Annotated in this window: 46 protein-coding genes, 1 tRNA gene and 2 pseudogenes; 23 read left to right on the top strand and 26 right to left on the bottom strand. The window is 58.1% G+C overall.

What is annotated here, in order from left to right:
- Window positions 1-153 precede the first annotated feature (153 nt).
- From IM295_RS01405 to IM295_RS01380, 6 genes are all read left to right on the top strand, one after another.
- Window positions 154-230: transfer RNA gene (locus IM295_RS01405), tRNA-Arg, on the top strand.
- Window positions 231-355: 125 nt separating this feature from the next.
- Window positions 356-922 (top strand): fructose-1-phosphate/6-phosphogluconate phosphatase, encoded by a 567-nt coding sequence (gene yqaB / locus IM295_RS01400; RefSeq protein ID WP_028014186.1) that lies wholly within the window; start codon window positions 356-358, stop codon window positions 920-922.
- Complete coding sequence (locus IM295_RS01395) at window positions 919-1,347, top strand: YqaA family protein (protein WP_008499541.1); 429 nt, start codon at window positions 919-921, stop codon at window positions 1,345-1,347. The genes yqaB and IM295_RS01395 overlap by 4 nt, the downstream gene beginning before the upstream one ends.
- 83 nt (window positions 1,348-1,430) lie before the next feature.
- Window positions 1,431-2,975, top strand: coding sequence for a glutamate--cysteine ligase (gene gshA / locus IM295_RS01390; protein WP_193066115.1), 1,545 nt, complete (start codon window positions 1,431-1,433; stop codon window positions 2,973-2,975).
- A gap of 153 nt (window positions 2,976-3,128) precedes the next feature.
- Entirely contained in the window at window positions 3,129-3,644 is a 516-nt protein-coding gene (luxS, locus tag IM295_RS01385) for an S-ribosylhomocysteine lyase (protein WP_008499539.1), read from the top strand.
- 53 nt (window positions 3,645-3,697) lie between these two features.
- Window positions 3,698-4,462: a helix-turn-helix domain-containing protein gene (locus tag IM295_RS01380; protein ID WP_045260898.1), complete on the top strand. Its 765-nt coding sequence runs from the start codon at window positions 3,698-3,700 to the stop codon at window positions 4,460-4,462.
- Here IM295_RS01380 and leuA read toward each other — a convergent pair.
- The 13 genes from leuA to IM295_RS01315 all read right to left on the bottom strand — a co-directional run bounded on the left by leuA (window position 4,449) and on the right by IM295_RS01315 (window position 19,167).
- Window positions 4,449-6,104: a 2-isopropylmalate synthase gene (gene leuA, locus IM295_RS01375; protein ID WP_193066114.1), complete on the bottom strand. Its 1,656-nt coding sequence runs from the start codon at window positions 6,102-6,104 to the stop codon at window positions 4,449-4,451. The two genes, IM295_RS01380 and leuA, sit on opposite strands and share 14 nt — an antisense overlap.
- 96 nt (window positions 6,105-6,200) lie before the next feature.
- The gene (gene emrB / locus IM295_RS01370) at window positions 6,201-7,748 is read right to left on the bottom strand and encodes a multidrug efflux MFS transporter permease subunit EmrB (RefSeq protein WP_028014182.1); all 1,548 of its coding nucleotides are present in this window, start codon (window positions 7,746-7,748) and stop codon (window positions 6,201-6,203) included.
- A gap of 16 nt (window positions 7,749-7,764) precedes the next feature.
- Window positions 7,765-8,937 (bottom strand): multidrug efflux MFS transporter periplasmic adaptor subunit EmrA, encoded by a 1,173-nt coding sequence (gene emrA, locus IM295_RS01365; RefSeq protein ID WP_021241959.1) that lies wholly within the window; start codon window positions 8,935-8,937, stop codon window positions 7,765-7,767.
- 128 nt (window positions 8,938-9,065) lie between these two features.
- A complete protein-coding gene (gene mprA, locus IM295_RS01360; RefSeq protein WP_041911975.1) occupies window positions 9,066-9,596 on the bottom strand; it encodes a transcriptional repressor MprA in 531 nt (176 codons plus the stop codon).
- A 315-nt stretch (window positions 9,597-9,911) separates the two neighbouring features.
- A complete protein-coding gene (locus tag IM295_RS01355) occupies window positions 9,912-11,096 on the bottom strand; it encodes an MFS transporter (RefSeq protein ID WP_028014180.1) in 1,185 nt (394 codons plus the stop codon).
- Between the two features lie 171 nt (window positions 11,097-11,267).
- Window positions 11,268-12,263: a glycine betaine/L-proline ABC transporter substrate-binding protein ProX gene (proX, locus tag IM295_RS01350; RefSeq protein ID WP_045260894.1), complete on the bottom strand. Its 996-nt coding sequence runs from the start codon at window positions 12,261-12,263 to the stop codon at window positions 11,268-11,270.
- Window positions 12,264-12,272: 9 nt separating this feature from the next.
- Window positions 12,273-13,337 (bottom strand): glycine betaine/L-proline ABC transporter permease ProW, encoded by a 1,065-nt coding sequence (proW, locus tag IM295_RS01345; RefSeq protein ID WP_047367515.1) that lies wholly within the window; start codon window positions 13,335-13,337, stop codon window positions 12,273-12,275.
- Entirely contained in the window at window positions 13,330-14,532 is a 1,203-nt protein-coding gene (gene proV, locus IM295_RS01340) for a glycine betaine/L-proline ABC transporter ATP-binding protein ProV (RefSeq protein WP_045260893.1), read from the bottom strand. Before proV ends, proW begins: the two co-directional genes overlap by 8 nt.
- Before the next feature lie 332 nt (window positions 14,533-14,864).
- Window positions 14,865-15,824, bottom strand: a complete 960-nt coding sequence (nrdF, locus tag IM295_RS01335; protein WP_045260892.1) for a class 1b ribonucleoside-diphosphate reductase subunit beta — start codon at window positions 15,822-15,824, stop codon at window positions 14,865-14,867.
- A gap of 9 nt (window positions 15,825-15,833) precedes the next feature.
- On the bottom strand, window positions 15,834-17,978 hold the full coding sequence (nrdE, locus tag IM295_RS01330) for a class 1b ribonucleoside-diphosphate reductase subunit alpha (protein ID WP_193066113.1): 2,145 nt from the start codon (window positions 17,976-17,978) through the stop codon (window positions 15,834-15,836).
- Window positions 17,951-18,361, bottom strand: a complete 411-nt coding sequence (gene nrdI, locus IM295_RS01325; RefSeq protein ID WP_041908531.1) for a class Ib ribonucleoside-diphosphate reductase assembly flavoprotein NrdI — start codon at window positions 18,359-18,361, stop codon at window positions 17,951-17,953. Before nrdI ends, nrdE begins: the two co-directional genes overlap by 28 nt.
- Window positions 18,358-18,597 (bottom strand): glutaredoxin-like protein NrdH, encoded by a 240-nt coding sequence (nrdH, locus tag IM295_RS01320; protein WP_032644910.1) that lies wholly within the window; start codon window positions 18,595-18,597, stop codon window positions 18,358-18,360. The genes nrdI and nrdH overlap by 4 nt, the downstream gene beginning before the upstream one ends.
- A gap of 243 nt (window positions 18,598-18,840) precedes the next feature.
- The gene (locus IM295_RS01315; protein WP_023308924.1) at window positions 18,841-19,167 is read right to left on the bottom strand and encodes a DUF883 domain-containing protein; all 327 of its coding nucleotides are present in this window, start codon (window positions 19,165-19,167) and stop codon (window positions 18,841-18,843) included.
- A gap of 160 nt (window positions 19,168-19,327) precedes the next feature.
- Here IM295_RS01315 and IM295_RS01310 point away from each other — a divergent pair, with 160 nt between their 5' ends.
- The gene (locus IM295_RS01310; protein WP_023308923.1) at window positions 19,328-19,672 is read left to right on the top strand and encodes a DUF2002 family protein; all 345 of its coding nucleotides are present in this window, start codon (window positions 19,328-19,330) and stop codon (window positions 19,670-19,672) included.
- A 32-nt stretch (window positions 19,673-19,704) separates the two neighbouring features.
- Here the strand turns inward: IM295_RS01310 and alaE are convergent, their stop codons facing one another.
- Window positions 19,705-20,154: an L-alanine exporter AlaE gene (gene alaE / locus IM295_RS01305; RefSeq protein ID WP_028014172.1), complete on the bottom strand. Its 450-nt coding sequence runs from the start codon at window positions 20,152-20,154 to the stop codon at window positions 19,705-19,707.
- Between the two features lie 493 nt (window positions 20,155-20,647).
- On the opposite strand from alaE, the gene stpA reads away from it, so the two are divergent.
- Complete coding sequence (stpA, locus tag IM295_RS01300; RefSeq protein ID WP_041908535.1) at window positions 20,648-21,052, top strand: DNA-binding protein StpA; 405 nt, start codon at window positions 20,648-20,650, stop codon at window positions 21,050-21,052.
- Window positions 21,053-21,090: 38 nt separating this feature from the next.
- On the opposite strand, the gene IM295_RS01295 is transcribed toward stpA, so the two are convergent.
- A complete protein-coding gene (locus IM295_RS01295) occupies window positions 21,091-21,270 on the bottom strand; it encodes a hypothetical protein (RefSeq protein WP_028014170.1) in 180 nt (59 codons plus the stop codon).
- 79 nt (window positions 21,271-21,349) lie between these two features.
- Window positions 21,350-21,850: a rhodanese family protein gene (locus IM295_RS01290; RefSeq protein ID WP_193066112.1), complete on the bottom strand. Its 501-nt coding sequence runs from the start codon at window positions 21,848-21,850 to the stop codon at window positions 21,350-21,352.
- Window positions 21,851-22,029: 179 nt separating this feature from the next.
- Here IM295_RS01290 and IM295_RS01285 point away from each other — a divergent pair, with 179 nt between their 5' ends.
- Entirely contained in the window at window positions 22,030-22,188 is a 159-nt protein-coding gene (locus IM295_RS01285) for a YqaE/Pmp3 family membrane protein (RefSeq protein ID WP_032644909.1), read from the top strand.
- Here IM295_RS01285 and IM295_RS01280 read toward each other — a convergent pair.
- Window positions 22,185-23,114, bottom strand: a complete 930-nt coding sequence (locus IM295_RS01280) for a LysR substrate-binding domain-containing protein (protein ID WP_028014168.1) — start codon at window positions 23,112-23,114, stop codon at window positions 22,185-22,187. The two genes, IM295_RS01285 and IM295_RS01280, sit on opposite strands and share 4 nt — an antisense overlap.
- Window positions 23,115-23,433: 319 nt before the next feature.
- Between IM295_RS01280 and IM295_RS01275 the strand changes: the two genes are divergently transcribed.
- The 6 genes from IM295_RS01275 to IM295_RS01250 all read left to right on the top strand — a co-directional run bounded on the left by IM295_RS01275 (window position 23,434) and on the right by IM295_RS01250 (window position 30,998).
- The gene (locus IM295_RS01275) at window positions 23,434-24,039 is read left to right on the top strand and encodes an ankyrin repeat domain-containing protein (RefSeq protein ID WP_041908539.1); all 606 of its coding nucleotides are present in this window, start codon (window positions 23,434-23,436) and stop codon (window positions 24,037-24,039) included.
- 106 nt (window positions 24,040-24,145) lie between these two features.
- On the top strand, window positions 24,146-25,687 hold the full coding sequence (gene fdrA, locus IM295_RS01270) for an acyl-CoA synthetase FdrA (RefSeq protein WP_059358054.1): 1,542 nt from the start codon (window positions 24,146-24,148) through the stop codon (window positions 25,685-25,687).
- Window positions 25,687-27,102, top strand: coding sequence for a DUF1116 domain-containing protein (locus IM295_RS01265; RefSeq protein ID WP_048959576.1), 1,416 nt, complete (start codon window positions 25,687-25,689; stop codon window positions 27,100-27,102). Before fdrA ends, IM295_RS01265 begins: the two co-directional genes overlap by 1 nt.
- Window positions 27,103-27,113: 11 nt before the next feature.
- Window positions 27,114-28,664 carry a xanthine permease gene (locus IM295_RS01260; RefSeq protein WP_193066111.1) on the top strand — a complete coding sequence of 517 codons (1,551 nt, stop codon included), beginning with the start codon at window positions 27,114-27,116 and terminating at the stop codon, window positions 28,662-28,664.
- Entirely contained in the window at window positions 28,661-29,617 is a 957-nt protein-coding gene (locus tag IM295_RS01255) for a carbamate kinase family protein (RefSeq protein ID WP_028014163.1), read from the top strand. Before IM295_RS01260 ends, IM295_RS01255 begins: the two co-directional genes overlap by 4 nt.
- Before the next feature lies 1 nt (window position 29,618).
- On the top strand, window positions 29,619-30,998 hold the full coding sequence (locus IM295_RS01250) for an amidohydrolase family protein (protein ID WP_193066110.1): 1,380 nt from the start codon (window positions 29,619-29,621) through the stop codon (window positions 30,996-30,998).
- A gap of 18 nt (window positions 30,999-31,016) precedes the next feature.
- On the opposite strand, the gene IM295_RS01245 is transcribed toward IM295_RS01250, so the two are convergent.
- Window positions 31,017-31,937 carry a LysR substrate-binding domain-containing protein gene (locus IM295_RS01245; RefSeq protein ID WP_193066109.1) on the bottom strand — a complete coding sequence of 307 codons (921 nt, stop codon included), beginning with the start codon at window positions 31,935-31,937 and terminating at the stop codon, window positions 31,017-31,019.
- 215 nt (window positions 31,938-32,152) lie between these two features.
- Between IM295_RS01245 and IM295_RS01240 the strand changes: the two genes are divergently transcribed.
- From IM295_RS01240 to IM295_RS01220, 5 genes are all read left to right on the top strand, one after another.
- Window positions 32,153-33,484 (top strand): MFS transporter, encoded by a 1,332-nt coding sequence (locus IM295_RS01240; RefSeq protein WP_048957981.1) that lies wholly within the window; start codon window positions 32,153-32,155, stop codon window positions 33,482-33,484.
- A gap of 36 nt (window positions 33,485-33,520) precedes the next feature.
- On the top strand, window positions 33,521-34,270 hold the full coding sequence (locus tag IM295_RS01235) for an SDR family NAD(P)-dependent oxidoreductase (protein ID WP_003862216.1): 750 nt from the start codon (window positions 33,521-33,523) through the stop codon (window positions 34,268-34,270).
- Window positions 34,271-34,282: 12 nt separating this feature from the next.
- Window positions 34,283-35,128: a transketolase gene (locus IM295_RS01230; protein WP_193066108.1), complete on the top strand. Its 846-nt coding sequence runs from the start codon at window positions 34,283-34,285 to the stop codon at window positions 35,126-35,128.
- Window positions 35,128-36,126, top strand: coding sequence for a transketolase family protein (locus tag IM295_RS01225; RefSeq protein ID WP_047364369.1), 999 nt, complete (start codon window positions 35,128-35,130; stop codon window positions 36,124-36,126). The genes IM295_RS01230 and IM295_RS01225 overlap by 1 nt, the downstream gene beginning before the upstream one ends.
- Window positions 36,127-36,200: 74 nt before the next feature.
- Window positions 36,201-36,935, top strand: a complete 735-nt coding sequence (locus IM295_RS01220; protein WP_193066107.1) for a bifunctional 2-polyprenyl-6-hydroxyphenol methylase/3-demethylubiquinol 3-O-methyltransferase UbiG — start codon at window positions 36,201-36,203, stop codon at window positions 36,933-36,935.
- On the opposite strand, the gene IM295_RS01215 is transcribed toward IM295_RS01220, so the two are convergent.
- Window positions 36,929-37,531 carry a short chain dehydrogenase gene (locus IM295_RS01215; RefSeq protein WP_047367523.1) on the bottom strand — a complete coding sequence of 201 codons (603 nt, stop codon included), beginning with the start codon at window positions 37,529-37,531 and terminating at the stop codon, window positions 36,929-36,931. The genes IM295_RS01220 and IM295_RS01215 overlap by 7 nt on opposite strands.
- 97 nt (window positions 37,532-37,628) lie before the next feature.
- Here IM295_RS01215 and IM295_RS01210 point away from each other — a divergent pair, with 97 nt between their 5' ends.
- Both IM295_RS01210 and IM295_RS01205 read left to right on the top strand, forming a co-directional pair.
- Window positions 37,629-38,516 carry a LysR family transcriptional regulator gene (locus tag IM295_RS01210; protein ID WP_063437854.1) on the top strand — a complete coding sequence of 296 codons (888 nt, stop codon included), beginning with the start codon at window positions 37,629-37,631 and terminating at the stop codon, window positions 38,514-38,516.
- A 20-nt stretch (window positions 38,517-38,536) separates the two neighbouring features.
- On the top strand, window positions 38,537-39,718 hold the full coding sequence (locus IM295_RS01205; protein ID WP_047367525.1) for a PLP-dependent aminotransferase family protein: 1,182 nt from the start codon (window positions 38,537-38,539) through the stop codon (window positions 39,716-39,718).
- A gap of 45 nt (window positions 39,719-39,763) precedes the next feature.
- Here the strand turns inward: IM295_RS01205 and IM295_RS01200 are convergent, their stop codons facing one another.
- A complete protein-coding gene (locus tag IM295_RS01200; RefSeq protein WP_193066106.1) occupies window positions 39,764-40,183 on the bottom strand; it encodes a nuclear transport factor 2 family protein in 420 nt (139 codons plus the stop codon).
- Between the two features lie 97 nt (window positions 40,184-40,280).
- Here IM295_RS01200 and IM295_RS01195 point away from each other — a divergent pair, with 97 nt between their 5' ends.
- Window positions 40,281-41,012: a helix-turn-helix domain-containing protein gene (locus IM295_RS01195; protein WP_193066105.1), complete on the top strand. Its 732-nt coding sequence runs from the start codon at window positions 40,281-40,283 to the stop codon at window positions 41,010-41,012.
- Between the two features lies 1 nt (window position 41,013).
- Here the strand turns inward: IM295_RS01195 and IM295_RS01190 are convergent.
- The 6 genes and pseudogenes from IM295_RS01190 to IM295_RS01165 form a co-directional block, all read right to left on the bottom strand.
- A pseudogene (locus IM295_RS01190) lies at window positions 41,014-41,235 on the bottom strand (HigA family addiction module antitoxin); the annotation flags it as partial.
- Window positions 41,226-41,378 (bottom strand): annotated as a pseudogene (locus tag IM295_RS01185) (type II toxin-antitoxin system RelE/ParE family toxin); the annotation flags it as partial. The pseudogenes IM295_RS01190 and IM295_RS01185, both read right to left, overlap by 10 nt.
- 315 nt (window positions 41,379-41,693) lie before the next feature.
- The gene (locus IM295_RS01180) at window positions 41,694-42,863 is read right to left on the bottom strand and encodes an HlyD family efflux transporter periplasmic adaptor subunit (protein WP_193066141.1); all 1,170 of its coding nucleotides are present in this window, start codon (window positions 42,861-42,863) and stop codon (window positions 41,694-41,696) included.
- Window positions 42,864-42,873: 10 nt separating this feature from the next.
- Complete coding sequence (locus IM295_RS01175) at window positions 42,874-45,069, bottom strand: type I secretion system permease/ATPase (RefSeq protein WP_193066103.1); 2,196 nt, start codon at window positions 45,067-45,069, stop codon at window positions 42,874-42,876.
- Window positions 45,066-46,469 (bottom strand): TolC family outer membrane protein, encoded by a 1,404-nt coding sequence (locus tag IM295_RS01170; protein WP_041908566.1) that lies wholly within the window; start codon window positions 46,467-46,469, stop codon window positions 45,066-45,068. Before IM295_RS01170 ends, IM295_RS01175 begins: the two co-directional genes overlap by 4 nt.
- Window positions 46,470-46,549: 80 nt before the next feature.
- A complete protein-coding gene (locus IM295_RS01165; RefSeq protein ID WP_193066102.1) occupies window positions 46,550-56,653 on the bottom strand; it encodes a BapA/Bap/LapF family large adhesin in 10,104 nt (3,367 codons plus the stop codon).
- Window positions 56,654-57,218: the final 565 nt, after the last annotated feature.

Below are 57,218 nucleotides of genomic sequence, written 5' to 3'. Positions count from 1 at the left end.
GAGATAACAGCGATGCTGTTTTTTCAAGGTCTGCGAGTTAATCGCAAGCACCAGGGAGGATAACGTTGCTTTAGCAACGGCCCGAAGGGCGAGGCGCAGCCGAGTAATCCTCCCGGATGCACCATTTACTGTTTCTAAAAGCATTTCCCCGATGCATCCGTAGCTCAGCTGGATAGAGTACTCGGCTACGAACCGAGCGGTCGGAGGTTCGAATCCTCCCGGATGCACCATCCCTTCTGTTATTCCCTTCGATGTTTAGTTCTTAATCACTCTCGTAGTTATCACTTCTCAATCAGCGACAAAAACCCCCTTTTACGATAAAGTAATGCTTTGTTAATCGTTTAGCGAGAGCACGATGTACGCACAGTATGACGGTTTGATCTTCGACATGGATGGCACCATCCTGGATACTGAACCCACGCATCGTCAAGCCTGGACCGAGGTCCTTGGCCGCTACGGCATGCGTTTCGACCTTCAGGCGATGATTGCCCTCAACGGATCCCCAACCTGGCGTATTGCGCAGGCCGTGATTGAACTGAATCAGGCCGATCTCGACCCACACCTTCTCGCGCGTGAAAAAACCGATGCGGTAAAAGCCATGCTTTTAGATACCGTACGCCCTCTGCCACTGATTGATGTGGTAAAAGAGTGGCACGGGCGTCGCCCGATGTCTGTCGGGACGGGCAGCGAGAGCGCGATAGCAGAAGCGTTGCTCAACCATCTTGGCCTGCGCCACTATTTTTCTGCCGTGGTGGCCGCCGATCATGTTAAAAATCACAAGCCCGCGCCGGACACCTTCCTGCTTTGCGCAGAATTAATGGGCGTACCGGCGGCAAAATGCGTCGTGTTTGAAGATGCCGACTTCGGTATTCAGGCCGCGCGTGATGCCGGAATGGCGGCGGTGGATGTGCGCTTACTGTGAGTGACGCGCTGTCACTTGCCTCATTATTCGCCAGCAGTTTTCTAAGCGCCACGCTGTTACCGGGAAATTCGGAAGTGGTACTGGTGGCGATGCTGTTGTCCGGCGTTAGTCAGCCCTGGCTGCTTGTATTAATAGCAACAATGGGTAATAGCCTTGGAGGGCTGACTAACGTTATTCTTGGGCGTTTCTTTCCGCTGCGCGAAAAATCGCGCTGGCAGGAAAAGGCAGTCGGCTGGCTAAAACGCTATGGCGCTGCCACGCTGTTATTAAGCTGGATGCCTGTAATAGGCGATTTACTGTGTCTGCTGGCGGGATGGATGCGCATCTCCTGGGGACCGGTGCTCTTTTTTTTGTGCCTTGGCAAGGCGTTGCGCTATGTTCTCGTGGCGTGGGCAACACTACAGGGTATGACGTGGTGGCACTAATTGGTGGAATGAATACGCGACCTTCAATCGTCAACCATTACAATTATGCTGAGTAACATTACTTTGACAGGCGGGAGGTCAATTTGATCCCGGACGTATCTCAGGCGCTGGCCTGGCTGGAAAACCACCCTCAGGCTCTGAAGGGTATTCAGCGTGGTCTTGAGCGTGAAACGCTGCGCGTTAACGCGGACGGTAGCTTAGCGACGACGGGTCACCCGAAGGCGTTAGGCTCGGCGCTGACACATAAATGGATCACAACCGATTTCGCTGAAGCGCTACTGGAGTTCATTACGCCGGTGGACGGCGATATTGATCATATGCTGACGATCCTGCGCGACATCCATCGCTACACCTCGCGCAATCTCGGCGATGAGCGTATGTGGCCGCTCAGCATGCCGTGCTATATCGAGCAGGGCCAGGAGATTGAGCTGGCGCAGTACGGCACGTCAAACATTGGTCGGCTGAAAACGCTCTATCGCGAAGGTCTTAAAAATCGCTACGGCGCGCTGATGCAGACGATCTCTGGCGTGCACTACAATTTCTCTTTGCCGATGGCGTTCTGGCAGGCGAAGGGGGGAGAAACGGATAAAGAAGCGATCTCCGCCGGTTATTTCCGTCTGATCCGCAACTATTACCGTTTTGGCTGGGTGATTCCGTATCTGTTTGGCGCGTCGCCTGCCATTTGTTCATCGTTCCTGCAGGGGAAACCGACCACGCTGCCGTTCGAAAAAACCGAGTGCGGAATGTACTATCTCCCGTACGCGACTTCTCTGCGCATGAGCGATCTGGGCTATACCAATAAATCGCAAAGCAATCTCGGTATTACGTTTAACGAATTGCACGAATATGTGGCAGGATTGAAGCGGGCGATTAAAACTCCGTCGGAAGAGTACGCGAAAATCGGCCTCGAAAAAGACGGAAAGCGCCTGCAAATCAACAGCAACGTATTGCAGATTGAAAACGAACTGTATGCGCCAATTCGTCCGAAGCGCGTGACGCGCAGCGGTGAAACGCCGTCGGATGCGCTGCAGCGCGGCGGCATTGAATACATTGAAGTGCGCTCGCTGGACATCAACCCGTTCTCACCGATTGGCGTTGACGAGCAGCAGGTTCGCTTCCTGGATCTGTTTATGGTCTGGTGCGCGCTGGCGGATGCGCCGGAAATGAGTTCAGACGAACTGCTTTGTACGCGCACGAACTGGAACCGCGTGATTCTGGAAGGCCGTAAACCGGGTCTGACGCTGGGTATTGGCTGCGAAACGGCGCAGTTCCCGCTGGCTAAGGTTGGTAAGGATCTGTTCCGTGACCTGAAGCGTGTTGCCCGCACCCTGGACAGCATCGACGGCGGCGACGCGTATCAACAGATTTGCGACCAGCTGGTGGAATGCTTTGATAACCCGGAACTGACGTTCTCTGCGCGCATTTTGCGCACCATGATCGAGCAGGGGATTGGCGGCACAGGGCGTTCACTCTCAGCGGAGTACCGTGAGATGCTGATGCAGGAGCCGTTAGAGATCCTGAGCGAAGCGGATTTTGTCGCGGAGCGCGACGCGTCCCTGGTGCGTCAGAAAGAGGTTGAAGCGGCGGATACGGAGTCGTTTGAGGCGTTTCTGGCGAAGCAGGCTTAAGCAGAAAAGAAAAAGGCCACATCGCTGTGGCCAAAATATACATCTCTGAATTCAGGGATGATGATAACAAATGCGCGTCTTTCATATACTCAGACGTGCATTCTGTAGAAGAGTTCAGTTTATTTTAAAAAAAATCACTATCGGAGGTGACGTATGCCGTTATTAGATAGCTTTACTGTCGACCATACCCGTATGGAAGCACCTGCAGTCCGCGTGGCGAAGACCATGCACACCCCGCACGGCGACACGATCACCGTCTTCGATCTGCGCTTCTGCGTGCCGAATAAAGAAGTGATGCCGGAGAAAGGCATTCACACCCTGGAACACCTGTTCGCCGGTTTCATGCGTGACCACCTGAACGGCAACGGCGTTGAGATCATCGACATCTCTCCGATGGGCTGCCGTACCGGCTTCTACATGAGCCTGATTGGTCAGCCTGAAGAGAAACGCGTCGCCGATGCGTGGAAAGCGGCGATGGAAGACGTGCTGAAAGTGAAAGAGCAGAACCAGATCCCTGAGCTGAACGTTTACCAGTGCGGCACTTACCAGATGCACTCTCTGGAAGAAGCCCAGGAAATTGCCCGTCACATCATCGAGCGTGACGTTCGCGTGAACAGCAATGAAGAGCTGGCCCTGCCAAAAGAAAAACTGCAGGAACTGCACATCTAGTATTGTGCCTGTGGATGCCCGGTGGCGCTTCGCTGGCCGGGCCTACAATCCTCATGACGACAACCACCACCTTCTCCTTTACCCATCGCCCACTTGTGCCGTTTTCGCATGATTATGCTCATGGCGATAGCGAGCCGTGGCATGAGCACGACTGCGCGCAGCTGCTGCACAGCCTGACGGGCGTCGTGCGGGTCGATACCGCATCCGGCTGCTGGGTAGTGCCGCCCGGGCGCGGCGTCTGGCTACCGGCGGGGACACAGCACTCGCTTCGCATCACCGGCAACGTTGCAGCCCGCACGCTGTTTATCGATCCGCTGGCGCGAGCCGATCTCCCGGCGACCTGTCAGATCGTGCAGATCTCCCCGCTGCTGCGTGAGCTGATCCTCACCTCCCTGACGCTACCTGAGTCGTACTCGCCGGGAAGCCGTGACGAGCGCGTGTATGAGCTCATTCTGGATGAAATTCGCATCATGCCGGTGCTGCCGTTTCACCTGCCGGAACCGGAAAGTGAAGCGTTACGCCAGCTGTGTCGGCAGGTCCGTCAGTTACCAGGTGAAAGCTGGAGCGGTCAACAGAGCGCGAGCTTGCTCGGCATGAGCGAGCGTACGCTGAACCGCCATTTTCAGCAGCAGACCGGGTTAAGCTACGGCGAGTGGGTGAGAAGGGCGCGCCTGCTGGAAGCCTTAGTGCGGCTGGCGCAGGGCCAGCCGGTGCTGCGCGTGGCGCTGGATCTGGGATACGGCAGCCACAGCGCCTTTACGGCGATGTTCCGCCGGGCGATGGGTATCTCACCCAGCGATTACTTTAAGAACGACTGACCGCGTTAAACAGCGCCTGAAGCGACGCGCGCGCCACGTCGCTGTCAATGCCCACGCCCCAGCTGCTGGTGCCGTCCTGGAACAGGCAGCGGATATAGGCCACCGAGCGGCTGTCGCTGCGTTCGCCCAGCGTATGTTCGTGATAATCCTTAATCACAAACGGCGCGTTGACCCAGCGGCTCAGGCCCTGCGCGGCAGCGGAGAGCAGACCGTTGCCCTGACCCTCCAGCTGGCGCGTTCCCCCCTGCGTGACAACGCTTGCCGTCAGCCGCAGCTGGCCGTCCTGCTGGCCGTCGCTGCGGTAGGATTGCAGCGCCAGCTGCGGCGTCGTTACCAGCCCGTAGCGGGTGCGGAAAAGCTGCCACAGTGCGTTCTGCGTCATTTCTTTCCCGTGGCGATCCGTTTCCTGCTGCACGTGCTGGCTAAAATCCTGCTGCAGGGCGCGGGGCAGCTTCAGGCCGTGGTTTTGCTCAATAAGCCAGGCGCTGCCGCTTTTTCCTGACTGGCTGTTCACGCGGATCACCGCTTCGTAGGTGCAGCCGATGTCCTGCGGATCGACGGGCAGATAGGGCATCTCCCAGCGATCGCCATGCCTGCGGGCATCAAAGCCTTTCTTGATGGCGTCCTGGTGCGAGCCGGAGAAGGCGGTATAGGCCAGCCGTCCTGCCCACGGATGGCGCGGATGGACAGGCAACTGGTTGCAGGCCTCTACCGTTTCGACCACCCGATTCATATCGCTAAAGTCCAGATTGGGACTAATGCCCTGGCTGTAGAGGTTCATCGCCAGCGTTACCAGGCAAACGTTGCCCGTGCGTTCGCCGTTGCCAAAAAGGCAGCCCTCCACGCGGTCGGCCCCGGCCATCACCGCCAGCTCCGCGCTGGCGACGCCCGTTCCGCGGTCGTTATGCGGATGCACGCTGATGCACACGTCGCGGCGGCGGCTGAAGTGGCGGCAGAAATACTCGATCTGGTCGGCATAGACGTTCGGCGTACTGACCTCGACGGTAGCGGGTAAGTTGATCACCATTGGCCGTTCATCGCACGGCTGCCAGATCTCCGCTACGGCTTCACAAATCTCCAGCGCAAACTCCGGCTCGGTAAAGCAGAAGGTTTCCGGGGAGTACTCGTACTGCCAGCGGGTTTCAGGGTTCTCTTCACAAAGCTGGCGGATAAGCCGCGTGGCGCGGGTGGCCAGCTCGACGATCTGCGCTTTCTCCATGCCGAACACCAGGCGGCGGAACAGCGGGGCGGTGGCGTTATACAGGTGGACAGTGGCCTGCTTCGCGCCGCGCAGGGATTCAAAAGTACGATGGATGAGATCTTCCCGCGCCTGTGTTAACACCTGAATCGTGACGTCATCCGGAATGCGGTTCTCTTCGATAAGCTGGCGGACAAAGTTGAAGTCGGTCTGCGAGGCGGACGGGAAGGCGACCTCAATCTCTTTAAATCCGCAGCCCAGCAGCAAATCCCAGAACTGCAGCTTGCGCGCGCTGTCCATCGGCTCGGCAAGCGCCTGGTTGCCGTCGCGTAAGTCTGTCGAAAGCCAGCGCGGCGCGCGGGTGATGGTCTGCTCCGGCCAGCGGCGGTCGGGCAATGAAACGGTGGGATAAGGCTGGTATTTGTCGGCGGGTGTGTTCAGCATGATGCGCTCCTGTTGTCTTTTCACTATCGTGAAGTGATTTCAGGAGCGCTGCTTTATCGAAACTGACAATCGCTGTCGCGTTCTGGACAACGCGAATTAGTGCGCCCCTCCGCCGCCGCCACCGGCGCCAAACGGCGGTCTGGCAAACCACACCAGCCCCAGCAGGACGATGAAGATCCCCGCCGATATCCAGAAAATCTCGTTTGCCGAGATAATCAGCCCCTGGTTGGTGATCTGCTGGGCAATCCAGCCGGATGCCTGCTGCTCCGTCATCCCCATGCCCTGAAGCTGACTGTACATCTGCTGGGCATTCGGATTGTACGGGTTCACCGCTTCGGTCAGCTGGGCGTGGTGCATCGATTCACGGTTGGTCCACAGGGTGGTGGTGATCGACGTCCCGATGGAACCTGCTAGCGTACGGGTGAAGTTCGACAGGCTTGATGCCGCCGCCAGACGCTCAGGCGGCAGGCCAGAGAGCGTAATGGTGGTCAGCGGCATAAAGAAGCACGCCACCGCAAAGCCCTGAATGAACTGCGGCCACGCCGAGGCGCCAAAGTCCATTCCCGGCTCAAAGGTATACGCGCGCCAGTAGAAGCACACGGCGTACATAATGAAGCTGAACGTCACCAGCCGACGCATGTCGAGCTTGTGGGCGAAGCGGCCAATAATCGGCGACAGCAGAACCGGGATCACCCCAACGGGCGCCGAGGCCAGCCCTGCCCAGGTCGCGGTATAGCCATACACCTCCTGCAACAGCTGCGGCAGCAGAACAATCGCGCCGAAGTAGAGCATATAGGCGAGGCTGATACACAGGCAGCCGATGGTGAAGTTTCGCGATTTGAAGAGCGAGAGATCGACAATCGGGTTGTCGTCCGTCAGCTCCCAGACAATCAGGAAGCTTATCGACACCACCGCGACAATGGTCAGGATGATGATCTCCTGCGAGTTGAACCAGTCGAGCTCTTTACCGCGGTCGAGCATGATCTGCAGACTGCCGATACCCAGGATCAGCAGCGCCAGCCCGATGCTGTCGATACGGCGCTGTTCGGTACGCGTCTCTCGTCCCCGCAGCGACTGCAGCGTCATCAATACCACGACGGCGCCAATCGGTACGTTGATAAAGAAGATCCAGCCCCAGTGGTAGTTATCGCTGATGTACCCGCCCAGAATCGGTCCGCAGATAGGCGCGACGATAACGGTCATTGACCACAGCGCCAGCGCGACCGAACGTTTTGCTGGGGGGTAGTTGCTCAGCAGCAAACTCTGCGACAGCGGGATCAGCGGCCCGGCGACAATCCCCTGAATGACGCGGAAGAAAATCAGCATCGTCAGGCTGCTGGACATGCCGCACGCCCAGGAGGCAAGAACAAACGCTACCGTGGACCAGAGGAACAGCTTCACCTCACCGACGCGCTTCGCCAGCCAGCCGGTGATAGGGATGGAGATGGCGTTTGCCACCCCAAACGAAGTAATGACCCAGGTCCCCTGGCTCAGCGACGAGCCAAGGTTGCCGGCGATGGTTGGGATCGCCACGTTTGCGATGGTGGAGTCCAGCACCTGCATGAATGTCGCCAGCGACAGCGCAATGGTCATAATGACCAGCTGCGCGCCTTCCAGCGGTTTTTGCGGCTTTTGCTGTTGCATAACGCTCACCTTCGGATTAACCGGCGTTTGCCTTCACGATGTCATCGATCAGTTTGTTGACCGGATCGAGGCTAATTTCACGGGCGTTACTTTCATAAACCGGGCTGCTACGCACCTGGCTTGCCAGGATCTGACCGTCGCGGTTGGCGGTATCGACCGTCACAAGCGTGGAGAGGCCGATACGCAGCGGGTGATCCGCCAGCTGTTTGGCATCCAGCTCGATACGCACGGGCAGACGCTGAACCACTTTAATCCAGTTACCGGTGGCGTTTTGCGCAGGCAGCAGGGAGAAAGCGCTGCCGGTCCCCATATCCAGACCCACCACTTTCCCGGTGTACTTCACGTCATCGCCGTAGATGTCGCTGACGACCGTCGCGGTCTGGCCGATACGCATATGAGCGAGCTGCGTCTCTTTAAAGTTGGCGTCTACCCACAGGTTGTCTGCCGGCACGACCGCCATCAGCGGCGTGGTCGGGCTAATCTGCGCCCCTGGCTGGACGGAACGGCGGGAGACGTAGCCGGTCATCGGGCTGACGATTTTGGTACGCTGCAGGGCAAGCCATGCGTTGCGTACTTCAGTCGCCGCCTGTTGTACGGCGGGCTGGTTTTCGAGGCTGGTGCCGAGCACCATCGCCTGGTTGGCGTTGTACTGTTGAATCGCCACGTCCAGCTGTGCCTGGGCACTGGCAACCGCGTCGCGCGCGTGCTGCAGCTCTTCACGGCCAATCAGGTTAGCGGTGCCGAGCGGTACACGGCGGTTCAGGTCGCTCTGCGCCTGCGCGAGTGCGGTTTTCTGCACGTCGATATTGGCCTGCAGCTGTTTACTGTTGATCATCAGCTGGCGGGTCTGACGGACGCTGGAGGCCAGCGCGGTCTGGGCTTTCTCAAAGGCCTGCTGGGCGTCGGTTGGATCGAGGGTCACCAACACATCACCTTTTTGCACAAAGTCGGTATTGTCAGCCCAGACTTTCGTCACGCTGCCCGACACCTGCGCCATAATCTGTACCTGGTTCCCTGCCACGTATGCGTCGTCAGTCTCTTCTGCATGACGCAATACTAAAAACCAATAGATCCCATATGCCACGGCAATAATAATAAAGAGCAAGGTCAACAGAAGAAGGGCACTTTTACGTTTGCCTTTCTTATTGGCCGGTTGCTGCGGGGTAGTGCTCTCCGCATTTGCGCTCATTGTTGTTCTCCACGATCTTCTTATTTTCACATCGGCTGAGCCGACCTGTTGTCAGAAAGGCCAGCAGTGTGACGTGCTGGCCTGTCGGTTTTCTTATATAAATCTGGATTGTTGAGCGTGTCGTCGCGTTAGCGCAGCGCCTCAAGAACAGCGCCTTCTTCATCCATCTGGTCCAGACGGGTGAGCAGCTTGCGAGTGATATGCTCAAGCTGGTCGCGCTCGGAAGTACTGAGGGCAGACCAGAGTTTGTGCAGGCAATTGTGCTGAGGTGGCAGCACCTCACGCAGGAACTGGTGACCTTTATCGGTCAATTGCAGATGCAGGCAGCGGCGATCGTTATCGCTTTCACGGCGCTCAATCCAGCCGCGCTTTTCCAGCTCATCGGCAATACGGGTCGCATTGGTACGGGACGATCCCAGCGCGCAGCTCAGCTCAGAAGGCTGAATGCTATGGTTTTCCTGAGACTCCAGCGTAATCAACGCCATAAACAACGTCTCGTTAATCCCTTGAGCTTTCAGCATTTTATTACGATTTTCCAGTAGCTTACCCTGCATGTGCATGCACAGGCGGGTCAGCAGGATTTCCTGATACGGGAAGTCCTCATGACGACTGGCGCGGAATTTAAGCATTTGTTCAATGGGCGTAAACGAACTATCCATTTTGGGCATAACCTCATTAATTACAGCCGATATAGTAACGATGGTGACAAATAATGTAAATGAATTATTTGTGCGGTTATATCCGCCAAACGAATGCCACCATCAAAGAGCGCCGGGTAAGTCCGTGACCCGGTGAGCACAGAAAGCGTAGGGTATAAACCCGCTGAAGAGAGGATGTGGGGACGGGGGTCTGAACTATTCATGCCAATTGTAGATATGTCACCCACATTAAAATTTCTGGGATAAATGATTACGTTTACATTAACAGACTGCCGGGCCCCTTTACACCCTAAGAGGCCCAAAGCAATGTAAAACTTAATGAATTGCTTCCTGACGATGATAGCCGCGCCACCATACAACCAGGTTAAGCGCGGCGACGAGTGCCCCTATCCCGCACACACCTGACCAGCCGGCATGCTGCCACGCCGACGCTGATATTAACGAACCCGCCGCACCACCAATGAAGTAGCTGGTCATGTATCCGGCCGTGAGGCGGTTACGCGCCTCGGGCTTCACGCGGTAAATCACGGTCTGGTTGGTGATGTGAACACCCTGTACGGTGAGATCGAGCACCAGAATACCGACGATCAGCGCCAGCACCGAGACGTGCCCATACCAGATGGCCGCCCAGGAGAGCAGGAGCAAAATCAGTCCGGCTGTCGTGGTCATATGCGATTTACCTTTATCAGCCAGCCCGCCTGCCGGGCGAGCGCCCAATGCACCTGCTGCACCGGCCAGACCGAACAGACCAATCACCCCTTCGGAATAATTGAACGGCGGTGCTGCCAGCAGAAACGCCATCGACGTCCAGAGAATGCTGAAGTTGGCGAAGGTTAAACACCCCAGCAGAGCGCGGGTGCGCAGCAGTTTATCCTGCGTGAACAGGCTAAACACGGAGGCCAGAAGCTGCGGGTAATTCAGGTGGTTCTCCTGCTTCACCTTCGGCAGCCCGCGCCACAGCGCCAGCGCCATCACCACCATCAATACGCTCGCCACCCAGTAGACGGTGCGCCAGCCGCCGAGGCTTGCCAGCAGCCCCGCAACGGTTCGCGCCAGCAGAATGCCCAGCAGCAGGCCGCTCATAATAGTGCCGACCACCTTGCCGCGTTTTTCCGGCGAGGCGAGCGTTGCGGCGAGAGGCACCAGGATTTGCGCGACGACGGAGAAAAGCCCCGTTAGCGCGGTACCGACGATCATCATCGTCAGCGACTGGCTGCTGGCGGTGATCAGCATGCCGCCTGCCGCCAGAAGCGTCATAGAGACGATAAGCATCCGGCGCTCAAACATATCGCCCAATGGCACAAGGAACAGCAGCCCTGCCGCATAGCCTAGCTGCGCAGCGGTGACGATAAAGCCGGCGGAGCTGGCTGAAAGATCGAAGGCGCGCGCGATAGTATCAAGCAGAGGTTGTGCGTAATAGTTGCTGGCGACTGCCAGACCCGTTGCCACGGACATTAAAAGGATGAGTGCGGGGCTAAGCCCCTGAGATGTTTTTGTCATTAGTTTCAGGAATCGTGAGTTAAGTGATTATTTTTCCGGAAACATAATAACCAATGATTGAGAATGTTGGGGGATTGTTATGTGTGTGTTTGTGCGGTTAATCGCCTCACCCTAACCCTCTCCCCAGAGGGGTGTACGGTCCGGGGTGAGGGGTAAGGTTGTGTTGTGTTTTTACTTCTGCGCCGCAAGCGCCTCTTTCACCCAGCCATCAAACTGCTGCTGGTGGGCTTTGATCCAGCCATCCACGTGGCCCTTAACATCCGCCTCAGAGGATTTGCCCGCGTGCATCATCGCATTCTGGGCGTTGATGTCCGCCAGCGGCAGCTTCATCACCGAGAACAGCTTCGCCGCAGCCGGGTTTTTCTCCGCCCAGGCTTTGTTCGCCACGATGTGCATAGTGTTCACCGGGAAGCCATAGTTCATGCCGTTCGGCAGTTTGGTGTCGATATCTTTCTGCTCGCCCGGCAGGGAGGAGAAGGGCACCTGTAACCACACCACGTCTTTGCCCGGCTTCAGCACGTCGCTCACCCAGTAAGGCGTCCAGGTGTAGTAGATCACCGGCTTGCCTTCCTTAAAGCGGGCAATGGTGTCGGCCATCATCGCGGAGTAGTTGCCGTGGCTCACGTCGACGGTTTTCGCCAGATCGAACGCTTTGTTCTGGTGGTTAATCACCGCTTCGCAGCCCCAGCCCGGCGAGCAGCCCATCATATCGGCCTTGCCGTCACCGTTGGTGTCGAACAGTCTGGCGATCTTCGGATCTTTCAGCTGCTCAATATTGGTGATGTGGTACTTATCAGCGGTTTTCTTGTCGATCAGATAACCCTGCGCCGCGCCGGTCACGAAGGTACCTTCGCGATAGAATTTCTTATCGCCACCTGCGGCGGCATACATGTCGTCGTGCAGCGGCTGCCAGTTCACGGCGGTAAAGGTGGCATCACCGGAGGCAATCGAGGTGTAGCCCACGTTGTAATCCACTTCGCTCGGCGTGTTGACCGTATAGCCCAGCTTCTCCAGCGCACGGCTGACGATCAGGGTCTGGAAGCTCTCTTCCGAAATGGTGCTCTGCACCGGCTGCACGGTAATGCCTTTGCCCGGCAGGTCAGCGGCAAACGCGCTGGTGGAGACAAGGGTGGCAAACGCTGTGGCAAAAAGTACGTTATGTCGCATCGTTGTTCCTTATTTTGTAAATGGGCGGGTCAGTAACCCGACAGGGCCGGTGGTGTACCAGCGACGGTTGCCGCGACTGCGTGAATCACGACCGACAGCCTGGGTCAGGCGGTCAAGGATAATGGCGAGGATCACAATTCCGACGCCGCCGACGGTCGCCAGCCCCATATCAAGACGGCCAATACCGCGCAGCACCATCTGGCCGAGACCGCCAACGGCGATCATCGAGGCGATCACCACCATGGACAGCGCCAGCATCAGCGTCTGGTTAACGCCCGCCATAATGGTCGGCATCGCCAGCGGAAGCTGAACCTTAAACAGCATCTGACGCGGGCTGGCGCCGAACGAGCGCGAGGCCTCAATCAGATCCGCCGGCACCTGGTTAATGCCCAGGATCGTCAGGCGAATAATTGGCGGCAGGGCGAAGATAATGGTCACCACCACGCCCGGCACGTTACCGATGCCGAACAGCATCACGATAGGCACCAGATAGACGAACGCCGGGGTGGTCTGCATCGCATCCAGCAGGGGACGAATAATCTTCGCCGCCCGCGGGCTGCGCGCCAGCCAGATCCCCATCGGCAGGCCGATGACGATGCAGAAGAGCAGGGCGGTCAGCACCAGCGCCAGGGTAATCATCGCCTGAGACCACGCGCCAATCGCGCCGATGGCGATCAGGGAGATCAGCGTGGCGATGCCCATACCCGCGCTACCGAACTGCCACGCGATCAGCGAGAACAGGATTATCGCCACGGGCGCCGGCATGCCCAGCATCAGCTGCTGGAAGCCGTTCAGGATGTAATCCACCGGGATGCGGATCCCCTGGAACACCGGGCGGAAATGGGTAACGACCCAGTCGATCCCCTCTGTCACCCAGCTGTCCAGCGGGATCAGCGTCTTGTGGAACGGATCCATAATATTGAAATGCTCTGGCGCAGGCGCGGGTGCGCTGTTGAGCCAGTCCGCCGCGCCGCCGCCGTCGGCAGGTGCGGGCGTGGAACCCCACGCATCGGCAGATTGCGCCGCGCTGTCCGCAGCTTCAGTGGTACCCCATGGGTTTGATTGATCAGCCATTGTTTGCCCCCTCGCGATCTAAAGCCTGTAGCAGCATCCGTTTTGAGATGATGCCAACGTACTGTTGTTCTTCACCGACAACCGGCACGGCGCAAGGCGCCTGACCCACGTGAGAGAGCAACTCGCTAAGCGGCGTTTCGGCATCCACGGCAAGTGGAGCGTCAATCAACGCCGCATCGATTCCCTGGTTTTCGCTCAGGGCGGTTTTCAGAGAGTCGATGGAGACAACGCCGACAAATTTATTGCCGCGTTCAACCAGATAACCGTATTCACGGTCTTCATCCTGCAACAGCTTCAGCGCGGAGCGCGGGCCGAAGCCTGGCGTTTTTCGAATAATGCCGTTTGGCGTTCGGCGGGCAATATCTTTCGCGCTAAATACCTGGCTAATATCCACGCCGCGGAAGAAGGTGCGCACGTAATCATTCGCCGGATTATTCAGAATTTCATCCGGCGTGCCGACCTGCACCACTTCGCCATTTTGCATAATGGCAATGCGGTCGCCAATACGCATGGCTTCATCGAGATCGTGAGAAATAAAGACAATGGTGCGCTGGTGTTTGGCCTGTAATTTTACCAGCTCATCCTGCATCTCGGTGCGAATTAAAGGATCGAGGGCGGAGAAGGCTTCATCCATTAATAATATGTCTGGATTAATGGCTAACGCGCGGGCTAATCCAACGCGCTGACGCATCCCGCCCGAAAGCTCGTCCGGGTAGGCATGAGCGTAATTTTCCAGCCCAACCTGACGCAAAGCATCCAGGGCTTTTTCCTGACGTTCCTGAGCAGGCGTGCCGGCTAATTCCATACCGAAGGCGGTATTATCGAGCACCGTCATATGCGGCATCAGCGCGAATGACTGAAACACCATTGCGATCTTCTTTCTGCGCACCTCGCGGAGTTCTGCGTCTGAGATTCTGGCGATATCCACGCCGTCAATCAGCACCTGTCCGCGGGTGGGTTCAATCAGGCGATTGAGAAGGCGAACCATAGTGGATTTACCCGAACCGGATAACCCCATGATGACAAAAATCTCGCCTTCTTCAATGGCCAGACTGGCGTCTTTAACGCCAAGCGACAGCCCGGTTTTTTCCAGAATTTGCTCTTTCGAAAGGCCTTTCTCAATATATTTGAATGCGCGCTGCGGGTGCTCGCCAAATATTTTATAAAGATTTTTCACTTCTAATTTAATTGCCATGCAATAGAGAGTGTCCTGTTATTTGTTTATGTCGATATGATTACCATGGTAAATTGTTAACGGGCATAACCCTAACATACTGAGAATCTGAGACAACCCTGAGTTGGCCTGACGCCGGAATTTTGCTGCAAGCGAAACGGCTGAATTTCCCATGAATAAAGGGCTGAGGACGGTTTGAATTTTTCTCAATTTTTTGCTGCTGCGTCGGGAAATTCGCCTGAATCGGTGTGATTCAGGCGAATATGACGGGGAAATTACAGTGTAGTTCCTGGTGAAATAGTGGTGTGGAAATAATGAGATTTATATTTAATTAATGAACGTTAATTCATACATTAAAAATCCCAGTCCTCATCTTCTGTCTCCACCGCTTTACCCATCACGTACGACGATCCGGACCCGGAGAAGAAATCGTGGTTTTCGTCCGCATTGGGCGACAGCGCCGCGAGGATTGCCGGGTTTACCTCCGCCATCTCCGGCGGGAAAAGCGCGTCGTAGCCCAGGTTCATCAGCGCTTTGTTCGCGTTGTAGCAGAGAAACGCCTTCACGTCCTCTTCCCAGCCCGTTCCGGCGTACAGCTCTTCGGTATAGCTCAACTCGTTGTCATACAGATCCATCAGCAAATCGAGGGCGAAACCTTTGAGTTCCTCGCGTTTTTCCGGGCTGACTTTCTCCAGCCCTTTCTGATACTTATAGCCGATGTAATACCCGTGTACCGCTTCATCCCTGATGATGAGGCGAATCAAATCGGCGGTGTTGGTGAGCTTGCCCCGGCTCGACCAGTACATGGGCAGCCAGAAGCCGGAATAGAAGAGGAAGGATTCCAGGAACACGCTGGCGATCTTCTTCTTCAGCGGCTCGTCGGCGCGGTAATACTCCAGCACCAGCTCCGCCTTGCGCTGTAATGACGCGCTCTCTTCGCTCCAGGCGTAGGCCGCGTCCACGTCTTTGGTCTGGCACAGCGTCGAGAAAATCGAGCTGTAGGAGCGGGCGTGCACCGCCTCCATAAAGCTGATGTTCGACATCACCGCCTCTTCGTGCGGCGTCAGCGCATCGCTCATCAGCGCGGGGGCACCCACGGTATTCTGAATAGTGTCCAGCAGCGTCAGGCCGGTAAAGACGCGGATCGTCAGCTGCTGTTCGGCGTGGCTCAGCGTCTGCCAGGCTGGAATATCATTGGAGAGCGGCACCTTTTCCGGCAGCCAGAAGTTGCTGGTCAGGCGGTTCCACACCTCCAGGTCTTTATCGTCCTGAATCTTGTTCCAGTTAACGGCACTCACGCGTGACAGTTTCATCCTTTCTCCTTACAGCGCGCAGGACACGCAGCCTTCGATTTCGGTGCCTTCCAGCGCAAGCTGGCGCAGGCGAATGTAGTACAGCGTTTTGATGCCTTTCTTCCAGGCGTAAATCTGCGCTTTGTTGATATCCCGCGTGGTGGCGGTGTCCGGGAAGAAGAGCGTCAGCGACAGCCCCTGGTCCACGTGCTTCGTGGCCTCGGCGTAGGTATCAATGATTTTTTCCGGGCCGATCTCGTACGCGTCCTGGTACAGCGCCAGGTTCTCATTGGTCAGAAACGGGGCAGGGTAGTAGACGCGTCCGGTTTTGCCTTCCTTACGGATCTCAATCTTCGACACGATCGGGTGAATGCTCGATGTGGCGTGGTTGATGTAGGAAATCGAACCGGTTGGCGGTACCGCCTGCAGGTTCTGGTTATAAATGCCGTAGCGCATCACATCGTCGCGCAACTGCTGCCACATCTCGCGCGTCGGCAGGGTAATGCCGGCGCAGTCAAACAGCGCGCGCACTTTTTCGGTTTTCGGCTGCCAGTCGCCTTCCAGATACTGGCTGAAATACGCCCCGCTGGCGTAGCGCGACTGCTCAAAGCCTGCGAACCGCTGGTTGCGCTCGCGCGCCAGCATCATTGAGGTATGAAGCGCATGCCAGGTGACGGTGTAGAAATAGAGATTCGTGAAATCCAGCCCTTCCGGGCTGCCGTAGGCGATGCCTTCCCGTGCCAGATAGCCGTGCAGGTTCATCTGCCCCAGGCCGATGGCGTGCGATGCGGCGTTGCCCGCCTCGATGGACGGCACGCTGCGGATGTGGCTCATGTCCGATACCGCCGTCAGCCCGCGAACGGCGGTCTCCACCGTGCGGCCAAAATCCGGCGAATCCATGGTGTGGGCAATATTCAGCGACCCGAGGTTGCAGGAGATATCTTTGCCGATCTCCGCGTAGTCCAGGTTTTCGTCGTAAGCGGAGGCGCTGTTGACCTGCAAAATTTCCGAGCACAGGTTGCTCATGTTAATGCGCCCGGCAATCGGATTGGCGCGGTTTACCGTATCCTCGTACATGATGTACGGATAGCCGGATTCAAACTGAATTTCCGCAAGCGTCTGGAAGAAATCGCGGGCGTTGATGTATTTCTTGCGGATGCGATCGTCTGCAACCAGCTCGTCATAAAGCTCGCTTATCGCCACGTCGCCAAACGCTTTGCCGTAGATCCGCTCCACGTCATACGGCGAGAAGAGCGCCATGTCGGCATTCTCTTTGGCCAGCTTAAACGTGATATCCGGGATCGTCACGCCGAGCGACAGGGTTTTGATGCGGATTTTTTCGTCGGCGTTTTCGCGCTTGGTATCGAGAAAACGCAGGATGTCCAGGTGGTGCGCGTGCAGGTAAACCGCCCCCGCACCCTGGCGTGCGCCAAGCTGGTTGGCGTAGGAGAAGGCATCTTCCAGCATCTTCATCACCGGAATGACGCCGGAAGACTGGTTTTCGATGCGTTTGATCGGCGCGCCCGCTTCCCGCAGGTTCGAGAGCAGAAACGCCACGCCGCCGCCGCGTTTGGAAAGCTGCAGCGCCGAGTTCACCGCACGGCCAATCGACTCCATATTGTCTTCGATGCGCAGCAGGAAGCAGGAGACCAGTTCGCCGCGCTGGGCCTTGCCGCAGTTGAGGAAGGTAGGCGTAGCGGGCTGGAAGCGGCCGGAGAGGATCTCCTCCGTCAGCCGTTCAGCCAGCGCTTCATCGCCCTGGGCCAGCGTCAGGGCCACCATCACGGTGCGATCTTCAAAGCTTTCTAAATAGCGTTTGCCGTCGAAGGTTTTCAGGGTGTAGCTGGTGTAATACTTCCATGCGCCAAGAAACGTCTGGAAGCGAAAACCGCTGGCGTGCGCACGTTCAAACAGTCTTACCACGAAGGGACGATCGTAGCGGGCCAGGACGCGCTCCTCGTAGTAGCCCTCGTTAACCAGATAGTCGAGACGTTCATTCTGGCTTGAAAACGTCACGCTGTTGGGCCGCACGTGGGCGGCGAAAAAAGCCTCTACCGCCTCGCGATCTTTGCCAAACTGAATGCGCCCCTCCCGGTCATAGAGGTTAAGCATCGCGTTTAATGCGTGGTAGTCCGGCGTCGCCTGAATTACCCGTTCTGCGGTTGTCGTTGCCAAAATTCGTTCACTCCTTTACGCACGTTTTCTACGTCCTGCTGTGTCCCCATCAGTTCAAAACGATAGAGATACGGCACGCCGCATTTTTGAGAGATGACATCCCCGGCGCGGCCAAAGGCATCGCCAAAATTACGATTGCCCGCCGCGATCACGCCCCGAATCAGTACCCGGTTATGAGGATCGTTCAGAAAGCGGATCACCTGGCGGGGTACTGCTCCTGCCGTACCGCCGCCGCCATAGCTGGGCACCACCAGAATGTAAGGTTCGTCTACCTGAATGCGCTCCCGCTCATTGAGCGGAATACGCACCGCAGGCAGCCCGAGGCGCTCAATAAAGCGGAGCGTGTTTTCTGAGCTGCTGGAGAAGAAGACCAGCCCACTCATGCACGCGTGGCCTGAGCGCTCAGGCGGTTAATCATGTCCGGGCGAAAGCCAGACCAGCTGGTATCACCGGCAATGACCACCGGAAGCTGACGAAATCCCTGTTCGCGCAGGGTATCCGCGGCATCGGGCACCAGGTCGATATTTACCATTTCAAACGCCACGCCGCGGCTCTCCATCGCCCGTTTGGTGGCGTGGCACTGAACACAATCGTTACGAGTGTAAATAATAATGCTCATGATTCGTATTTCCATTTAGAATGAGAAAACGGCGCGAGTTAACGCGTCATAGAGTGTGTGTCTTTCTAAAGAGAATACTAGATGTAGTTGATTAAAGATTCAACCATACAAGATATGGGAAATTCAGATTAATATTGCCCTGGTGATGAGCACAGCGGGGCAGGGCGGGCTGTACGGGTTTTTCAGGCTTACAAGCATAAAAAAGCCCCGGCGCCTGAGGCTACCGGGGTTGAGAATGCGGGCTTACTTACGCAGGCTGAGCAGGGCTCCGACAAAAATGCCGACCGCCGCGACGGTTCCCAGCGTACACAGTGGTTTTTCACGTACGAAGGTCGTAGCACAGCTTGCCATGTCGCAGGCCGCCTGCGTAGCGCGTGAACGTCCGTTCATACGGGCGCGGGTTTCACGGAGCAGAGACTGAGCCTTACGTTTCGCAGCATCTGCTTCATCCTTCGCATCGGATCCCCAGGATTTCAGCACTTCCTCAAGCGTGTCCGCTAATTGGCTGACATCATTACGAATATCCTGCGCGTCATCGTTAATATCGTTTCGGTTCGGTCTGTTAAACATACGATCCTCCGTAATTTTGTGTTCCCGTTTAGTTTAGTTCAGAAATTTAATATCTGAAGCGCGTCACGCGTTATCCGCCAGTTTATGGACTATTCTGAAAGCCCTGCTAATGCTGATTACTGTAAGGTTGCCGGGCAGGAAAAGATAACGAGGAAAAGATATGTATTTACGACCTGACGAGGTGGCACGCGTTCTTGAAAAAGAGGGATTCACCATGGATGAGGTGACGCCAAAAGCGTATGGATATCGCCGCGGCGAGAATTATGTTTATGTTAATCGTGAAGCCAGGATGGGACGTACCGCTCTCATTATTCACCCGACGCTGAAAGACAGAAGTCTGTCATTTGCTGAGCCTGCCTCGGATATTAAAACCTGCGACCACTATCAGCAATTTCCGCTCTATTTAGGCGGTGAACGGCATGAGCATTATGGTATTCCGCACGGTTTCAGTTCGCGTATGGCGCTGGAACGGTTTCTGAAGGGACTGTTTGGCGACGTACAGTAAAGCTGCGACTGGCTTTCGCCAGTCGCTTCACATTACGCTTTTACCTGGCCGTACTGGCTGACCTTAAACAGGCGGCGGCAGTAGTCGAGGAAATAGCCGTATACCGCACCCATCAGCATTGATACCACGATATTCGAACTGACCGCTGCGGCGATCTGGTGCCAGTCCGCGCCCACTGTCAGGAGAATAGCCACGTAGACCGGCGACTGGAATGTGACGTACGCCAGCACGTCGGCAAGATTTTTCATCCAGCCCGCCGGGCTGATGCGGCGCGCGAAACGCATAACGGCATCGCGGTATAGTCCGTAAGGCCATGCGATAATAATATTGACCGGGATCGCCACCAGACGAGAAGAAAGTGACTGCTCGAAGGTCATTCCGGAGAGGAATATTTCAATCAGCATGTTCACAACGGAACAGTAGACAACCATCGCGAAAGTATCTGCCACCGCGTGGCGCAGGCGAGATTGCGGCGAGAACATGTCTGAACTCCTTGAGAAGAACGCAGTGGAATCGGTTTTCCTTCAGCGGCTAGTGCTTTAGGTTGGTTTGTTTGAGGTGTATAGCGTATATCTCTGTGTTTGAACTAACAACTAGTGATTAATTTTTATTTACTCGCCTTTTGTCCACAAAATTCTCTAAAATTGGTTGTTTTTTATCCGGTTCGTTATAATCTGTCTCATCAAATATTTTACTGATATAAATCAGTGGTTTAGGTATTTTGCTTTTGACGCAGAAATCCACTCCCCTGATAATAGCGCAGTATGCTGTGATTTGGATTAAAGTTGACCATTTATATTGATTCGGTGATTAGATCTACGTGTTTCCCGCCGATGCTATGCGCTATTATTAACGGCGATATTTAAATATATTTACATTTATGCCCGTTTGGACCTTTGGGTAGATATTTCAACTGAAATGAATTATTCTTGGGGCGATTTATCTATTTACCCCAAAAAAAAGGTTTTCAATAATATGTCTTTGACGTTACAGAATCTTAATAATATCCGAACCCTGCGCGCGATGGCGCGAGAATTAACCCTGGACGTTCTTGAGGAAATGCTGGAAAAGGTCAGGGTCGTTACTGAAGAAAAACGCAATGAGCTGGCGGAATTAGAGCAGCAGCGCGCTGAACAGCAGGAAAAAATTAATACCCTGCTGGAACTGATGAAAGCCGATGGTATTTCTCCGACTGACCTGCTGGGTTCAGAACTGGCGCAGGCGGGTAAACCGACTAAAAAGCGTAAACCGCGTGAAGCGAAATATCGCTTTATTGACCAGAACGGTGAAGAAAAAACGTGGACCGGCCAGGGCCGCACGCCTAAGCCTATTGCCAGCGCGCTGGCAGAGGGTAAATCACTGGATGATTTTCTGATCTAATACGTGGACCGGGCGGAACAAGCCGCCCGGTTATCTGTTCAGCAGACGCCGAAATCACCTTCTTCGGTATAAGGCGCCAAATCGGCCGCTTTCAGCGTATATTTCTCGCCTTGTTCATTGCTGGCCTGTACCGCCACCACGTTTTCACCGTTCACTTCGAGCACTTTCAGCTTTGGGCCGCCTTTTAGCGGTTGCACATAATCACCGACAGAAAACATATAACCTCCTCATCGTTTTAGCGATCTTCACCTTAGCCGACGTCTGATGCCGGGTACAGCGTAATTCATTGATTACTGCTTATGAGGTATGACGGTTCCACGGCATCACTTTCAGCAACCGTGCCATACCGCAAAAACCAGTCACACCGACGAAACCGCTCAGCAGGAAAAAGCCGCTGGAGACGCTATAACCCAGCACCACGCCGCAAAGGATCAGCAGCCCGGCGGCAATTTGTACCTGCCGCATCAGCGGGAGCGGCTGGGATTTATCTTCCACGGTCAGCAGCCCGGCCTGCTTCCAGCCCTGAATGCCCCCCTCAACCACGAAGGCCTGAGCCGGCAACGCTGCCTGCGCAAGTCGCGCAGCATTGTTTGATGTCCGTGTCCCGGACTGACAGTGGAAAATCACCGTTTCACCAGGGGCAGCGTTGAGCCCGCCGGTTAAAGAATCCAGCGGTATGGAGCGTGCTGCCGGAATATGCTCGCGGGCATACTCGTCGGGATCGCGAATATCAATCAGTTTTGCGCCTTCTTTAATAAGCGCGTTCGCCTGCTGTGGCGAAATAAGAGAAAGAGACATGGTGTTTCCTTACGGTCAATTTATGAGTAGTAGAACATTTAAGGAAGGGCTTAAGCCAGTGTAAAGAGGGTAAAGGCAGGTAAAAGCGCGAGAGACGAATGGCAGTAACCCGTAAACTGGCTATGCTTAGAGAAATGTCTCTTTTTAATTTTCAATTGGTTAGCTTGCACGGAGTGATTATGGGTTTTTGGCGCGTTGTTTTTACGATTATTCTCCCGCCGCTGGGCGTGCTGCTTGGCAAGGGACTGGGCTGGGCGTTTATTCTGAACATCCTTCTGACCATCCTGGGTTACTTCCCGGGCCTTATCCACGCGTTTTGGGTGCAGACGAAAAATTAAGCACGCCACAGTAAATCACTGTATATACCGGTTAATACGCCTTCCGGGCCAAACTGCTGTTTGATCCAGCGCGTCACCTGGCCGGTCGCCGCATGCTGCGTGGCGAGCAGCATGCGCGAGTCCTGACGCGGATTGTTAATGCGCCGCGTGATGAGCAGACCGTCTTCCATCGCTTCTCTTGCCATGTATTCCGGCAAAAAGCCAATCCCTTCCCCCAGAATCTGGCACTGGCACTTGGTGTTGAAATCCGGCACCAGAATCGCCTCCTGCCCGTGCAGCAGCCAGCCGACCTTCTTGTTGATGGTATGCGCGGTATCTTCCACCATGATGTTGGGGTACAGGCGCAACTGGCTCTCCGCTATCGGTTCGGGAACAAAGGCGAGGGGATGTTCCGGCGCGATGGCAAACACCCAGCGAATGGCGCCAATTTCGGTGTAATCAATCCCGCCGCCGTCCAGCAGCGTATCCGGCGCGCCAATCGCGATGTTGGCCTGATTGTTGATGATCGAATCCCAGACGCCGTTATACACCTCGGTCGTCACCGTGATCTGGCAGGTGGGAAACTGCTTTTTCAGCACCTGCAGCAAACGCGCGGTATGGCGTGGCGTATACAAGAGCTGATTAATGCAGATGCGTACTCGCGCCTCGATGCCCTGCGAAATGGTATCAATCCCGCGCTTGATGGCGTGGAAGTCGTTCAGCAGGTCGGTGGCCTTACGGTAAAAATAAAACCCGGACTCTGTCAGCTCGATGCTGCGCGTGTTGCGCACAAACAGCACCACGTCCAGCCCGGTCTCCATGCGCTTAATGGTATAGCTAATGGCGGAGGTCGTCACGCCCAGCTCGGCGGCGGCTTTGCTGAAACTGCCGAAGCGCGCCGCGGTGGTGAAGGCAAGCAGGTTCTCTTCGGTAAAGATGGAATTCATATCACAGCATCCTCAGTCATCAGTTTTGAACATATTTTAACAGCGCCGTTACATCATAGTTGAAGTGTGTCACAGTTCTGACTATTTACGCGGAGCCGCGTCCTGTAAGGCTTTTACAACCATAAGGATAATGCTGCCTGAGGCGCTAAAAAGCGGTAAACCATAAGAAAAAGGTTGCGCAGACGCACGTTTTAGTCTGACTGTTGAATTTAACTCAACAATGAATTGCGTGTCGATGAATCATTTTTAAGCGGATTCTTTTGTGACCAGGCTGTTGCTATTCTCAGGTCATCAGAAGTGAAACATTGGGAGACTGAATATGTCTGCAAACGCACTCGTTACGGAATTTCTGCTGGCGGCAGAAGAGGGCAACATCGACGCGCTAAAAGCCTGCCTGGATAACGGCGTGGATATTAACGCCACCAACCGCCAGAAAAGAACCGCCATTATTATTGCCAGCCTGAAAAAGCATTACGCCTGCGTGGAATTTTTAATTGCCGCCGGCGCGGATATTGATAAACAGGACCAGACCTGTTTTAACCCCTTCCTGATAAGCTGCCTGACTAATGATTTAACCCTGCTGCGCATCGTTCTTCCGGCGAATCCGGATCTCGACCGTCTGACGCGCTTCGGCGGCGTGGGCATTACCCCTGCCAGTGAAAAAGGCCACGTTGAAATCGTGCGCGAGCTGCTGGAAAAAACCGATATTAACGTCAACCACACTAACTTTGTCGGCTGGACGCCGCTGCTGGAAGCCATCGTGCTGAATGACGGCGGCGCAAAGCAGCAGGAAATTGTGAAGCTGCTGCTGGATCACGGCGCGAATCCGCACATGACCGATAAATACGGCAAAACCCCGCTCGAACTGGCGCGGGAAAAAGGCTTCGATGCAATAGCCGACCTGCTGCTGGCGGCGGGCGCATAACGCATTCGGCCAGCCACGTCCGGCTGGCCGTTAATTCAAAAAGTTTTTTACCGACGTGCATTCTGCGCGACGGCGGCCCCCTTTTATCCGTATTCAGGAGAAAACAATGCCAACCAAAATCGTCATAAAAAAGAACACCTATTTCGATTCGGTTTCCTTAATGTCGGTTTCCACCAAAGCCAATAAATTGCCGGGCGTCGAACAGGCGTTTGTGGCAATGGCGACGGAAATGAATAAAGGCGTTCTGAAAAATCTCGGGCTGCTCACGCCGGAATTAGCGGAAGCCAAAAATGGCGACCTGATGATCGTGATTAAAGGCGACGCGGCGAACGATGAAACGCTGGCGGAAATAGAAGCTTTATTTACCCATAAAGCGAGCAGCGGCACCCATGAAGCACGCTACGCGACGATTGCCAGCGCCAAAACTCATCGCCCGGACAGCAACCTGGCGGTCATTTCCGTCAACGGCACCTTTGCCGCCCGCGAAGCGCGTCAGGCGCTGGAAAACGATCTTAACGTCATGCTCTTTTCCGATAACGTGTCGCTGGAGGACGAACTGGCGCTGAAACAGCTTGCGCATGAGAAAGGGCTGCTGATGATGGGGCCAGACTGCGGGACCGCCATCATCAACGGTGCGGGGCTGTGCTTCGCCAACGCGGTGCGTCGCGGGCCGATTGGGATTGTTGGCGCCTCCGGCACCGGCAGCCAGGAGCTGAGCGTGCGCATTCACGAGTTCGGCGGCGGCGTGTCGCAGCTGATCGGCACCGGCGGACGCGATCTTAGCGAGAAAATCGGCGGTCTCATGATGCTCGACGCCATTGACATGCTTGAGGCGGATGAGGGCACCCGGGTGATTGCGCTCATCTCCAAGCCGCCTGCGCCAGCGGTGGCAGAAAAGGTGCTGGCCCGCGCCAGAGCCTGCCGCAAGCCGGTGGTTGTTTGCTTCCTCGGCCGCAGCGAACCGCCCGCCGATGAAGACGGCCTGCAGTTTGCGCGTGGCACCAAAGAAGCAGCGCTGAAGGCGGTGCTGCTTACCGGCATTAAAAAAGAGTCCCTGGATCTGCATCCGCTCAACTGGCCTTTGATTGAAGAGGTGCGCGCCCGCCTGACCCCACAGCAGAAGTACATTCGCGGCCTGTTCTGCGGCGGCACCCTGTGCGACGAGGCGATGTTTGCCGCGCTGGAGAAGTTCGACGATGTCTGGAGCAATATCCAGCCGGATCCGGCTAAGCGCCTGAAGGACATCAGCGTCAGCCAGGCCCACACCTTCCTGGACTTCGGTGACGACGACTTCACCAACGGCAAACCGCACCCAATGATCGACCCGACCAACCGCATCAGCCGCCTGCTGCAGGAGGCGCGCGATCCGCAGGTGGGCGTCATCGTGATGGACTTCGTGCTCGGCTTCGGCGCGCACGAGGATCCGGTGGGGGTGATGATCGAGGCGATCAAAGAGGCACAGGCGATCGCGAAAGCCGATAACCGTCCGCTGGAGATCCTCGGCTACGTGCTTGGCACCGACCAGGATCCGCAGTCGCTGGCGCAGCAGTGCCAGCTGCTGACCGACGCAGGCGTCATCTGGGCCAGCAGCAGCACCAACACCGGATTACTGGCACGTGAATTTGTCTGCAAAGGGGAGAAAGCATAATGACCACTTTATTCAACCAGCCGCTAAACGTCATTAACGTCGGCATTGCGATGTTCAGCGACGACCTCAAAAAGCAGCACGTTCCCGTAACCCAGCTCGACTGGACGCCGCCGGGGCAGGGCAATATGCAGGTTGTTGAAGCGCTCGACCAGCTGGCGGAAAAACCGCTCGCGGAGAAGATCGCCGCCGCGAACAAAATCGCCCTTGAGCGCATCATCCAGTCTCATCCGGTGCTGGTGGGCTATGACCAGGCAATTAACGTAGTGCCGGGCATGACCCGCACCACCATTCTGCACGCCGGTCCGCCCGTCGCATGGGAAAACATGTGCGGCGCGATGAAGGGCGCGGTTACCGGGGCGCTGGTATTTGAAGGGCTGGCGACGGATCTGGAGGATGCCGCAAGGCTGGCGGCTTCAGGTGAGATCACCTTCTCGCCGTGCCACGAGCACGACTGCGTGGGCTCCATGGCGGGCGTCACCTCCGCGTCAATGTTTATGCACATCGTTGAGAACAAAACCTACGGCAACCGGGCGTTCACCAACCTCAGCGAGCAGATGGCGAAGATCCTGCGCATGGGGGCTAACGACCAGAGCGTGATCGACCGCCTGAACTGGATGCGCGACGTGCTCGGCCCGATGCTGCGCGACGCGATGAATATCATCGGCGAAATCGACCTGCGCCTGATGCTGGCCCAGGCGCTGCACATGGGCGACGAGTGCCACAACCGCAACAACGCCGGCACCACGCTGCTGATCCAGGCGCTGACGCCGGGGCTGATTCAGGCGGGCTATCCGGTGGAGCAGCAGCGTGAGGTGTTCGAGTTTGTCGCCAGCAGCGACTACTTCTCCGGCCCGACGTGGATGGCGATGTGTAAAGCCGCGCTGGATGCCGCTCACGGCATTGAATATAGCACCGTGGTTACCACCATGGCGCGCAACGGCTACGAGTTCGGCCTGCGCGTTTCCGGCCTGCCGGGGCAGTGGTTCACCGGCCCGGCGCAGCAGGTGATTGGCCCGATGTTCGCGGGCTACAAGCCGGAAGACTCCGGACTGGATATTGGCGACAGCGCCATCACCGAAACCTACGGCATCGGCGGCTTTGCGATGGCGACGGCACCGGCCATCGTTGCGCTGGTGGGTGGCACGGTGGAGGAAGCCATCGACTTCTCGCGCCAGATGCGCGAAATCACCCTCGGCGAGAACCCGAACGTCACCATTCCGCTGCTGTCGTTTATGGGCATTCCAACCGCCATCGACATCACCAGAGTGGCGGGCAGCGGCATTCTGCCGGTGATCAACACCGCCATTGCCCACAAAGACGCGGGCATCGGCATGATTGGGGCGGGCATCGTTCACCCGCCGTTTAGCTGTTTTGAAAAGGCGCTGTTGACCTTCCGCGATCGCTACGTTTTATAAGGTATGCATCCATGAAAAACATGAAACTGGAGTGGAAAAGAGGTGACTGGGCGGCCTATTTCGGGTTGATGACCAACAACCTGACTAATTTGCTGACCATGATGGGGTTGCTCATTTTTGTCGTCGGCATCCCGAAGGAGATTGTTTATGGACGCATCGCGCCGGCCTTCGGGCTGGCGGTGCTGGTAGCGAGCTTATGCTACACATGGTTTGGCCTGCAAATGGCGCGCGCCACCGGACGTACGGACGTCACCGCGCTGCCGTCCGGCCCGAGCGCACCCTCGATTTTTACCGTGACCTTCCTGGTCCTGATGCCCGTCTACCAGCAAACCGGCGATGCGGATTTCGCGATTCAGATTGGCCTGGTGTGGTGCTTCGTGGAGGCGATGATCCTCGCGGGCGGCTCGTTCCTGGGTGAGACCATTCGCAGGATGATCCCGCGAACCGTGCTGCTGTCGTGCCTGTCCGGTCTTGGCCTGCTGCTGCTGGCGATGAACCCGATGTTGCAGGCGTTCGAAGCGCCCACCGTGTCGTTCATCGTTCTGCTGCTGATCTTCATTAACTGGTTCGGTAAAAAGCCGATTTTCGCCAAAATCCCGACCGGCCTGCTGCTGCTGATTGCCGGAACGGCGCTGGCGTGGATTTCCGGACTGCAAAGCCCGGATGCCATTAAAGCGTCTATGTCCTCCTTCGGCTTTAATCCGCCGGAAGTGCACGTGGACAGCTTTATGCAGGGCCTGCCGCACGCGCTGCCGTATCTGGCGTCCGCCGTACCGCTGGGGCTGGCGAACTACATCTTTGACCTGGAGAACATCGAAAGCGCCCACGCGGCGGGGGATGAGTACCCGACCCGCAAGGTGATGCTGGCGAACGGCCTGGCTTCCATGCTCGGCTGCCTGATGGGCAACCCGTTCCCGGTCACGGTCTACGTGGGCCATCCCGGCTGGAAGGCGATGGGGGCGAGCATCGGCTACACGCTGGCGTCCGGCGTGACCATGTTCATCGTGCCGCTGTTCGGGCTGGGGGCCTTTATGCTCGCCATCATACCGATGACCGCTATCGTGCCGATTCTGGTGTTTATCGGCGTCGTCACCGCCAACCAGGTGGTGCGGGAAACGCCGAAAGTGGAGGTGCCCGTCATCTTTATCTGCCTGTTCCCGTGGATCGCTAACTGGGCGCTGACCATGATGAACAGCGTGATGAGCGCGGCGGGAACCAGCGCGGCGAAAATTGGCACCGACGTGCTGCACAGCAAAGGGATCTACTACGAGGGGCTGATGCACCTCGGCAACGGTGCGCCGCTCGCCAGCATGCTCTGGGGCTGTATCGCTATCTTCGCCATCATCAACAAACCGCTGCGCGGGGCCGTCGCCGCCGCAGGAGGCGCGCTGCTGGCGCTGTTTGGCGTGATCCACGCGCCAGTGGTGGGCTTTGCCGAGGGCAGTTCCCTGATGTTCGTCACGGCCTACCTGATGATGGGCGGCATGTTTGTGGTGAAGCATTTCCTCGACAGCCGCGAAGTTGCGAGCGCTGAAATTACTGTTGCGAAGGAAAACGTATGAAAGAGCTAATGGTCGTCGCCATCGGCGGCAACAGCATTATCAAAGACAACGCCAGCCAGTCGGTTGAACATCAGGCGCAGGCGGTCAAAGCGGTGGCCGAGTCGGTGCTTGAAATGCTGGCCTCCGACTATGACATCGTCCTCACCCACGGCAACGGCCCGCAGGTGGGGCTGGATCTGCGCCGCGCCGAGATCGCTCACGAGCGGGAAGGGCTGCCGCTGACCCCGCTGGCAAACTGCGTGGCGGATACCCAGGGCGGCATCGGCTACCTGATCCAGCAGGCGCTTAACAACCGCCTGGCGGCGCGCGGGGAGCAAAAGGCGGTCACGGTCGTCACTCAGGTGGAGGTGGATAAAAACGATCCCGGCTTTACGCACCCGACAAAACCGATCGGCGCGTTCTTCAGCGAGGCGCAGCGCGACGAGCTACAGCTCGCGCACCCGGACTGGCATTTTGTCGAGGATTCAGGCCGGGGCTATCGCCGCGTGGTGGCCTCGCCCCAGCCGCTGCGCATCGTCGAGGCGGATGCGATTAAGGCGCTAACGCAGAAAGGTTTTGTGGTCATCGGCGCGGGCGGCGGAGGCATTCCCGTGGTGCGCAGCGAGCAGGGGGATTATCAGAGCGTGGATGCGGTTATCGATAAAGATCTCTCCACCGCGCTGCTGGCCCGTGAGATTTGCGCCGACGTGCTGGTGATAACCACCGGCGTGGAGAAAGTCTGCGTTAACTTCGGCAAGCCAGACCAGCAGGCACTGGACACCGTCAGCGTGGCGCAGATGACGCGCTACATGGATGAAGGACACTTTCCGGCGGGCAGCATGCTGCCCAAAATCGTCGCCTCGCTGGCATTTTTACGCCACGGCGGCAGGCGCGTGATCATCACCTCGCCGGACTGCCTGCCCGCGGCGCTGCGCGGTGAAACGGGTACCCACATTGTTAATGAAGGAAGATAAGATGAGTGAAAACAAAAGCCGCCGCGAGTTTATCAGCCAGAGCGGCAAAATGGTCACCGCCTGCGCGTTGTTTGGCGCCACCGGCTCCGTCGCGTATGCTGCCGACACTGCAAAGGCAACCTGCGAGACGGGGAAACCGATGAACATCACTGCAAAACATTACTATCTGGACAACGTGCTGCTGGAAGCCGGGTTCAACTTCGAGGGCAGCGTGGCGACGAGCACCCGCACCGAGATGAAAACGCTGGAGATTAAAGACGGTAAAATCGTCGCCCTGCGCGATAACGGCAGCCACGCTGAAGCGACCCTTCCGCACTACGACGCGGGTAAAAAGCTGATGCTTCCGGCGATGCGCGACATGCACATTCACCTGGATAAAACCTTCTACGGCGGCCCGTGGCGCTCCCTGAACCGTCCGGCGGGCACCACCATTCAGGACATGATCCGCCTGGAGCAGAAGCTGCTGCCGGAGTTACAGCCCTACACGCAAGAACGCGCCGAAAAGCTGATCGACCTGATCCAGTCCAAAGGGTCCACCATCGCCCGCAGCCACTGCAATATTGAGCCGGTTTCCGGCCTGAAAAACCTGGAAAATTTGCAGGCGGTGCTGGCGCGCCGCAGCGCAGGTTTTGACTGCGAAATCGTTGCCTTCCCGCAGCACGGCCTGCTGCTCTCCAACGCTGAAAAGCTGATGCGCGAGGCGATGCAGGCGGGGGCGCACTACGTAGGCGGGCTGGACCCAACCAGCGTTGACGGCGCGATGGAGAAATCGCTCGATACCATGTTCCAGATTGCGCTGGATTACGACAAAGGGGTGGATATTCACCTCCATGAAACCAGCCCGGCGGGCGTGGCGGCGGTGAACTACATGGTGGAAACCGTGGAGAAAACGCCGGAGCTGAAGGGGAAGCTGACCATCAGCCACGCCTTCGCGCTGGCGACGCTCAACGAGCAGCAGGTGGATGAGATTGCCACCCGCATGGCGGCGCAGCAGGTGACCATCGCCTCCACCGTGCCGATTGGCACCCTGCACATGCCGCTGAAGCAGCTGCGGGAGAAGGGCGTGTTTGTTATGACCGGCACCGACAGCGTGATCGACCACTGGTCGCCGTACGGTCTGGGTGACATGCTGGAGAAAGCCAATCTGTACGCCCAGCTCTATATTCGCCCGAACGAGCAGACGCTCTCCCGCGCGCTCGGCATCGCCACCGGCGACGTGCTGCCGCTGAACGATAAAGGTGAACGCGTATGGCCGAAAGCGCAGGACGACGCCAGCTTTGTGCTGGTGGACGCCTCCTGTTCCGCCGAGGCCGTGGCGCGCATTTCTCCGCGTACCGCGACGTTCCACAAGGGGAATCTCGTCTGGGGCACGGTCGCCTGACGCCACGATGGGGTATCGCTACAGGTGATACCCCGACAATCGCAACTCCCGATCAATCCACTCGACGAACTGCTGGATCTTCCACGCGCGTTCGTTCATGTGCGGCATTACCAGATGATGCGCGTTAATGGCGATTCCCATCTCATCCGGCAGCACCTGTACCAGCGAGCCATCCTTCAGGTGATCGGTAGCCATCATTTTGCTCTCCAGAATAAACCCCAGCCCCATGCGCGCCGCTTCAAAGCTCATATAGGAACGGTCGAAGCTGAGGCTGAAATTGAGCCAGGGCCTGTCGATATTGTGCCAGGCGAACCATTTTTCCCAGTTCACCAGAGTGCTGGTGGAGGAGATAAGCGACTGTTGCAGCAGATCGGCGGGCGTGCTGATGGGATGCTCTTCTGCATAGCCCGGCGAGGCCAATACTACCAGCGTGTCGTTTTTAATGGTCATCACCCGGTAAGCATCCCAGTCCGGAATACCATGACGGATATCAATGTCGATATTATCTCTGGCGAACTGCAGGTTCTCATAGGAGCAGGTGAGATTGATGGTGATATCAGGATATTCGGCGCGGAATCTGCCCAGACGGCGCAACAGCCATGACAGTCCGAAGGTGGGGGAAGAGTGCACGCGAAGCACAGCATTGTCTTTTTCTTTCACGATCTGATCGGTGGCGCGCCCAATGGCGCTCATCGCCGCCGAGACCTCCCGCAGATATTTTTCTCCCGTCGTGGTGAGTTGAACCCCTTTGCCGCTGCGGATAAATAATTTCTTGCCCAGCCACGATTCCAGCGACGCGATCTGGTGGCTTACCGCCGAAGGCGTGACGTTGAGCTGTTCCGCCGCCTGATGGATGCTCAGGGCGTTAGCAACGGCGATAAACGCCTGCAAATTTCTGAGCGAGGGCAGCGATAACGTCTGGCGATCCTGCGCGGACATGGCCTACTCCTTACACGATAATTGATAAAAAACATAACATTGAGACTGCGAGCGGGCAATTTTATCCCGATGTTATTTTTTTGAGCTGTATCGCGAATCAAATTTATCTCAGCAATAAATGAGCTTTATTGAATGGCGTTTCATGGGTGAGCCGATATATTGACGTTGAACGCAATAATAAAACGACTCATGGTGTTCGAATAATGAGGTAAGTTATGTCTCGTATAGAACAAGCTGTCCCCTACATAAAGACTAAAAAAACCAATTACCGTTTCGTTGTGCTGGCATTAATTTTTATTGTTTATGCCATTAACTATGCTGACCGAACAAATATTGGTGCGGTACTGCCGTTTATCATTGACGAATTTCATATCAATAATTTCGAAGCCGGTGCCATCGCCAGCATGTTTTTTTTGGGATACGCCCTGAGCCAAATTCCTGCGGGCTTTTTTATTGCCAAAAAGGGAATTCGCGGCATGGTGGCACTGTCGATATTCGGCTTCTCTGCCTTTACCTGGCTGATGGGCACCGCAACCTCGGTTCTGGGCCTGAAGTGTATCCGCCTGGGGCTGGGGTTAACAGAGGGGCCGTGCCCGGTCGGGCTGGCCTCCACCATCAATAACTGGTTTCCGCCAAAGGAGAAGGCCACGGCCACGGGCGTCTACATCGCCGCCACCATGTTCGCGCCCATCCTCGTGCCGCCGCTGGCCGTGTGGATCGCCATGACCTGGGGCTGGCGCTGGGTCTTCTTCTCCTTTGCGATCCCTGGATTGGTCATTGCCGTCCTGTGGTATCTGCTGGTACGCACGAAGCCGTCCGAGAGCGCATTCGTCTCTAAAGCGGAGCTGGAGACCATTACCGCCGGTCAGGAGACGCCGGACGCCAGACGTGAAAACATCGTGATTTCACCAGGCTTTGCACGCCTCGATCGGCTGATCCGTGTGCGGGAGTTAGCCCCGGTAAGCACGGTGAAAGGGCTGTTTACCTCGAAGAATATTCTCGGCGACTGCCTGGCCTATTTTATGATGGTCAGCGTGCTGTACGGACTGTTGACGTGGATCCCGCTCTATCTGGTGAAAGAGAAAGGCTTTACGTTTATGAGCATGGGGCTGGTCGCCAGCATGCCGTGCATCGGTGGATTTATCGGTGCGATTTTTGGCGGCTACGTCTCCGACAAACTGCTCGGCCGCCGACGTAAACCGACCATGATGTTTACCGCCATCAGCACCGTTTTAATGATGGTCATTATGCTGAATATTCCACAAAGCACCGTGGCGGTTTGCGTCGGACTATTTTTTGTCGGTCTCTGTCTGAATATTGGCTGGCCCGCTTTTACAGCTTATGGCATGGCTGTTGCGGACAGTAAAACCTATCCCATTGCCGCGTCCATCATCAATAGCGGCGGTAATCTCGGCGGATTTGTTTCCCCGATGCTGGCAGGTTATCTGCTGGATAAAACAGGTGGTTTTAATTCCGTGTTTATTTATTTCGGTATTTGCGCAGCCATTGGCTTAATTATGATTATGCTGCTGGAAGAACCGAAATAAATCATTAAATCTCTCTTGTCCGAATGGAGTAAATATATGCTACTGAAAAATAAAGTCGCCGTTATTACCGGCGCGGCTTCCGTACGCGGTTTGGGTTTCGCTACGGCGAAATTATATGCCGAACAGGGTGCGAAAGTGGTGATTATCGATTTAAACGCTGAAGCCAGCCGGGCTGCCGCCGCGAGCCTGGGCGACGAACATCTGGGCCTTGCGGCGAACGTCAGCAATGAATTACAGGTTAATGCCGCCATTGAGCAGGTGCTGGGGAAATACGGGCGCATCGATATTCTGGTGAATAACGCCGGCATTACTCAGCCGATCAAGCTGATGGATATCAAACGCGAAAATTACGATGCGGTGCTTGACGTCAGCCTGCGCGGCACGCTGCTAATGTCCCAGGCGGTTATTCCCACTATGCGCGCGCAAAAGTCGGGCAGCATCGTCTGCATTTCATCGGTATCGGCCCAGCGCGGCGGCGGCATCTTCGGCGGCCCACACTACAGCGCTGCAAAAGCGGGTGTGCTGGGACTGGCAAAAGCCATGGCGCGTGAGCTGGGGCCCGACAATGTGCGGGTAAACTGCATCACGCCGGGTCTTATCCAGACGGACATCACCGCAGGCAAGCTGAGCGATGAGATGAAAACGTCCATTCTGGCGGGCATTCCGCTTAACCGCCTCGGAGACGCGCAGGATATTGCCCGCGCCGCGCTGTTCCTCGGCAGCGACCTCTCTTCTTACTCCACCGGTATCACGCTCGACGTGAACGGCGGGATGCTGATCCATTAAGGAGATACGACGATGACGGATACCACAGTTCAACAGGTTGCCGCCGCGGCCTGGCGCATTCGCCGCTACGCGCTGCGCATGGGCGAAGTGCAGGGGCAGGGCTACATCGGGCAGGCGCTGGGCTATGCCGATGTGCTGGCCACCGCGTTTACCCACGGAATGAACCTTAAGCCGGGCGAGCCGGAGTGGGAAGGGCGTGACCGTTTTCTGCTCTCCCACGGCCATTACGCCATTGCCTGTTATGCGGCCCTGATTGAAGCCGGGATCGTTCCTGAAGAGGAGCTGGAGACCTACGGTGCGGACGACAGCCGCCTGCCGATGTCCGGTATGGCAACCTACACGCCAGGTATGGAGATCTCTGGCGGTTCGCTGGGGCAGGGCTTCAGCATTGGCGTTGGCATGGCGCTGGGGCTGAAGCACAAGCAGAGCGCGGCATGGGTCGTTAACTCCATGTCGGACGGCGAGCTGGACGAAGGGTCAACCTGGGAAGCGGCGATGTCGGCGGCACATCACGGCCTGTCGAACCTGATTGTGCTGGTGGACATTAACCGCCAGCAGGCGGATGGCAACTCGCACGCGATCCTCGGCTTTGAGCCGCTGGAGGATAAATGGACCTCCTTCGGCTGGTACGTGCAGCGCGTGAACGGCAACGATGTTCCTGCGCTGGTGACGGCGTTTGATAACGCCAAACGCTACCCGGAAAACCAGCCGCGCGTCATTTTGTGCGACACGATGATGGGCAAGGGCGTGCCGTTCCTCGAAAAGCGTGACAAGAACCATTTTATTCGCGTGGATGCTGACGAGTGGCAAAAGGCACTCGCCGTGCTGGATGCCAACAAACCTGAAGGAGTGCTGTAATGAGCCAGACCACGGAGAAAAAACCGCGTTTAACCACGTCGGCGATGATTGCCTCTATCGCGGAAGAGGGCCAGGAGACGCGCGCCGCACCGTTCGGACACGCGCTGGTGAAGCTGGCGGAACAGCGACCGGAGATCGTCGGCATGACGGCGGATCTGTCGAAGTACACCGATCTACACATTTTTGCCCAGGCCTACCCGGAACGCTTCTTCCAGATGGGCATGGCCGAACAGCTGTTAATGGGGGCCGCGGGCGGTATGGCGAAAGAGGGCTTTATTCCTTTCGCCACAACCTATGCCGTCTTCGCTACCCGCCGCGCCTACGACTTTATCCATCAGGTGATTGCTGAAGAGCACCTGAATGTGAAGATCTGCGCGGCGCTGCCGGGGCTAACCACCGGTTACGGGCCGAGCCACCAGGCGACGGAAGATATTGCGATTATGCGCGGTATTCCGGGCATGACGATTATCGATCCCTGTGACGCAATCGACACGGAACAGGCGGTGCCGGCGATGGCAGCGCACGATGGCCCTGTCTATATGCGCCTGCTGCGCGGCAAGGTGCCGGTGGTGCTGGACCAGTACAACTACCAGTTTAAGATTGGCAAAGCTGCGCTGCTGGAAGAGGGGAGCGATGTCCTGATCGTCGCCTCAGGCCTGATGACCATGCGTGCGCTGGAGGCGGCGAAGCAGCTGCGTAAGGATAACGTCAGCGTGGCGGTGCTGCACTCGCCCACCATTAAGCCGCTGGACGAAGAGACGATCCTGGCGCAGGCCGCGAAGCCGGGACGGCTGGTCATCGTGGCGGAAAACCACAGCAGCGTAGGCGGGTTGTGCGAAGCCGTCGCGTCGCTGTTGATGCGCAACCGCGTGAACGTGGATTTCGATACTGTCGCGCTGCCGGACGCGTTCCTTGATGCGGGCGCGTTGCCCACCCTCCATGACCGCTACGGGATCTCAACCACAGCCATGGTGGAGAAAATCCGGCGCAGGCTGTGATTTATCAGACGGATACGTTGCCAACGGGCGAGGGGTGCTTTACCCTCGCCTCTGTTGCGATAAAGGAGTCCGTCATGGCACAAAACATCTACGACAACCCGGCGTTTTTTGAAGGCTACGCTCAGCTTCCGCGCTCGGTGCACGGGCTGGACGGTGCGCCTGAGTGGCCTGCGCTCAAGGCAATGCTGCCTGATTTAACCGGCAAAGCGGTTATCGATCTCGGCTGCGGTTACGGCTGGTTCTGCCGCGCGGCGCGCGAGCTGGGCGCTAGCGACGTTACGGGCGTCGATATCTCAGAAAAAATGCTTGCCCGCGCGGCTGAACTGACGGATGACGTACAGATTCACTATCAGCGTAGCGATCTGGAATCTCTTCAGCTTCGCGAAAACAGTCTCGATCTGGTCTACAGTTCGCTGGCGCTACACTACCTGCCGGAGCTGGACACGCTATTCGCCAACGTTCATCGCGCGCTAAAACCGGGGGGCAGCCTGGTCTTCTCGATGGAGCACCCGATTTACACCTGCGCCACCCGTCAGGGCTGGCTGACCGACGACAGCGGCGAGCGGTTCTGGGGCGTGAACCATTATCAGGACGAAAGCCAGCGCGTCAGCAACTGGCTGGCGGATGGAGTGATTAAATACCACCGCACGCTGGGCACCACGCTTAACGCGCTGGTCAAGGCGGGATTAACGATAAGTGAAGTCAATGAGTGGGGACCAACGCAGGCGCAGATTGACGCCTGGCCTGCATTGTCCGAAGAGGCGGAGCGCCCGATGCTGGTGCTGATTTCCGCCCGTAAGGCTCAGTAACCTACCTTGTACACCCGCCCGCTCTGCACCCCTTCCACGCTGCGGCGGTAGGCCTGAGCAACGGTCGCGGCGGGAACGCTTTCAAAGCCAGGGAAGAACCCGTCATACGCTTCGGCGGATTCCGTCAGTACCGTTGGGCTAATCAGGTTAATGCGGATCCCGCGCGGCAGTTCGCAGGCTGCGGCGCGGACAAACCCTTCCAGCGCCGCATTGACCGTGGTGGCATTCACGCCCTGCGCAATCGGCTCGTGCGCCACAATCCCGCTTATCAGCGTAATCGAGCCGCCTTCGTTCAGATAATGCTGGCCGGTCAGCGCCAGACGCACCTGCCCGAGCAGCTTGTCCTGCAGGCCCTGGTTGAAGTCGCTGTCCTTCATAGTCGCGAGCGGGCCAAAGTAGAGACCACCGCTGGCGGAGACAATCGCATCCACCGGGCCGATTTTCTCAAACAACGCCTGCACGCTCGCCTGCGAGGTGATATCCACCTGGTAGTCGCCCCGCGTGCGGCCCACGCGGATGATCTCGTGACGACGGCTTAACTCTTCGGTTACGGCACGACCGACCGTACCGCTGGCACCAATAATGACGATTTTCATATCCGACTCCTCATGTTGTGAGCCCTCATTCTTTAATAAATAAAAATTCAGATAAACTGGGCTAAAGTTAGATGATTACTAACCAGGAGTTTGGAATATGGATAAGCTTCGCGGCATGGAGACGTTTATCGCGGTGGTAGAGAGCGGCAGCTTCACCGGCGCGGCGGCGCGGCTGGAGATGTCGGCGGTGATGGTCGGGAAATATATTGCGCTGCTCGAATCTCAGCTCGGCACACGGCTGCTGGAGCGCAATACCCGTCGCCAGAGCCTGACCGACGCCGGACGCGTTTATTTCGAAGAGGCCAGGCGCGTGCTGGAGCAGGTCTCGATTGCCGAAAGCGCGGTTGAACGGCTGCGCGCGACGCCCGCCGGCACCCTGCGCGTCACCGCCCCCACGTCGTTTGGCGGCTGCGCGATCGCCCCTCTGACGGCCACATTTTTGCAGCGCTACCCGGAAGTGCGTATCGAACTGGATCTCACCAACCGGATGGTTGATCTGGTAGAAGAGGGGGTCGATCTGGCCATTCGCATTGGCGATATCCGCAATGACGATCTGGTGGCGAAATATCTGTGTCCCTACAACATGGTGATCTGCGCCGCGCCGGATTATCTGGCGCGACACGGCACGCCGCAGACGCCCGCCGATCTGGTGGATCATCTGTGCCTGTCGCACACGGTGTGGACCGCGCGCAACGAGTGGCGGCTGCCGGGTGCGGAAGGGGAGGTGCGCTGGAAGCGGGATGCGATCTTAAGATGCAACGACGGCTACGGCTTACGCATGGCGGCGCGAGCCGGGGCAGGGCTGCTGCTGCAACCGGAAGTGCTGGTGGCGGAAGAGCTGGCAAGCGGCAGGCTGGTGCGTGTGCTGGAGCCGTTCACGCCCGCGCCGAGGCCGGTGCATTTACTGTGGCGTCAGGATTTGCGTCCCCTCCCTAAGCTAACGGAATTTATTGCGCATATTCTGCTAAGATTGGGCACAATATAAAAAAAGAAGGTAATCAAAGAATGTCTGCAAACAAACTCGCCAGCAGCGCGCAGGGCCTGCAATCATCTGCCATCCGTGAATTATTAAAACATAGCAAAATGGCGGGCGTGATTTCGCTGGGCGGCGGTATTCCCAATCCGGACCTGTTCGATCGCGAAGGGCTTAAAATTGCCGCCGATGCCGTGTTGTCACAGAATTTTGGCGAGGCGTTCCAGTATGGCCTGACGGAAGGCGTACCGGGGCTGCGCGAAGAAATTAAACGCATCTGCGAGGGGCGCGGCATCGCCTGTAAGGCCGATGACGTGGTCATTACTTCCGGCTCTCAACAATCTCTGGACGTGCTGGCGCGTGCGTTAATTAATCCGGGCGATACGGTTGTCGTTGAACGTCCTACCTATCTCGCCGCGCTGCAGGTCTTTGGCCTGGCACAGGCGAATTTTGAATCCGTCGGCACCGACGGCGACGGCATGAAGGTCGATGAACTTGAGGCGTTGGTGGCGAAGAAAACCATCAAGGCGGTTTATATCGTTCCAACCTTTGGTAACCCTGGCGGCGTAACGCTTTCCGAAGCGCGCCGTAAACAGCTGGTGGAATTATCAAAGCGCTATGATTTCGTGATTATCGAAGACGATCCGTACAGCGAAATTAACTACACCGACGACGTGTTCCGCCCGCTGATTGCCCATGCGAAAGATATCGGCAATGAGGATAACGTGGTGTACACCTCTACCTTCTCCAAAATCCTCGCGCCGGGCACCCGCGTGGGCTGGGTGCTGGTGCCGGAATGGCTGAAGCGCGCGGTGGTAAACCTCAAGCAAACCACCGATCTGCACACCAGCACGCTGTCCCAGCTGATGACCTACGAGTACCTGAAAACCGGGCGTCTGGCGAACCAGATTAAAATGATCCGCGAGGCCTATCGCCAGAAATACCAGACGTTTGCAACGGAACTGGAAGCCGAGCTGGGCGATGTGATGTCGTTCCACAAGCCGAAGGGCGGGATGTTCCTGTGGGCAAAAATGAACAACGGCATGAATACGACGAAATGGCTGGAAAAAACCTTAAGCAACGGCGTGGTGTTTGTACCGGGCGAGTTCTTCTACTGCAACGAACCGGACCCGACAACGCTGCGCATGTCATTCGTCACCCCAACGGATGAGCAGCTTAAAGAAGCGGTTCGACGCCTGAAGATCTCCCTGTAACAGAGCGCGCATAACGGCAGTTGCCGTTGTGCGCGCAGGGTGAGCTTATTGCGTGGCGTGGGCGAGCGCGCGGTCTGAAGCATCGCCGCCGATCGTCTGCGTCACTTCATGGATACGACAGATTTTCCCCTCGCGCAGTGCGGCAAACATATACACCTCTAATTCCGCCTGGCGACCATCTGGATACGTCACCGTAGCCCAGTGCCGGTCTGCTAAAAGATTCTCGTGACAGGCCAGCTCTTCTACCCTGAATGCGATCGCGCGGATCTGCGAGCGGACGTGGTTCAGGTGCTGCACAAAACCCCGATAATCAAGCGCGTGACCATCCGTGTACTGCTGGTAATCGGGCGTGAACACCTCTGCGGGATCTAATTCGCCTTTGAACAAGCGGCTTAACAGGCACGCCATTTTTTCGCGCTGTAGGGTATTGTCAGGCTGGGCTATCAGGGTTGTGATGAGGCTCATGTTGGCTCCTTGTGTAGTTGAGCCACCATTATCCTTGACAGTCGACGGCGCAGTTTCTGTAATACGTCGATGAATAACGATTTTCGGCCAGGATAAGATGATCGGTACAGAGACGCTCCGTCATCCCGGCGGTTACCGCACCGCGTGGCACAGCCATCCCACCGGACAGCTCTGGCGTATTGCAACGGGGCTGCTGGTGATTGAGACCCAACAGGGGCGTTCGGTTGTACCGGCAAACCATATTGGCTGGATCCCGCCGGGCCAGCAGCACGCCGCCTTTTCTGAAAGCGCGATAGAAGGCTGCGCTATCTATCTTGACCCTGCGTGCTGTGCAATGCTTCCCGATGTCCCCGCGCTGTTCGAGCCCGACGATCTCACTCATGCACTGTTTTCCCGCTTAAGCGTTGCAGAAAACGAGTACGATCCGCGAAAGCTCACCCTGCTGCTGGATGAGCTTGCCCTGACGCCTCAGGTGCGCTTTTATCTGCCCGTACCGACGGATCCGCGTCTGAAGAACGTGGTCAGCCACTTGCTGCAGTGTGTCGATGATAATCAAACGGTCAAGAGCCATGCCAGCCATGCCGGGATGAGCGTGCGTACGTTTAACCGTCGATTTAGCGCCCAGACGGGAATGAACTTCGTCAACTGGCGGCAGCTGGCGCGCGTCATGCAGGCAATGGAGTGGCTGGCGGCGGGGAAGCCGGTGGGATGGATTGCGCTGTCCAGCGGCTACAGCAGCGTCAGCGCATTTATTGAGGTTTTCAGAATGTGGACCGGTAAAACGCCGGGACAGTGGGGGATTAAAGGTGGCGCTGTAGAGCCGGTTTGATTCAGGCCACATCCGGCTGGCCTGATTTCCTTTTTGCCATGATTTCTGCAATCGTTTTTATACGGCTCAACTCCTCCTGAGTCCGGGAATTGGTTTGCGCTTCCCAGACGTCGACGTTTAGCTGCAGGTTCAACCAGAATTCAATAGTGGTATCAAACGCCTTGGCCAGTCTGATTGCCATATCGGCCGTCAGTTTACGATTATTATTAACGCTGGCGGGGATCTCAGCTCCCGGTGCGAGGTGGCAGCGTTGATCATATCCAGCTTCCTCGCTAAGGCTGATTCAAGGCTTGAAGGGATAACATTGCTTGATTTCCCGTACAGAAAAAAATCCTTAAGCCATTGATCACGAAAATGATTAATCATAGCGCTTATGAGCTCCACTCCATGAAGCTATGTGGATAGTAATGCACTCTTGCACAGTGCGCAAGTGCGTTTCGATTGGCGGCTATGTTACCCTGATGCAGGCTGAAGGAAAGCGGAAGGCGTCATTAAAAGCGGTTTCTTCGAGGCGGATTCCAGAAAAGGGGGATTGTGGTGTGGGTGCGGCATGATGCCCTCACTCCAGCCCTCTCCCACAGGGCTGAAGAATCCCCACAAATTAATGCGAGCAGCGAATCATCCCCTCGCCCCTTTGGGGAGAGGGTGAAGGGGAAGATCGTAGCCGCCGCCCGGCGAAGTCTATCGCTCCCTCAGCGCCTCCTTCGCCCGGTTAAACGGCTTGATCAGATAATCCAGTACCGTTTTCTCTCCGGTCTTGATGTCCACTGTGGCAATCATCCCCGGCACGATCGAGAAATGCCTGCCCGCCTTATTCACCAGGTAATCCTGGCTGGTGCGGATAAACACGCGGTAGTAGAACACCTCCGGCTTGGCCTCGTCCTGGATAGTGTCCGGGGATATAGTCTCCACCACCCCGTGCAGCCCGCCGTAGATGGCGTAATCGTAGGCGGTGATCTTCACCAGCGCCTCCTGGTTCGGGTGGATAAAGGCGATATCGCGCGGCGAGAGGCGGGTTTCAATCAGCAGATGATCGTCCACCGGCACAATCTCCATCAGTTCGCCGTTGGGCGGGATCACGCCGCCGATGGTGGTGACTTTGATGTTTTTCACGATCCCGCGCACCGGGGATTTTACCGTCAGGCGGGTGACGGAATCCTCGCGGCCTTTGAGGATCGCCGAGACCATATCCACCTCGGCGTTGGCCTTGGATAGCGCCTCGCGCGCCTGAACGTAATACTGGGAACGCACGTCGGTGAGCTTCAGCTCCAGGTCGCTTTTCTGCCGCTGCAGGCGGAGCACTTCCACGTGGCTGGCGGCGCCGGTTTTTACCAGCCGCTGGGTGATCGCCAGCTCTTTGTTTGCGAGATCTAACGCTGAACGCAGTTCACGCTGCGTGTCCTCAAGCTGCGAGCGGCGCGAATTGTAGAGCCGCGTTTCGGCGGCGGTCAGTTCGGTCCATTTCTCCAGCGAAGGCGGGAACTTCAGCGGCAGATCGTTCACCTCGGCGTACAGACGGGCGCTGGAGGCCAGCGACGCGCGGTAGCGCGCCGCGCTTTCGCCGACGTTCGATTCAGAACGCGTTGGATCCAGCCGCGCCAGCACCTGTCCGGCCTGCACCTGATCGCCTTCGTGAACGTTCAGCTCGGTGAGGATCCCCCCGTCCAGCGACTGCAGCACCTGCTCGCGCGAGCTGGGGATCACTTTTCCGGTTCCCGTTGAGACTTCATCCAGCATCCCAAACCACGCCCAGACGCCCAGCGCCACAAACATCAGCAGCGAAAAGATCACAATCCGCCGCGCGCCGGTATAGCCGCTTTCGGAGTCGAGCGCATTATCCAGATCGTCCATCGCGGCTACGTCACGCTGACTGATTTTCATTTTTCCACTCCCGTCCGGTTGCTGCCTGCTGCTGTTGCTGCATTCGGCTGTTGTTCAGCGCCTGCGCTTTTGGCGCGTCCATGACCAGCATCCCATCTTTCAGCACGACCACGCGCTCCACCAGCTCCAGCACCGGCACGCGGTGGGTGGCGACAACCAGCGTCCGGTTGCCGAGCCACGCCCCCAGGCGCTGGATAAATTCCCGCTCGGTGTGTTCATCAAGGGAGGCGGTCGGCTCGTCCATCAGTACGATATTCGGATCGCGCAGCAGCATCCGCGCCAGCAGAATGGACTGCCGCTGCCCGCCGGACAGCCCGACGCCGTTCTCCATAATCGGGTAGTCCAGCCCCTTCGGCAGCTTCTGCACAAAGCTGGCCGCGCCGCACATCTCCAGCACCTCGAAGATCTCTTCGTCGGTGGCGCGCGGCATGCCGAGGGTGATGTTCTCGCGCAGGGTGCCGTAAAACAGCCGCGCGTTCTGGGTCATAAAGCCGACGTTTCGCCGCACGTCGGCCACGTCCAGATGCGGCAGGCTGAGGTTGTCGAGCCGCAACTCGCCGGCCGCCAGATCCATGCCGCCCGCCATCGCCTGCAGGAGAGTGGATTTGCCCGCGCCGTTACGCCCGAGGATCGCCACTTTCTCGCCCGGCCTGATCTCCAGACGGTTAATGCGCAGCGCCATGCGCGGATCTTCCGGCTGATAGCGGAACTGCGCCTGCTCGAAAAGATAGTGTCCGCGCAGTACGTCCTGGCGGATCGGCGTCTCTTCACGCTGATTTTCAGTAGGAAGCTGCATAATGCTGTCCAGCCCCTCTTTGGCGGCCTTAACCTGCTGCCAGCGGGCGAGCACGCCGCACAGCGTCGCCATCGGGGCGATCATCCGCGAGGCCAGCATTGAGGCGGCCACCACCGAGCCGGTGGTCAGCGTGCCGTCAATCACCATCGGCGCGCCAACCACGATCACGGCGGCGTAAACCAGGCTCTGGACGGTCATCCCCCAGCTGATCAGGTTCTGGGTCAGCTCGCGGGTGCGTAGGCCGGATTCCGCGGTTATCTGGATATAGCTGTTCCACTGCTGCAAAAAGCGGTTCTCCGCCTGCATCAGCTTGATGTCCTCCAGCCCCTGCACGCTCTCCACCAGCACCGCGTTGCGCAGGGTGGATTCATGCGCCGACTGCTTCGCCAGCTCCGCCAGCTTCTTTTGCAGCAGCAGGCCCGGCAGGACCATGATTACCGCCGCTACCGGGGCGATCCACGCCAGCTGCGGGGCGATGATCGCCAGCACCACCACAAACAGGAAGAAGAAGGGCAGATCGACAATCGTCGAGATGGTGGAGGAGGTGACCATCTCGCGGATCTGCTCCAGCTCGCGCAGCTGGGAGATAAAGCTGCCGGTGGAGCGCGGAATGGCGCTGTGGCGCAGCCGTAACGCGTGGCCGAACACGCGATCCGAGACGCGCAGATCCGAGCGTTTGCCCAGCAGATCCATAATGTGCCCGCGCGCGACGCGCAGCACAAAGCCAAACAGGGTGGCGATCAGCACCCCGATGGTCAGCACGTAGAGCGTCGGGTAGGACTGGGCGGGGATCACCCGGTCATACACCTGCATGGAAAAGACAATGCCGGAAAGGGAGAGCACATTGATAAACAGCGCCGCCAGCATCACCCAGCTGTAGGGACGCAGGTCGCGCATCACCAGCCGGTAGAGCCAGTCCGGACGGTACTTTGAGATGTAGGCGTCCACGCGGCTGTCTTTCAGCGCGGCCAGCGGACGCAGGGCGATAACGTGGCGGATGGCGGGCAGCATTGCGCTCATCGACAGGCGGTTGGTGTATGTCTTGTCGTCGAAAAAGCTGACCTCGAGCGTATCGTCTCCGTCGAAATTCTCGATCACGCCGATTTTTCCGTCGTTCAGCGCCACCACCACCGGCAGACGCCAGCTGTTGATCGACTGCTGATCGGCCGTCAGCAGCTGGAACGTCAGCCCGGCTTCACGGGCAAGCTGAGTCAGCGCGGGCACCATCGGTTTGCCTTTCAGCCACGGCGCGCCCGCGACGAGCGAGCCTGGCGAACAGGCAACGCGGTAGCGCGTGGCGACAAAGCCAAACGCCTGAGCCCACTGCTCCAGCGCCTCATCCGTCATCGTTTCCCCCTGCGGGATGTCGCGTTGCTTCATGGCTGGATCTCCACGGTCTGGATGGTGCGGTTATCAAGATCGAACGCATGACGCAATTGCCCGGTGTTATAGAGGCAGTTGAGCTGCAGCTGATGCAGCTGACCGAGGGTCTGCTGCTGGGTAAAGCGCGCCTGATAGACCTCCTGCTCGGCGTTGAGCACGTCCAGCAGCGGGCGCGAGCCGAGATCGAGATACTGCTGCTGGTAGAGCTCGCGGGTGCGGGCGCTGAGCGCCTCCTGGCGGCCCTGAATTTGCAGCGTGCTTTGCAGGCTCATGACCTGGCTGCGGGCCTCCAGCAGCTTCTGGCGGACATCGAGGCGCGTGCGCTGGATGGTCGACTGCGCCGCTTCCACCGCGTGACCGGCGGCGTTGCGTCGGGCGGTGAGTCCGCCGCCCTGATAGAGCGGCATCTGGACTTTCACCCAGGCGGAATATTGGGTGCGGTCCCGCGTTTCGTTACCCGCGTAGCGATCGTTCAGGTAGTGACGGACTTCCGGCTCCAGCGAGACGGTTGGCGTCATCTGCGCGTCGGCGTAGTCAAGGTTAGCCTGAGCGACGTTCGCCTGTGCCCAGGCGGCGAGGACCGCAGGCACCAGACGATCGTCCGGCTCGGCGATATCGCAACTGCGGGCCAGCTTCTGCGGAAAGTCATTGCTGATATCGTTCAGGCTGTTCCAGCCGAGAAAGCTCATCAGCGTGGCGCGGGCGCTGTCGAGGCTGGCCTGATACTGCATCAGCTGGGCGCGTGCCCCTTCAATGCGCGCGTCGGTCTGCACCACGTCAGAGAGCGAGGTGGCCCCTTCGTCGTTACGCTGGCGGGTCAGGGTGCCTATTGATGAGAGGGCGTCAAGCTGCTCTTTGGCGGTGTCGACCATCTGCTGCCAGGTTTGCACCTGCACCATGGCGATAGCGGTATCGTGGGCGATGGTGTCGATACTGACCAGCACGTTGGCCTGCTGCTGGGCGACCCCGGCGTTTTCGGCCCGCACCTGGCTTGCCACTTTGCCGAAGTCGTAGAGCATCTGTGAAAGAGAGAGCACCAGCGACGGCGTAAAGCCGTTCTGGTCGCCGTCGTGGGAATACCCGTTGTCCATGCCGGCGTTGATTTGCGGATAGTATTTCGATTTGGCGACGTCGACCTCTTCGTTCTGTTCGTAGAGTTTGCCCACGGCTTCAGCGATCGCCGGGTGCCAGGTGACGGCGCGATTAACGGCCTCGCCAAGCTGTAGTGAACCGGGAGCGGCTTTGCCTGCCACCGGGGCGACGCGGCCATTCAGTGAGGGGAGTTCCTGCGTTTCGCGGAGCTGTCCGGTATTGATGGTTGCCGCCGGGTTTGCCGCGATGGCGGGTACAGATATCAGGCAGCACGAGAGCCACCAGTAAGGCATCTTTATTCCCATGTCTTGTCCCTAATAAAAAAGTACAGCTTTATTATTTATGCCCGGGCGCTATGCGCCCGGGTCATGTCCTGCAGGTGTTATCAGGTAATGATGTGTTGCTGGTTCACAAGCTCGTCGTACGTGGTCTGCACGTTATCAAGCGTAACGAGTGCAGTATTAGTGTAGGTGCTCCCTGCACCGTCACGGTCGATGGAGATCACAGTGTTGCTACCGCTTTGTGTGACATGGATATAATTCCCCAACGAAGCGGTATTCCCGTCCCAGCCCACCAGCAGATCGCCAATGTCGATCTTGTCTCCCTGCGCCAGGGAGAAGTTCGTCCAGTGGTCGCCGCCGGCGCTGGTGATGTTGCCCCCCGTCGCGTTGCCCGCCGTGCTGTTCAGCACCTGATAAATCAGGGTGTCGCCGTAGGCCGTACCGCTAATCACATCGTTATGCTCCGAACTGATAAATTTCGGCGCCATGTTGATGGTCAGCGACGCGGTGTCCGTGGTGCCGTTGGCATCGGTCAGGGTGTAGTTAAAGACCTCCTTCGTGGTAATGGTAGAGAGCGATATCCCCGGGTTGAGCGTATAGGTGTAACTGCCGTCTGCGGCAATCGCCAGCGTGCCGTAGTGACCCGTGATGCTCGACTGCGTGCTGCCGGTGTAGGGATCCAGCGTAGTGGTAACGCCGTCGTAGCCGGTAATGCTCACGCGGGTATCCACCGAGTGCAGCTGGTCCATCGTCCCTGCGGAACCGGTGCCGTCGAAAATGTTGCCGTCAACGGTGTGGGTGCCCGTGGCGTCGAACTGCGACAGCGAGTAGCTTGTGCCGGTGACGCTTGGGGTGATGGTGATATTTCCTACTCCCAGCGGCCCCATTCTGCCGGTATAGCTCAGGGTGTAGGTCCCCGCCTCCAGGTCGAGACCCGTCAGGTTGACCGTTGCCGTGCCGCCCAGCAGCAGCCCGCCGTTGAACGAGCCGGTTCTGACGGTGGTGGCGCCGTTGGTCAGCGTCCAGTCAACCGTCAACCCTGTAAGCGTCAGCAACGAGGCGACGTTAAACGACAGCACCACGTTGTGCAGCGCGGTATTGGCATCCACCACGAAGGTGCCGGAGCCGGAGCCCTGGGTTGAAGCGAGCAGCGCGGCGTTCCAGCTCGCCGACCCGACGGTTGTATCCGAGTACGCGGCGGTGTGGTGTACCGACGTCACGTCCATCGCGGTGCTGACATCATTCACCGCATTCATCGGCTGCGCGGTTGGGGTGATGTTGAGCGAAGCCGTGTCTTTCGTGCCGTCCGGCGCGGTAATGGTGTAGACGAAGGTATCCGGGGTGCTGATGTGGTCAACGCCGACGCCGCTATTCAGGGTGTAGGTGTACTCCCCGGCCGCGTTGATGCTCAGCGTACCGTACTCGCCGGTAATGTTCGTCAGACCGCTGCTGTTCACCGCTACGCCGTTAACTTCCGTCACCAGCGTGCCGACTGGCGCAATATCATCCGACAGAACGTCCCCGGTAGTGCTCGCGCTGACGCTCGCCACGCTGTAGACATGATCCTGCAGCACGTTCAGCGTGTAGGCCGTCAGGGCGGTGATCCCCGCAGCCGTATTCAGCAGGAACAGGTACTCACCGGCCGGCAGCTGCAGCGTCAGCTGAGGCGAGGTGCCGCCCAACAGCGGCGCGCGCAGCCAGCCTGGTTCAACGCGCATCTGCTCGAAGGTCTGGGTCGCGTTGTTGAACTTATAGACGTAAAGATCAAACACCGACGCCAGCGCCACGCCGCCCACGGAGGCCTGGATGGTCATGGTGCGGGTAGTGCCTTCCTCCACGTTATAGATGATGGGATTGGTCATATCGTCCAGCAGGTTCAGCCCCAGCGTGTTGCCGAGATTGATTCCCACCAGGGTAAAGCCGCCCTGGGACGACGTACCGTTGTCAATCGCGTTGACGGTGGTATCGAAGGTCAGCGAGTTCGTATCGTCAACCGCGACAATACCGCTGGTGGCGGTACCGGTGCCCAGCGACAGCACCAGATTCGCCGACGCGCTGACGCCGTTATGCGTGATGGTGTAGCTGAAGCTCTCCGTCCGGCCAATCACCGATGCGCTGGTGTTGGTCAGATCGTAGGTGTAACTGCCGTCGCGGTTAATGGTCAGCGTACCGTACTGGCCCTGGATCACCGTGCCGTCGGCAGTGACGCTGGTGGTGACACCCTGGGCGTTAGTGACGGCCGTGACCGTTGCCCCTGCCGGAGCGTTGTCGCTGCCTGCGGTTGGGTCAACGTCGGTGATCACGTTACCGCCGAGGCTGGTGTCGCCCGTAACGGTGCCCGGCCCGGTCTCTTTCACCGCCACGTCGAGGCTGGTGTAGGAGCCGGTTGCCAGCAGGTTGGTGTTATAGCTCAGCACGCGGTAGTTGCCGTCTGCCAGCCCGGTCAGGTTCAGCGATACGCCGGTTGCGCCGAGGGTCAGCAGGTCAGCAAACTGCGGCTGTCCGGTATCGACTACGGTAGTCCAGGTGTTGTTAACGGTGTCAAAGCGCTGAACCACCAGCTCAAGGGTGTTGAGCAGAGAGAGCACGGCCCCCGTGGCGTTGGCGTTCACGACGATATCCGCGCTGCCGCCGCTGCCCACGGTGAAGTTGACCTGAGCGGTGTCATTACCGAGCAGCGTCAGGACGTTGCCCACGGCGCCGACCAGCAGGAAGCCGTAGTCGCTGTACTGGCTGTTGGTGACGGTGGCCGTGGTGCTGAGATCCAGCTCTTCGACATTATTGCTGGCGGAGAGCGGCACCACCGGCGCGAGCGCCGAGCCGGGCTGTGAGATATTGCCCGCCGCGTCGGTGGAGGTGATTTGCAGCGTCTGGCCTTCAGTCTGTTTGTTAACGAAGGTGTAGCTGTACGTGCCGTTGCTGCCCGCTGTGGTCGTGACCGTTGAGCCGTCCGCGAGACGGATGGTGACGGTACTGCCTGCTTCAGCATTGCCGGTTAATACGCTACCGTCGGCGTTGAAGGTTCCGGTTGGTGCCGTTGGCGCGGTCAGATCGACGATAATCGTCGTCACGGCCGATGCCGGGCTGGTGTTGCCTGCGGCATCGGTGGCCGTGGCGGTGAAGTTGTGGGTGCCCTGCGTCAGCGTGGTGGTTTCCGGCAGCGTCCAGTTGCCATTGCCGTCGGCGGTGACGGTGCCCACCAGCGTGATGCCATCGTAGATCCGTACCGTTGCATTCGCTTCGGCGGTCCCGCTCAGGGCCGGACGCGTGTCGTTGGTCGGGTTGGTACCGGTTACCGGACCGATGACGCTACCGACATCATCAATTACCGAGCTGATGACCGGCGCTGCCGGAGCAAGGGTATCGACGTTAATCGTGTACCCGGCGGTTGGCGCGCTGGCATTGCCCGTCGCATCGGTGGCGGTAAAGGTCAACGTGTGCGGGCCGTTGCCCAGCGCCGGAGAAGGCGTATAGCTCCACGCCCCGCCGGTGGCGATCACGCTGCCGATCTGCACGCCGTTATCGAAGATTTTCACCGTAGAACCCGCTTCCGCCGTACCGCTGAGGGTTGGCTGCGCGTCGTTGGTTATTCCTCCGTTCGCGACTGGCGTTGCCGCATTGCCGACGTCATCCAGAATGCTGGTGAGCACCGGCAGCGCTGGCGGCGTGGTGTCAATCGTCAGACTGAAGCTTGCGGACGACGCGCTGGTGTTGCCTGCGGCATCCGTAGCCTGCGCGGTGAAGCTGTGCGCCCCCTCTGTCAGCGTGGTATTGAGTAAGATACTCCAGCTGCCGCTGCCGTCTGCGGTGCCCGTCCCGACCAGCGTGGTTCCCTCATAGATATTCACGGTGGCAAACGGTTCGCTGGTTCCGACCAGCCGCGGTACGGTGTCGTCGGTCGTCTGCCCGGACGTGATTGGCCCGGTAATGCTCCCCACATCGTCAATCGCCTGGCTGATAACCGGCGCGGTGGGTGCCGTGCTATCGACAACCAGCGTAAAGCCTGGCGAGGCGGGGCTGATGTTCCCTGCGGCATCGGTGACCGTGGCGGTCCAGGTGTGGCTGCCAGCCGCCAGTGGCGTGGACGGCGTAAAGCTCCATGCACCGGTACCGTCAGCCAGCGCGGTGCCGACAGGCTGCCCGTTTTCATAGATAGTGACCGTGGCGTTGGCCGTCGCGGTGCCGCTCAGCGTTGGCGTGGTGTCGTCGGTGCTTTGCCCGGAAGTGAGCGGGGTTTGAATACTGCCCACGTTATCTGCCGCGGCTGAAATGACCGGCGCAGACGGCACGCCCGTATCCACCGTCAGGTTAAACGGTGCCGTTGCAGTACCCACGTTGCCGGCCGCGTCGGTGGCGTTGAAGGTAATGGCATGCGGTCCGTCGATCAGATCGGTACCCGGCGTGAAGGTCCAGCTTCCCTGGGCATTGACCACGGCGGTGCCAATTTCGTTGCCATCAACAATCACGTGCACCGTAGAACCCACGTCGCCCGTACCGTTGAAGGTCGGACGCGCGTCGTTAGTGCTGTTACCCGACGTGAGCGTCCCCGTGATCGGTGCGACATCGTCAATCACGCTGGTCACCACCGGCACGCCGGGGCCTGCGGTATCGACGGTGAAGGCGAAGACCGACGAGTTCGCCGAGGCGTTGCCCGCGGCATCCGTTGCGTACGCGCGCAGGGAGTAGCTGCCGTCGTCCAGCGGCGTGGTCGGGGTGAAGGACCAGTTACCGTTTACGTCGACGGTCGTCGTACCCAACTGCGTACCGTTATTCATGATGTAGATGGTGCTGCCTGCCTGTCCGGTGCCGCTAATCGTTGGGGTATTGTCGTTGGTCGCCTGCCCGCTGGTGAGGTTGCCCGTAACGCCGCCAGGGACGTTATCACTTACCGTATCCAGCGTTGGAACCGTCGGCGCCGTGAGGTCAACCACCACGCTCCACGGGTCGGAGAGCAGGCTCAGGTTACCCTGCGGATCGGTTGCCTGAACCGTGAACGCGTGTGGCCCTTCGACAAGCGCGGTCTCTGGCGTAAAGCTCCACGCGCCGGTGCCATCAGCCGTAACCACGGCAATCTGGGTAGCGCCATCGAAAATGGTCACGATGCTGTTTGCGTCCGCTGTCCCCGAAAGGGTTGGCGTGGCGTCGTTCGTTTCGCTGCCGCTCGCTACCGGGGTGGCGGTATTGCCCACATTATCCGTTACGCTGGTGATGACCGGCGTGGTGGAAATGGAATCTACCACGATGGTGAAGTCCGCCGAAGGACCGCTCTGATTTCCCGCCGGATCGGTCTCGCGGATGGTCAGAACGTTACTGCCTTCTGGCAGGGCGGGCGTGGTGTAGCTCCAGGTGCCGGTATTACCAACCACCACGCTGTCCAGCAGCACGCCGTTGTTGTAGATGGAGATGGTATCACCCACCGCGCCAGTGCCGGTGAGGGTTGGCTGGCTGTCGTTGGTGGTCTGGCCGCTGGTCAGCGGACCGGTGACAGGACCCACGTCATCAATGACCGAGCCAATAGTTGGCGTGCCCGGCGCGGTCAGATCGACGGTTACGCTGGCCGCCGGAGAGCGGCCGCTGGTGGCACCGTTGAGGGTCGCGGTCACCTCAAAGGTGTGCAGCCCCTCGCCAAGCGCGGCCGGCGTATAGCTCCAGTTGCCGCTGCCGTCGGCGGTCACCGTTGTTAATGGCGTCGTGCTACCGTCCTGATAGATAGTAATCACGCTGCCCGCTTCGGCCGTACCGGTAAGCGTTGGCGTGGTGTCGTTGGTGGTTTTGCCTTTCACATCGCCGGTGACCGGGTCCACGTCATCGACGATGGCAGTAATAACGGGAACCTGCGGCAGCTCAAGCGGCGAGTCGGTGACGATAAAAGGCACGTCAGCGCTGGCATTTCCTGCGGCGTCCGTGGCGGTCACGGTCAGCGTGGTTGGATCCAGCTGCGCCGGGCTCAGCGCAATGGAGAAGCTGCCGTCGCTGCCGACAACGCCGGTACCAATGACCGTGCCATCGCTGTCTTTCACGGTAATGGTGCTTCCCTCTTCGCCGGTACCGGTCAGCGGTGTCCCTTCATCTGGCAGGCCCATGTTGCCCGGATCTGCCGGGGCAACGGTATCTACCGTCACGCTCACCGGCTCGGAACTCCCTGAAATATTACCCGCCGGATCGCTGGAAGAGACGGTGAAGGCATACTGGCCATCCGGTAGCGTAGTGCCTGCGGTCCAGCTCCAGCTGCCGTCCGACTGTATCGTTACCGGTGCTCCTGACGGGGTACCGTCGATGGAGACGATAACGGTGGCGCCGGGCTCGCCGGTCCCGGTCAGAGTCGGCGTGCCGTCATTCGTATAAAGCAGGTTATTAGACAGCTGGCTGCCCTCAACCTCGGTAATGGCCGGGACTTCAGGCGCAAGGGTATCGAGCGTGACGGAAACGACCTGGCTCGGCGCGCTGACGTTACCCGCGGCATCGACTCCCGCAACGGTGATGTTCAGCAGGCCGTCCTGCTGTGGTGGCAGGACAAAGCTCCATTCTCCGTTAACGACATCGACACGTCCTACCTCAACGCCGTTGTTGTAAACGATGACCGTGTCGCCAGTCGTGCCGGTACCTCCGACGGTTGGCGTCGCATCGGTGATTAAGCCCCCATTCGGCTGGCCCCCGACGGCGTCAAATACCGGAACATCCGGTGCTACGGTATCCACGGTAATCGTAATCGCTGGCGACGGGTCAGAGACGTTGCCCGCCTCATCGGTGGCGGTGGCGGTATAGACGTGGCTGCCTTCCCCAATATTACTGTCAGGACGCCAGCTCCAGTTGCCGTTACTGTCAACCGTCACGGTGCCCACGATGGTCGGTGTGCCGTTAACGGTATCAGTGATGTTGATAACGTCATTCGCCGTACCGGTGCCGCTCAGGACCGGGCGCGGATCGTTGGTGGTTCCGCCATCGGGAACGGGGCCGGTTATCTGGCTGACGCTGTCGGTAATCACCGGTGCTGCTGGTGCTGTTGGCGCATCGGTATCAATGGTGATGGTGACCGGCTGCGACGGGGCGCTTTCGTTGCCCGTGCCGTCCATATTGGTGACGGTCAGGGTAATGTCATAGGTGCCGTTAGGCAGCGGGGTAGCTGGCGTCCAGGTCCAGTTGCCGGTGCCGTCCACGAGCACATCATCAAGCTTGACCCCACCGTTGTAGATGGTCACGGTATCGCCCGGATTGCCGGTGCCGCTCAGGGTCGGCGTGGTGTCGCGGGTGGTTTCTCCCGGGTTCAGCGGCGTTTCTGTGCCGTCAGGATTGACGGTGATTGCCGGGATCTCCGGCGTGGCTGGCGGAACGGTATCTACCGTCAGTTCAAACGGCGTTGAGATGGTGGTATTGCCCGCGGCATCCGTGGCATGCACCGTCAGCGTATGCGGGCCGTCGGTGAGCGGGATAACGGGGGTAAAGCTCCAGCCGCCGCTGCCGTCGAGGGTCGCGGTGCCGAGCAGGGTGGTACCGTCATAGACGGTAATCACCGCATCTGCCGGCGCGGTGCCGCTCAGGGTCGGCGTGGTGTCGTCGGTGGTATCGCCGCTGGTAAGCGGCCCGTTAACGCCGCCGACGTCATCGGTTACGGTGGCGATGGTGGCCGCCGCTGGCGGTGTGGTATCGACGGTCAGGGTGAAGCCGCCTGACGGCTGGCTGGTATTACCCGCTCCATCGGTGGTGACAGCGGTAAAGATATAGGTGCCGTTAACAAGCGGTGTGGTTGGGGTATAGGTCCACGTGCCGCTGCTGTCGATCACAATGGTAGTGAGATCGACGCCGTCCTGGCGGATGGTGACGGTTGAGCCCGGCTCCGCGGTGCCGTTGAGCGTCGGTGTGGTGTCATTGGTGCTGTCGCCAGAGTTGAGCGCGCCGAGGCGCTCTGGCACGTCATCCACCACCTGGGTAATGACCGGCGCATCCGGGGCAACGCTGTCAATGATGATGCCCCAGCTGTTGGATACGTCGCTAATGTTGCCCGCCGCGTCAGTTGCGACGGCGGTCAGGGTATGTTGACCCTCAGCGATCGGGGTGTCCGGAGTAAAGCTCCACGCGCCGAGGCCATCGGCGACGGTGGTTCCAATATCAACCCCATCCACGCGGATGGTGACCGTGGCGTTGGCCGCGGCGGTACCGCTGAGCGTCGGGGTTGAATCATTGGTGGTCTCATTGAGGTCGAGCGAGCCGGTTCGTTCAGGCACATCGTCAACGACCTGCGTAATCACCGGGGCGGCTGGCGCCGTCCCGTCGACGATAATGGTCCACGCGTTCGATTGTCCGCTCGGGTTACCGGCGGCATCCGTCGCCGTTGCCGTCAGCACATACGTGCCATCGGCCAGCGGTGAGGGCGGCGTAAAGCTCCACAGGCCAGATGAGGGGACGGCCACCGTGCCGATGATATCGCTGCCGTTGAAAATCGTGATGGTCGAACCGGGTTCGCCCGTGCCGTTCAGGGTCGGCGCCCGGTCGTTGGTCAGCCCATTCTGGTCCACGGGACCGGTTGTGTTCAGCACGTCGTCAATCACCGACACGATAACCGGGGCCTGCGGTGGGGTGATATCCGGCGCCGCTGCGGAGGTTGCTGGCCCCGTGTTGCCCGCAGCGTCGGTGGCGTCTGCGGTCAGGATTTCGCCGTTGAGCTTAGGCGGGGTCAGCGTCAGGCTAAAGTTGCCCTCGCTGTCGGCCACAGGGGTGCCAAGGATAGCGTCGCCTTCACGGATGGTTACCGTGCTGCCAGGCTCCGCGGTGCCGGTGATGGTGCCGCCATCATTCGATACGACGAGGTCGCCGGGGGCCAGCGGCGGCGTGGTGTCCACGGTGAAGATGATCGGCTCTGATGGCGCGCTCTGGTTTCCGGCTGCATCGGTTTCAACGACGGTTATCGTGTGCGTTCCGTCCGCGAGCGGGCCGTCTGGCGTGACGCTCCAGGTGCCGTTCGGCAGCACCGTTGTGGTTCCAACCGCGACGCCGTTATCGTAGATAGTGATTGTGCCACCGGGCTCGCCCGTTCCCGCCAGGATCGGCTTTGACGCATCGGTAGGCGTGCCTGCGGTTATGGTCCCTCTGATCGCACCCGTGTCGTCGGTGAGCACAATCGCGGTTGGCGTGGTCGGCGGGGTAAGATCCACGGTGAGGGTAAATACCGGTGAGGCCGGTCCGAGGTTGCCGGCGGCGTCGGTTGCCCGCACGGTAATCTGGTGGGTGCTTTCAGTCAGATCGGTTGACGGGGTAAATGTCCAGGTGCCGTTGCTGGCGACGAGCGCCGTGCCAATGGCGACTCCGCCATCATAGATGGTTACGGTGGAGCCCGCCTCCGCGGTGCCGCTGAGCTGCGGGCGTGGATCGTTGGTGCTGCCGCCGTTTGTGACCGACCCCGTTTGAGGATCAATATCGTCCGTCACGCTGCCGATCGTTGGGGCATCGGGTGCGGTGAGATCCGGCGCCGTAATCGTTGTGCCCTGGCTGGTATTCCCGGCCGCATCCGTCGCGGTGGCGGTCACCTGTTCACCGTTGGTCAGCGGAGTGCCGAGAGACACGGTAAAGTTGCCGTCACTGCCGGTTTTTCCGGTGCCAAGGACGTTGCCGTTCGCGTCTTTCAGCGTGATGGTACTGCCGGGCTCGGCGGTACCGGTGACGCTTTTACCGTCCGACGAGAACTGAAGGCTGGAGGGTGCATTCGGCGGTGTTGTATCCGGGTTGGTGGGATCGACTGGCGTACTGGGGTTAGGATTGTTGTTATTCCCATCATCGTCATCCCCGCCGCCCCCGCCGCTGGAGCTTGCCACCGCCGCGATGGCGCCAGCCGCGACAATGCCGCCCAGCGCCCACGGCCAGATGGCGGCACCACCTGCATCACTCCCGGATGCGGCCAGCAAGGCGTCCGTGGACGCTATGGATTCGTACGTGGCGGCTCCGGTGGGATCTTCAATCCACCATAACGCACCGTCACTCTCCTGGAGCACCAGCTGGCTCACGCCCTGTGCGTCGGTGACATAGAAATTTTTAAGGGTGATCACTTCCCCTGAGTGCAGTGTCACCACCAGATCGTTACCACTTCGCGCGAAGTGGGAGACATCGGCTCGCTCTACATGAAGCTCAACGATAGAGGAATGGCTCAGCGTAACCTGTGTGCCTTCCGTAGTCGTTTCAACGCCAGTGAGTTTTGATATAACAGAGATTTGGCTCATTTAGGTATTACTCCAGCAGAGTTATCGTGAACGACGAGCAAGACGAGCCATCTCTGGAGAAGGTAAAGGGCGCCCCCGGCGGAGTTACTGTTTTTTAAACAGCACTCACCGTCTTTTTTAGAGCGAACGATGCCCGCCAGGATTCAGAGTGGCAACATCAGAGCGAATGTAATGACTTACGAGTCAGAATGTTTGCTATGCGTATTTTGTGCCTTATAAAACCCTGTAATTAATAGAGGATTTGGTTTTGAGGATATAAAAATGATATAGCCAGAAAACGGTGAATGTGCAAATTAAGCTTTCGTAAATAAAGAGGTAGGTCGTAAAGAGGCCATTAATTTATTGATGGGGTTTATGTATTTGGTTTATTAATTGATTGTTTTTGTTGGATTTTTTCTGATTACAGTATACTTTTTTATTTATGTTTTAGATGTAGTTTAATAATTGGTAGTGTCGTTTTTGAATGCAATTAAAAATGTTATTATTTAAAGCTGCTTAATCATGGTTTAAGTTAGGATAACATTTTTGATGTAAGATATATTATATTAAAAGGGATTTAAAATAT

This window comes from Enterobacter cloacae complex sp. P14RS (genome assembly GCF_014895895.1).
Lineage (GTDB): Bacteria > Pseudomonadota > Gammaproteobacteria > Enterobacterales > Enterobacteriaceae > Enterobacter > Enterobacter bugandensis.
The sequence above is the reverse complement of the archived record's forward strand: the minus strand, read 5'-3'. Positions and strand labels throughout refer to the sequence as shown.

What these genes read in the sequence shown, in the direction of transcription:
- yqaB (WP_028014186.1), top strand. Translation starts at nt 356, where the DNA reads ATGTACGCACAGTATGACGGTTTGATCTTCGACATGGATGGCACCATC.
- luxS (WP_008499539.1), top strand. Translation starts at nt 3,129, where the DNA reads ATGCCGTTATTAGATAGCTTTACTGTCGACCATACCCGTATGGAAGCA.
- IM295_RS01380 (WP_045260898.1), top strand. Translation starts at nt 3,698, where the DNA reads ATGACGACAACCACCACCTTCTCCTTTACCCATCGCCCACTTGTGCCG.
- leuA (WP_193066114.1), bottom strand. Translation starts at nt 6,104, where the DNA reads ATGCTGAACACACCCGCCGACAAATACCAGCCTTATCCCACCGTTTCA.
- emrB (WP_028014182.1), bottom strand. Translation starts at nt 7,748, where the DNA reads ATGCAACAGCAAAAGCCGCAAAAACCGCTGGAAGGCGCGCAGCTGGTC.
- emrA (WP_021241959.1), bottom strand. Translation starts at nt 8,937, where the DNA reads ATGAGCGCAAATGCGGAGAGCACTACCCCGCAGCAACCGGCCAATAAG.
- mprA (WP_041911975.1), bottom strand. Translation starts at nt 9,596, where the DNA reads ATGGATAGTTCGTTTACGCCCATTGAACAAATGCTTAAATTCCGCGCC.
- IM295_RS01355 (WP_028014180.1), bottom strand. Translation starts at nt 11,096, where the DNA reads ATGACAAAAACATCTCAGGGGCTTAGCCCCGCACTCATCCTTTTAATG.
- proX (WP_045260894.1), bottom strand. Translation starts at nt 12,263, where the DNA reads ATGCGACATAACGTACTTTTTGCCACAGCGTTTGCCACCCTTGTCTCC.
- proW (WP_047367515.1), bottom strand. Translation starts at nt 13,337, where the DNA reads ATGGCTGATCAATCAAACCCATGGGGTACCACTGAAGCTGCGGACAGC.
- proV (WP_045260893.1), bottom strand. Translation starts at nt 14,532, where the DNA reads ATGGCAATTAAATTAGAAGTGAAAAATCTTTATAAAATATTTGGCGAG.
- nrdF (WP_045260892.1), bottom strand. Translation starts at nt 15,824, where the DNA reads ATGAAACTGTCACGCGTGAGTGCCGTTAACTGGAACAAGATTCAGGAC.
- nrdI (WP_041908531.1), bottom strand. Translation starts at nt 18,361, where the DNA reads ATGAGTGGGCTGGTCTTCTTCTCCAGCAGCTCAGAAAACACGCTCCGC.
- nrdH (WP_032644910.1), bottom strand. Translation starts at nt 18,597, where the DNA reads ATGAGCATTATTATTTACACTCGTAACGATTGTGTTCAGTGCCACGCC.
- IM295_RS01315 (WP_023308924.1), bottom strand. Translation starts at nt 19,167, where the DNA reads ATGTTTAACAGACCGAACCGAAACGATATTAACGATGACGCGCAGGAT.
- IM295_RS01310 (WP_023308923.1), top strand. Translation starts at nt 19,328, where the DNA reads ATGTATTTACGACCTGACGAGGTGGCACGCGTTCTTGAAAAAGAGGGA.
- alaE (WP_028014172.1), bottom strand. Translation starts at nt 20,154, where the DNA reads ATGTTCTCGCCGCAATCTCGCCTGCGCCACGCGGTGGCAGATACTTTC.
- stpA (WP_041908535.1), top strand. Translation starts at nt 20,648, where the DNA reads ATGTCTTTGACGTTACAGAATCTTAATAATATCCGAACCCTGCGCGCG.
- IM295_RS01295 (WP_028014170.1), bottom strand. Translation starts at nt 21,270, where the DNA reads ATGTTTTCTGTCGGTGATTATGTGCAACCGCTAAAAGGCGGCCCAAAG.
- IM295_RS01290 (WP_193066112.1), bottom strand. Translation starts at nt 21,850, where the DNA reads ATGTCTCTTTCTCTTATTTCGCCACAGCAGGCGAACGCGCTTATTAAA.
- IM295_RS01285 (WP_032644909.1), top strand. Translation starts at nt 22,030, where the DNA reads ATGGGTTTTTGGCGCGTTGTTTTTACGATTATTCTCCCGCCGCTGGGC.
- IM295_RS01280 (WP_028014168.1), bottom strand. Translation starts at nt 23,114, where the DNA reads ATGAATTCCATCTTTACCGAAGAGAACCTGCTTGCCTTCACCACCGCG.
- IM295_RS01275 (WP_041908539.1), top strand. Translation starts at nt 23,434, where the DNA reads ATGTCTGCAAACGCACTCGTTACGGAATTTCTGCTGGCGGCAGAAGAG.
- fdrA (WP_059358054.1), top strand. Translation starts at nt 24,146, where the DNA reads ATGCCAACCAAAATCGTCATAAAAAAGAACACCTATTTCGATTCGGTT.
- IM295_RS01265 (WP_048959576.1), top strand. Translation starts at nt 25,687, where the DNA reads ATGACCACTTTATTCAACCAGCCGCTAAACGTCATTAACGTCGGCATT.
- IM295_RS01260 (WP_193066111.1), top strand. Translation starts at nt 27,114, where the DNA reads ATGAAAAACATGAAACTGGAGTGGAAAAGAGGTGACTGGGCGGCCTAT.
- IM295_RS01255 (WP_028014163.1), top strand. Translation starts at nt 28,661, where the DNA reads ATGAAAGAGCTAATGGTCGTCGCCATCGGCGGCAACAGCATTATCAAA.
- IM295_RS01250 (WP_193066110.1), top strand. Translation starts at nt 29,619, where the DNA reads ATGAGTGAAAACAAAAGCCGCCGCGAGTTTATCAGCCAGAGCGGCAAA.
- IM295_RS01245 (WP_193066109.1), bottom strand. Translation starts at nt 31,937, where the DNA reads ATGTCCGCGCAGGATCGCCAGACGTTATCGCTGCCCTCGCTCAGAAAT.
- IM295_RS01240 (WP_048957981.1), top strand. Translation starts at nt 32,153, where the DNA reads ATGTCTCGTATAGAACAAGCTGTCCCCTACATAAAGACTAAAAAAACC.
- IM295_RS01235 (WP_003862216.1), top strand. Translation starts at nt 33,521, where the DNA reads ATGCTACTGAAAAATAAAGTCGCCGTTATTACCGGCGCGGCTTCCGTA.
- IM295_RS01230 (WP_193066108.1), top strand. Translation starts at nt 34,283, where the DNA reads ATGACGGATACCACAGTTCAACAGGTTGCCGCCGCGGCCTGGCGCATT.
- IM295_RS01225 (WP_047364369.1), top strand. Translation starts at nt 35,128, where the DNA reads ATGAGCCAGACCACGGAGAAAAAACCGCGTTTAACCACGTCGGCGATG.
- IM295_RS01220 (WP_193066107.1), top strand. Translation starts at nt 36,201, where the DNA reads ATGGCACAAAACATCTACGACAACCCGGCGTTTTTTGAAGGCTACGCT.
- IM295_RS01215 (WP_047367523.1), bottom strand. Translation starts at nt 37,531, where the DNA reads ATGAAAATCGTCATTATTGGTGCCAGCGGTACGGTCGGTCGTGCCGTA.
- IM295_RS01210 (WP_063437854.1), top strand. Translation starts at nt 37,629, where the DNA reads ATGGATAAGCTTCGCGGCATGGAGACGTTTATCGCGGTGGTAGAGAGC.
- IM295_RS01205 (WP_047367525.1), top strand. Translation starts at nt 38,537, where the DNA reads ATGTCTGCAAACAAACTCGCCAGCAGCGCGCAGGGCCTGCAATCATCT.
- IM295_RS01200 (WP_193066106.1), bottom strand. Translation starts at nt 40,183, where the DNA reads ATGAGCCTCATCACAACCCTGATAGCCCAGCCTGACAATACCCTACAG.
- IM295_RS01195 (WP_193066105.1), top strand. Translation starts at nt 40,281, where the DNA reads ATGATCGGTACAGAGACGCTCCGTCATCCCGGCGGTTACCGCACCGCG.
- IM295_RS01180 (WP_193066141.1), bottom strand. Translation starts at nt 42,863, where the DNA reads ATGGACGATCTGGATAATGCGCTCGACTCCGAAAGCGGCTATACCGGC.
- IM295_RS01175 (WP_193066103.1), bottom strand. Translation starts at nt 45,069, where the DNA reads ATGAAGCAACGCGACATCCCGCAGGGGGAAACGATGACGGATGAGGCG.
- IM295_RS01170 (WP_041908566.1), bottom strand. Translation starts at nt 46,469, where the DNA reads ATGGGAATAAAGATGCCTTACTGGTGGCTCTCGTGCTGCCTGATATCT.
- IM295_RS01165 (WP_193066102.1), bottom strand. Translation starts at nt 56,653, where the DNA reads ATGAGCCAAATCTCTGTTATATCAAAACTCACTGGCGTTGAAACGACT.